The sequence below is a fragment of the Rhizobacter sp. genome, from assembly GCA_021153565.1.
GTDB lineage: Bacteria > Pseudomonadota > Gammaproteobacteria > Burkholderiales > Burkholderiaceae_C > Albitalea.
In genome coordinates this window covers 1-46,077 of the sequence record JAJKJU010000258.1, presented here as the reverse complement: position 1 = coordinate 46,077, position 46,077 = coordinate 1, and the positions used below count along the sequence as shown (strand labels likewise).

The following is a 46,077-nucleotide window of genomic DNA, read 5'->3' as shown; positions in this document are numbered from 1 at the left end:
GCGGTCACCTCGGCCCCGAGGGGGGCGCCATCGAGCAGGAACTGCACTCCCGCCACGCCGACGTTGTCGCTGGCGCTCGCGCTCACGGTGACCGAGCCTGTCACCGTGGCCCCGGCGGATGGTGCACTGATGCTGACGGTGGGCGGCGTGGCGTCGGGTGAGGCAACAGAGAAGCTGATCGTGAAGTCGGCTGTATCGGCATTGCCCGAGCTGTCCTGGCAGCGCACGTAATAGCGGTAGGTCTGCCCATTGGCCAACCCGCTGACCGGCGTGGAGTGCGTCGTGCCACCCGTGGTACTGAAGGCGCTGGTCATCGATGTGTAGGCAGTGCCTGCGATGGTGCTGTAGCGGCACGTGGCGTTTTCGTTGCTAGTCAGGCTCAGCGTGGCCTGTGTCGTGCCCCCGGCCAGCGTTCCGCCAGGCTGTCCGTTGCTCAACACCGGCGGCGTGATGTCGGCCACCGGCGTTAGCGGTGTGTTCATGTCGGCGCCAATCTCCGCAGTGCTGAGAGCGCGGTTGTAGATGCGCACTTCGTCGATGAGCCCGGCGAAGAATTCGCCGGGATAGCTGTCGCCGCCGATTTGCAAGGTTCCGCTGGTGGTCACCAGCGAGGTGGTTTGCGGCGCGTTGGCGACCTGCACCCCATTGACGTAGATCTGAATGGTGGCTCCGTCGAAGGTGGCCGCCAGATGCGTCCAGATATTCGTCGCCAGGGTCGATGGGCCCGTCGCATTCCGATTGCCTGCCGCCCAGGTGCCTCCAACAGCGGGGCGATTGCTCTGGTCCGAGGATGCCATCAGGTAGTAGCCGTCGACGTTCTTGTCCACCACCGCACGCCAGCCCGCGGGCGCGGACGTCGGGAACACCCATGCCTCCAGTGTCATGCCCGTGGTGAGCTGCAGCGAGCTGGCGTTGGGCACAGTCACGACTGCGTTCGTGCCGTTGAACGTCAATGCGCTGCCGTACTTGCCCGCCGTGGTCCACGTCGCGTTGCTGATCGTGCCATTGTTGCCGTTGCCCGAGAGGTCGGCCAGCACGGCGCCCGTCCCTTCGTTGAAGCCGTAGGCGGCCACCAGACCAGCGCTCGCGGAATACAGGGCCACGGGCTCGTCCGAGCCAATTTCCTTGAGGTACTGAACCAGGGACGCCAGATCGGCGCTGGTGATGTTCACTCCGTTGTGTGCGGTCACCGCATCCCCCAACGTGGTGGCCGAGCCATCGTGCAGGTATGGCGCAGTGCGCCAGACATCGCGCAGGGTGGGGATGTCGATGCCAGTGAGCGGCGCGCCGAGTCGCTGCCCGCTGCTTGGCTTGAGCGTGCCGATGTTCTGCAGGCCCAGCGAAGCGGAGGCGGTGAAAGCGGTGCCACCGTGGCAATTCACGCAGTTTTGCGCCTGGAACACAGCCCGGCCTGCGCTTCCCGTGGCGGTCAGGGTGCCGCTGGCGGTGCGATACGGACTGGGTTCGAAGGTGTTGAGCGAGGCCACATAGCCGGCCAGCGCATCGAGATCGGTGCTGATACCGGCCTTGAGATCGCCAAGGGGTTGGGAGCGAGTTCCAGTGTTGAAGGCTGTGTCGCTCATGAGGCCCGTGCCCCCGGACAGCGCCCGGATCTGGCCCTCGAAGTCTTGCACCTCGTCGAAATTGCCGCTCCAGTGCAGCAGCCCCTGTGCACCGGCGCGCCCGCGTAGGGCGATGGTATTGCGCAGGCCCTCGCCCTGGCCGGTGAAGTCCCAGGTGCGCCCGTCATTGCCTCCGTCGTTGTGGCAGGTGGCGCAGCTCATGTAGCGGTCGCGCGCGAGTCGGACATCTCGCGCGTCATAGAAAAGCTGCTTTCCGAGCAGCACCTGGGCGGCAAGCTTTTCCGCGCCGACCGGCGAGAGCATGGCCACCAGCGGCACACTGAGCTGGCCGTTGGACAGCAAGGGCTGCAGGTCGTACACCCCCACCGTGCGGTCCATGAAGTTGTTGACATACAGCGTCTTGCCGTCGCCGGATACCACCAGCCCTTGCGGCGCACGGCCCACGTCGAATCTCATCACCTGGGAACCTGAGAAGGCGTCGACGACAGCCACCTCCCGGCTGGTCTCCAGCGCGACGAACAGGTAAACGCCGCGGGTGTCGTACGCGCCAGCACTGGCAACGCTGGCGTTGTCGTGGTCGACGCGCTTGCTCAGGTCTTCCTGGCCGGTGGCCAGGACAATGCGCGAGCTGATGGCGCGCACGGTGTTCTGGAAGTTCAGCCCCGTGCCGTCGCGCAGCATGCCGCGCTTGATGTTGTCCTGCTTGGATGGCACGAAGGCTTGCGTGCCGTCGGGCGAGATGGTGGCTGCGCCCAGGTAGTTCGGAATGCCCCGGCCCTGGTTTTCCAGGTCGGGTTTGTCGCTGTGCTGCAGCACGATCGTGCTCACGACACCCATGGAGCCCGCGTTGACGACGACGACCTCGGCACCGTTGCCCGGTGTGGGGCTGACCGTGGCGGTGCTCTCGCCGGGCAGCGGCGGGGTGATGAAACGCGACACGTAGACGTTCGTCCTATCGGCGTTGATTGACACGTGACGCGGGTTTGGCCCTACGGACACGGCGCCAAGCTGCGCCCCAGAGCCGGTGTCGAATTTCAAAAGCTGGCCCGTTGCCTCCAGCACCACGAACGCCTGCGCGGTGGACGGCGACATCACGATGCCGAAGGGTTGCGACGCTCTGGGCAGCGCGACTGTGTTCACCACGGCGTTGGTGGCCGGATCGATGACGCTGATGGAGTCGCTGCGCTTATTGGTGACCCAGATCAGCCCGTTGGCGGCCACGGCGATGGATCGCGGGGCGCTGCCTACGGCGATCTCGGCCAGCTTGGCGCGAGTCACGGTGTTGAAGACGCTGACACTGTCGTTGTCCTGGTTGACGACCCACAGCCGCGGGTCGCTGCCAGTGGGGCTCTGGATGACGATGTTGCTGGAGGCGCTCGGCTTGTTGGCTGTGGCAGGCAACGCCACCGTCTGAAGGAAGGTGCGCGACTGGAGCACGAGGCTGTCGTCGTTGACGCTGAGCGTCACGGAATAGGTTCCCGGATTCGCATACGTGTGACTCACCGTGCCCGTGGGAGACCACGGTGTGTCGCCGGTACCGTCACCGAAGTTCCAGCGATAGATGACGTTGGTCCCTCCCTGGGTGCTCGCGGTGAAGGAGGCCGAGGTTCCCGCCAGCGTGTTAGCGGCGGGCTGCAGCGAGGTGATTACGACGCCATTGACGGCGTTGATGGTCCACAGGAAGTTGGCGCTGGCAAGGTTGACCCCGTCCGTCACGGTGGCCGTCACGCTGTAGTTCCCGGCGCTGGTCGGCGTGCCGCTGATCACGCCGCTCGTGGGGTACAGCGACAGCCCCGGCGGAAGGCCGGTGGCGCTGTAGGTGAGCGGATCGCCATTGGGATCGCTGGCAATGAGCGCCAAGGTCGCCGAAGCTCCCACGTTGCTGACCTGTGTCGGCGGAGTGGCCAGCGTGGGCACCACTGCCGGATCGGGCACCGAGGCGATGCCCATGCGCACGATCTTGGCCACTGAGGGCACGCCCGATTCGTTGAACACGAACAGCATGTAGTGTCCCGGCGTGGCATCGCGCGCGTGCGCGGGCATCTGCACGGAGAGGTCCAGCCCATTGGCGGCGAAGGTCAGCTCCAGGAACCGTTGGTCCATGTTGAAGCTGTGGGTGGTCGCGCTGGTCTTGACCAGCGTCACGCGGCTCACGCTGGCGGCGTTGGCCACCGAAACGCCGATCACCTTGCCGATGTCCACCCAGTCCGGTGCCGACGCGATGATCGGTCGCGACGCCCTCACGCCGTTGGCGGCGAAGAAATAGGGGGGGTAGTAGATCTCGGCGTTGAGCTGGTTGACCGTGGGATTGTCCGGATTGCGTGCGCCGGTTCCAGCCACCAGCACGGCAGCGTCCGGTAGCAGGACGGCGGTCGAGTGGTAGCCCCTGGCCTTGGCCGCCGAAGCGCCCAACAGCCATTGCTCGTTGACGGGGTTCCAGATTTCGGCCGTGAAGCTGGGATTGACCGGCGGGGCAGTGGAGTCGTTCGACGTATCGTTCTGGGATCCTCCCGTAACAAGGACCTTTCCATCGGGAAGCACCGTTGCGTTGGCCCACTGCCGCTGCGCCGACAGCGACTGCGTCGGCGTCAATACCGGAGCTGCGCCGTTGATGTCGATGACCGCGGCTGCATTCGAATTGCCGCCGACCTGGAGGATGCGGCCGGGGCGGAACATTGCAGAGGTGGCAGAGTAGTGCGCATATTGCGACGCGAATTGGCCGGCCGACGTGAAGGTGCCGGATCCGCTCGTGTCGACGTAGTACATCCGACCCGTACTGTCATAGCCGAACACGCGTCCATCCGGAGCTGCGTAGTTGCGCGGAAACCAGAAATCAAGCGATGAGGTGTCGGCTCCGCCGAGGAGACGAAACACGCCATTCACGCCCCGCACCTCGGGACGGTCCGTGCCGCCGGTCCCGCCCTGGATGTAGGTCTCGCCATTGGCCAGCGTGATGGAGGTCGAGTACCACCTCGGACGCTGCATGTCCCTCTGGCGCGTCAGCGTATTCGTACCTAGATCCAGCACATTGCTGTTCGGATTGGCGCCGTTGGTCGTCACCGATCCGGTCCAGTTGTCCCCTCCGGCGATAAAGACCTTCGGCGGCGCGCCGCCGCCATCGGGCGGCAAAAGGACGTTCGAACTGCAGAAGAAATCCGTGCCCGTGTTGTTGGGCAGCGTGAGGTGTCCCATGTCCGGAGCAACCGTGCTGTCCCAGATGTCGACGCTCACGTGCGCGGTCTGGAATCCGCTCGCCGTGCTGCCAAAGGTCAGCAGATGGCCATCGGGAAGAATGACTGCGTGAACCGCCACGCCCTCCGGCCAGTTGTAGACCGGCGACCACATGCCGTACGTATTGGCATTGGCGGGGATTGAAACATTGGGGAAGAAGGTCGGCGGCGGCGTGACGGCCAGCGCACGCGCTGTTCGCGAGTCGGCGTCTCGGTCGTGCTGCGGATCGCCGCCTCCACAGGACACGATGAGGGCCACCGCCGCGTAGAAGGCAAGCCGCGATGCTGCACGCAGGCTGATGGTATCCATAGGCACCTCTGGATAAAGCATTGCCGACCGCGCGTGGCACCAACCCGACTCGCCACGCCAAAGCCATGACACGCGAATGACGCGCTCCGGCCCAGCGTGGCCAGCAACGTCGGTTCGCTCAGCTTGGCAGCTTCCAGAGAGAACTCAGCCTAGACTGCCTGTACTCCGCTCCCGCAAACAATTGCGACAACAATAACCGACGTGTTGATCCGTTGCACTACGGACTCGCCCCCGCAACATAGGGGGGTGTCGGCGTGACGCGCCGACTGGCTCGCTTACCCGATGATTCCTGGCTCTGTCGCAGTAACGGCTGTGGCGAGAATTGGGTGATCGTCCGTTGGACATACAGCTCACGACATCGAACCTGCGCAAGAGGCTCTGCTTTACCCGCTAGAGGTGACGCTGCTGTGCGTGCGCTGGTATGCGGCGTACCCTGAGCCTACGTGTCGCATCCCATCAAGGGGTTGCGAGTTTCGGTCGGCACGAAGTCGCCAGTGTGGTCGATGGCGAATGACAAGCAGCAGGTGCGCTCGTGGATGGCAGTTTGAGGTGGCATTAGGCGCCGCGAAGGGGTGGATTCGTCAAGAGCGGCGCGAGCGAAAGCGCAACGCGATGCAACGCACCGTCGTCGAATGGTCTAGACCAGCGGTGGGATCAGTTGCAGAAGTGCCGCAAGTTGATCATCGTGTAGGCCGAGGTCTTGAGTGCGTAGTGCACGGTGCTGAATGCCACCTTCTCAATCTTTCGACCGCCCCTACTTGCCCGGTTGAGGAGCAACACGCGGCCGCATTGCTTTCAAGACATCCAGGTAAAGCCCCTTTTGGTTCATCACAAGTAGAAGAACGAAGACATAAACAACCAGGAGTACGGTCATGCCAGCAATAAGGCGCAGCAGCGCGGGCGCGGCGCCCGGAAGGACTCCGACCGCCCAAGCGGCAACAGCAGTAGCAACGATGGCAGAAATGATCGGGCGGCTGATCACCCTCAAAATATCAGCGAGCGACACGCCGGTGTTGTGCACGGCCCAAGCGATGTGCGGAATCGCCCACAGCCCGAGAGCGATGGAAAATCCTGCCGCCACCCCCATCGCCCCCCAAGGAAGGCCCAGGATGTACCCTGTCGTGATGATCGGCGCCAGCACCATGACCATCTTGACGCTTCGGCGCAGCAGGCCCATCGACACAAGAAGCGGCCAGAGTGGATTGATGATGGCGAGGGTCAGGACCGTCGAAGCCAGCAGGCGGAAGATCGGGGCCACGCTCCCCCATTGGGATCCCAGAACGACGGCAATGATCTCGTCAGCGAGCAAGGCAAAGGTCGCCGCGATAGGGACAGTGGCGGCGATAAGCACGGAATAGCCCTTGAGGAAATAGCTTCTCAACCGCTCTGGGTCATCCTTGACGCGCGACAATGTCGACAGCAGGACCCCTCCCATCGCGGAATTCAAGTTGTCTGTCGGCATGTTGACCAACTGGTAGGCGCGACTGTACAAGCCCAAAACTTCGGGACCGCAAAACCTGCCGAGGAGCACCTTCTCGAGGTTATAGGCGAGGTACACGACCAACCCGTTGACGGTCACGATGCCACCCGTACGGACCATTGAACCAAGGCCCTCAGCACGCCGAGGCCAGCCGGGCGACCAGCCGGAAACCATCCAAACCGATGTGCTATAGACAGCTGGCGAGGCCAAAGACATCCCGATAAGCGCCCAGTAGCCGGCGCCGAACCACGCCATAACAATTCCAACGATGACGCTGACGAGCAGCGAGAACGATTCCAGCGCAGAAATCATCGTGAACCGCATCTGGCGTTCGAGCAGTGCAGTATGTTGAATACCTAGTGCACTGATAAGGAAACTCGCAGCCAAGGCCACTCCCACCCAGACGAGCCGCGGCTCCTTGTAGAAAGTCGCGAGGAGCGGCGCGCTTGCCATTGCAACAACCATGAGCACGAAGCCAACGAAGATATTGATCCAGAACAACGCTGAGATCTGCCCATCCGTGACGTCCGTGCGCTGGATGGTCGCAGTAGATAGCCCCATATCCTTGAATACGTTCAAGGCGCCGACAACGGCCATCACCATTGCAATGAGACCGAAGTCGTTCGGTGTGAGGATGCGAGCCAGGATCATCAAGGCCACCATTCGCAGGCCCAGATTGACCGCCTGGGCCAGTACCTTGGACATGCCACCCCGGATGGCCCTCTCTTTGAGATTTTTTATCGGAGTTGGCACGATCACGATCCATTGCTCACGGAACTCTTCGCACCTTCTTCAGAACTCGGGACACGCTATGCATCGGATGCAACAGCATGTCCGCCACGTTGGCTGCCGCGCCGAGGAAGAAACGCCAATTGAAAGTCGAATAACCAAGTTCACGCAAGGCCTCACTATGAAACCTCCAGAACTGGCGATTGCGAAACTGAAAGCAGGCCGCGCCGAGTACACGCTTGTAGTACCTCCACAAGGCGGCGTTACAGACACGCGCAGCCTCGTGATCGGGAAGATACCGGGGTCCAAATTTCCGAAGCAACCGGATACGGTCAAGTTGCGTACTACTCATCCGGATAACGCCCGCTGTGGCAGATTCATCATGCAGGCGTTCGTAGGCCAGTACCTGATGAACAAACCCAAGGTCGCCTCGGCCGAGGATCTCCAGGCAGGCTTCCAGATCGGCGCTGGGCGCAGTCCCAGGATAGAAGCTTTTGCAGGCACGAACAACGTCCGCGCGATACATCACACTTGTTGGCAACCAGAATGTTTTGAGCTGCCCCCTTAGGAACTGTCGAATGACGGCGACACCGTCGAATAATGTATTCTCTGCAGCAAGCCCCGGAAACGAAACGAGGTTCTTGTTGACAACCAAGCAAGAAATCATAGCCGCAGTCGGATGTTTTTCCGCGCAGCACACCATTGTTGTCAGATAGTCTGGATAGATCCAGTCGTCTGCCGATAGCAATTTGCAATACTTGCTTTCAGGGGCCAGTTCCCGAAAGGCATTATTGTGGTTTTCGATCATGCCGACGAACTGCTTGTTTCTGACGACCCGGATACGGCTGTCGTGCTCCGATGCCTTCAACGCAATGTCGAAGGACCCGTCGGTACTGCAATTGTCGACAATCGTGTAGCTCCAGTTCTGATATTTCTGCTCGACGACGCTACGAATGCAACGCTCAAGATACTTAGCGCCGTTGTAGACGGGTGTCACTATCGATACATGAGGCTCCCGTTCCATTGCTGCCACTCTCCAGACGAGTCGTCAGTTCTGTATTACAGCGCCAGCACCTACTTCAGTTGCCTGGGATGCCTGGGCGGCCTCAACTCGTTCTAGCCAGACTTCCCGCCAATAGGGATAGATGCTGCGGGGGCAGAACATTCTGCAACTGTTGTACCGCGCCTCGCAGACGACAGAATCGAGCACGATGCATGGGTTCTTCATGACGATCATCTTTCCTGTCTTCTCATCGATGATCTGGTTCACGCGCCGCAGCACACGGTAGGTGTTGCCACAGAATGGCGCCATCTCCGGATCCCAGATCATTCCTCGATTCTTCCAATCGAGCGTGACCGTCTTCATGATTTCATCCAGAGACTTCACGCGAACGATTTCGCCCGGCTGCAAATTCAACTGAAGCTCGGGCGTCTTACCCCCGACCGGGATCACTCCCGACTTCCTGGGCCACGGACGTCCACCCCACAGAACGCAGAGACGGTCGTATAACCATCTCATCGGTCGACCCAGCCCGATACCGGCCTCGCTCAAACTGTGATAAGCCGCGAACAGGAAACCCGAAGTCAACCTGGCGGCGGACACGTTGCCCGACACATAGTCTTCGATATATTGCCGAATGTCCCACCAACACAGCTTGGAAGTTGCGTAAGGCAGTCGAGTGGCTTGGCAAACATACGCGGGCGGGCTGCCGGCTTCCTCGCGCATGGTGCGCAACCCAAGATCAGCTTCGTTCGAGAGTGAAGTGGAGAGACCGCCAGGAAAAAATTTCACTGGTACTGCGCCGTCGATGACAGACTCGTCAGTGGGCGCAAGTCTGAGCCATGCTTCCTTCCAGAACAGAAGGCACCCAGCTTGGCAGCCACCATGCGCCTTACCGTCACACCGCGTAGAGAGATGAACAGTCCGTTGCAGCCGGCGCCCTCGAACTGGAAAGACCGTGTCGCACGTCTTGTGAGCGCGTTTGTAGACCTGAAATCGTTTACCGCAGAACGCAAGCATTTCTGGCATGAATGGCATGCCATCCAATTCACCGTTTTGATCGAGCGTCGCGAGGATCTCCTCTTTTGTTCGAACCCGTATCCAATCTCCAGCCTTCAGTTGTGAACCCTCCCTCTTACCATTGACATCGCCGTCAGGCTGTAGCTGCCTGGAGCATCGATTAACCGTAGTAGTCGCCATAGCCGTAACTCCGCACGGGATCTTTTCCCTTGTTCAACACAGACATGACACAGGAGCACTGCTCCAGGGCACTGAACGCGCGTTCAATCGCGCCGAGAGGCGTGCGTGAGGCTTCAACAACCAACACGACTTGCCCTACGCGCGTTGCGAGAACCTTGGCTTCGGACGTCACCAATAAGGGAGGCGCGTCGAACACCACGATGGTGTCCCGATACCTGGTGGTCAATTCGCCCAGCAGAACATTCATCGCGTCGCTGGCCAGAAGTTCGGTAGTTCGGTTGTTGTAGGTTCCTGCAGGCAGAATCGACAGTTTTGGAACATTCGTCCTCAACATCACGTCGTCAAGATCGAGCTTGCCTTCAGTCAACACGTCGAGGAACCCCTTTCGCGGCGCCAGTCCGAGGCGCTTGTTAACGTCGGGACGGACAACATCCGCATCAACGAGCAACACAGAGGTATCCATCTCGAGGGCCATGCTCATGGCCAGGTTGATCGCGCAGAACGTTTTTCCCTCACCCGGCAGAGCGCTCGTCACCATGATCAGTGATTTGCGTTCATGCTGGGCCATACCTCGCGCATTGCGCAACAGCGGACGCTTGATGTGGCGGAACTCCTCGGCAAGCGCTGACCTCGATTCAGTCGGAACGAGGTGCCCCCCTTGCATCAGATGCTCGAGGTCCAGGGTCACCGCTTCATGCTCACGGGTCGCGTGCAAAGGGATCGTCTCAACGCCGTCGACGCCGGGCATCGAAGACGCAGTGCCGCCAGCCAGCGGAAGCGACACCTTCTGCTGTTTCTCAGACGAAATGATCTCTGCATGCTTTTGCAGTCCTGGCCCGGACAGACCGGCTGCGGTCCAGGGCACAGACACGCCTGCCCGACTCAACTCTTCAAGACGCCTCGCTGCCTGCTCAATGATGCTCATGGCGCTCACCTCGCTATCGGATTGCTTGCAATCCAAGCCAACCAAGCGCTTTGCATCGCCAGCACCGTTGCCGCTGCAATTGCAAAGCGAACAACATCGGCACGCCGCTGTCTCAGCGCCTGCGACGTCAGCATCACCGATACGCTGCCAAGCATTGGTCGTCGTGTAAAGGCCTGAAGCGCCGCGGCACTTTCGATCGTAGGACGAACGCGGTCGGCAACCAGCGCTGCGACGATTCCCGCGATCATCGAGACCACCATCGCAATCAGCCCAAGATGTACTCGTGATGGGAATGCTGGGGTGCTCGATACCCGCGGAGGCTCGACCAGACGAAACTCCGCGAGTTGAGACGATTCGTCGAGCTTCACGCCGAGCGACGCCGACTCGCGACGAACCACCATCAGATCGTAGTTCTTGCGGATCACATCATAGTCACGGTTCAACTGTGCAAGCTCGGCCTCCACCTGCGGAGCTCGTCCAGCGAGCGCCCTTACCTGGTCCAGTTGCGCCTGCTGAGTTGAAAGTTGCGAACGCAATGAAGCCACTTGGGCCTCTGCTTCCGCGAGCGAGATTCTCAGCCTTTGATAGACAGGACTTGTCGCCGCCTTACGCCCCTTGCCCGGCCTCGCCGGCGAGTGTTCAGCAATTTCTCTGCGATTACCTGCATCGGCCTCAAGCTGACTAATGATTCGGCGCGCACTGATCACATCCGGATGCGCCTCCGTATAACGACGCAGCAAGTCGTCAAGCTGCTTTCGTTGCGCATCCAGGCGAGCCTCTACATCGACCACAGCGGCAACCGCCGGCAGCTGAGGATCTTCCGCGGTGAGTTCGCGCCGATACGAATCTCGCGACATCTCCGCAGCATTCAACTCTGCCCGCAGCTTGCTCACTACTTCGGTGAGTGTCGACACCCGAGTGAAATAGTCTTGGGTCGAAACTCCCGACACGCCGAAGTTGCGCATCTTGAATTCCTTGAGGCGATTCTCCGCCTCGATCAGCTTTTTCTCATAGCTGCGGATCTGTTCATCAATAAACCGCCCGGCGTCCTGCGAATCTCGCTTCTTCGCATCCGCTCCTGAATTGACGAAGAGGTTGACGATAGCCTCGACGAGTCGCTGCGAGCGATCTGGGTCGCTTCCTCGATACGAAATTTCGTAAAGATTACCCGACGACGTCGGCATGACTTTGATCTTGTCCATCAAGCGCGTCACGACCTCTTCGCGCGTGGCGGAATCGGACACGTCCAGCTGCAGTTCAGGGATGCGCACCAGCCGTTCGACGTTGGGCCGTGAAATCAGCGTCTGCGCCAGCATGCGAACTTGCTGGTCAATGTCGGGTTGAAATGTCAGTCCCGCCATCAGGGGCTTGAGCACCGTTTGGGTGTCGACATAGATACGTGCCTTCGCCTCATACCTGTCTGCAACCTCCGTGATGGCAAAGCTGCACGCAAGGGCAAAGCCGGCCGCGACGCCAAGTGCGAGCCAGCGACGCTTGGCCGCCGTTCGCAGGATCCGCTGCGCGGTTTCGAGAAAAGCTTCCACACCGTTGTTCACCTATCACCCCCTTGGAGATGAACGTCACATGCAACTCGCTTGACTCTTCGAACTTCACGGGTCGCGCCCCAAAGACGGGTGGAGTGTGCACCTGAATCACTGCAAGGAAAGCACGGTGTTTTCGCGCCCCCCTAACCCAGGGGAGCCTGTGTTTCAAGACATTGCGAATCTGAACTTTAGCGCGCATGCTTACCCTTCAATGAAGTCAACGGCACACATTGCAGATGCCGAAGTTGGGGATGGCGCCACGGCGCTTGCGGGGCCCGATTGCGCCAATGTGCTGCACCGGTCCTTTTGTTCATGTTTCTGCGGCTGAATTGGGAGGCTGCATGAGTACGAAGAATGAATCGTCGACTTTGTCTGTCGTCGATCTCGCAAGGACTGTGGGTGCAAACCAGTGGGGGCGCCTGCGGATTGAAGGCGACCGACAAACCGGCACTTCCACCACTGCAAAGCAACACCAGGTCGAGCACGACGACCCTTTGCCGAGCAATGACTTTCTCAAGCATCTGAACCGCGAGAAGCGCCGCTCGGAGAGGTCCAATGCGGCCCTTTCGATCGTGCTCTATCGCATCAACGCGAACGACGGATTCAGTGCGAAGAATGCAGACTGCCTGCTCGAAGTACTGCATGCGGCAAAGCGCGAAACCGATGTCCTTGGACATGTCGGCGACGACATGATTGCGGTGCTATGTCCAGATACCGATGATGTTGGCACCAAAGCATTTGTGCGCAAAATCGCGGATCAGGCCGGAGCACTTCCCATTCAAGCCACCGCCGCCACCTATCCTGATCAAATCTTTGAAAACCTCACCCAACCCGTCGGCAAGCGACCAGCATTCCAGCCGTTTTTAGTGTCCGAAGTGACGAATCGTCCCGACTATTCATTGAAGCGCGGGCTGGACATCGTGGGATCGCTCATTGCCTTCATCATGCTTGGCCCATTGATGCTCGTCACCGCGGCAGCAATCTTCATGAGTTCACGCGGCCCCGTCCTCTTCAAGCAGACACGCCTGGGCAAGAACGGTGTGCCATTCACCTTCTACAAGTTTCGATCGATGCTGGTAAACGTGGATGACAGCATCCACCGCCAGTTCGTTGCAGACCTTATCAAGAGTGAACGCCCGGCCCAAACCAGTGCCATCCCCAGACCGGCATCCTACAAGCTTCAGTCCGATCCCCGCATAACACCACTCGGCAGATTCATTCGCAAGACCAGCATCGATGAGCTGCCACAGCTATTCAACGTGCTGAAGGGAGAGATGAGCCTCGTGGGCCCGCGACCTCCTATTCCTTATGAGACCGAGAACTATCAGTCATGGCATCTTCGTCGGCTGCTGACACTCAGGCCTGGCATCACCGGACTCTGGCAGGTCGAAGGTCGAAGCAGGGTTACCTTCAATGAGATGGTGAGGATGGATCTTCGTTATATCCGCAATTGTTCCCTTGTGCTCGATATGAAGATATTGCTGAAGACCGTGCTGGTTGTTTTTCGAGGAACAGGCGCGACCTGATCGACCGCAGCGACGCAGCGATAAATGCCTTATGAATCGTGACGTCTGTCGCATTGCAACGAAAGACAGGCGCTATGGATGATGAACCCGTCGTACTTGCGAGCGTTTCCACCGCGGGACTGCCGATTGACCCGGTGTCACGTGCGAAGAAGCACAGCTACCGTGACATTCTGAAGACCTCCGCAATGATCGGTGGGTCGTCCGTCATTAATCTGTCCATTGGCATGATCAGGACAAAGATCATGGCCGTACTTCTCGGCCCGGCAGGCTATGGAGTGATGGGCGCCTACATCCTCATCAGCGAACTGGCTAGCCGCGTTGCACAAATGGGATTGAACGCAAGCGGCGTACGGCAGATTGCCCAATCCGAAGCGTCCAAAGATGCAATGCGAATCGCTCGCACAGTGACTGCGTTGCGACGAACATCCATCGTTTGTGGACTGCTTGGAGCCATCGTCTTGGCCGTGTTCTCAAGACCGATCGCGACACTGACTTTTGGCAGCGCTGATCACGTCAACTCGGTCGCGTGGCTTTCCCTGGTTGTGTTTGTCAGCGTTGTCGCTGGCAGCCAGAGCGCGCTGCTCCAAGGCATGCGACGCATCGGCGATATAGCACGGCTCTCCATAGTGAGTGGCCTGCTGAGCACCGCGATCGGCATACCACTCGTATACCTTCTAGGGACAGACGGTCTGGTGCCGACCCTCGTGGCTGTCGCCACACTCTCGCTAGCGGCGTCCTGGTGGTACAGCCGCAAGATCACGGTTTCCCAACCGGCATTGAGCCTTGTCGACATCGCCCAGGAATCGAAGATGCTATTGAAGCTCGGCATCGCATTCATGGCAAGTGCAATGCTGATGGTTGGGGCCGCCTATGCAGTGCGCATCATCGTTTTGCGCAAGGTTGGACTCGATGCAGCCGGCGTCTACTACGCCGCTTGGACATTGGGCGGTCTCTATATCGGCCTTGTGCTGCAGGCACTAGGAACGGACTGCTACCCGCGACTCGTCAGCGTCGCCTATGAGGACCAAGAATGCAATCGGCTGGTCAACGAACAGGCCCAGGTCAGCTTGCTGCTGGCCGTACCCGGCGTACTCATCACCCTGACCCTGGCCCCGCTCGTGATCTCGCTCTTCTACAGCGCCAAGTTCTCTCCCGCTGTGGACGTGTTGCGATGGATCTGCCTTGGCATGGCAATGCGGGTGCTCACCTGGCCTATCGGATTCATCGTCGTCGCGAAGAACAAACAGATGCTCTTCTTCGCAATCGATCTGGCGTGGACCGTGGTCAACATTGGGCTGTCGTGGTGGTGCGTGGAAGCCTTCGGCGTGAACGGTGCGGGCATAGCGTTCTTCGGATCCTACATATTCCACGGCTTCCTTGTTTATCCCATCGTGCGACGACTGAGTGGCTTCCGGTGGACTGCCGTGAACGTCAAGACGGCCACCTGCAGTTTCATCGTAGTCGGCGCCGTCTTCATCGGCTTGCACGTGCTGCCGCCGGCCGTATCAATGACGTTTGGAATTCTCGCCACGATTGCAAGCAGCTATGTGTCGATTCGAATCCTTGTCCACCTGGTAGCTCCCGAGCGACTGCCACGTCCGATAGCGCACTTTCTGCAACTCGGGAGATTGGCACGATGACTGCCACTGCCTTCTTGTACTTCAGTGAAAGGCGATTCCGGTGGCGCGCACTGCCCCTGTCGGCGATGACGCGCACGGACACCGGCCCGACTGGCCGAGACTCGCCGGCATCGCAGCACGTCAACGCTGACGCGGCTTCAACCGCGCACCTCCATCCACGGCCAGAAGGCATATGAAAATGAGAATGAGTCAAAACGCCCGTCGAATTTGGATCGACCTCGACAACTCACCGCACGTCCCGTTCTTTCGTCCGCTCATTGACGAACTTCAGGCGCGGGGCTATTCGGTCATGGTCACAGCACGAGATGCATTCAACGTCGTCGAGTTGCTCAAGCTGCACCGCGTCGAATGCACGACGATTGGGCGGCACTTTGGCAAGAACAAGCTGATGAAGGTAATTGGCTTGGGCATTCGCGCGGCGCAGTTGCTTCCCTTCGTCGCGAGCAACAGACCTCATCTCGCGATCTCCCATGGCTCCAGAGCGCAAGCCATGGCGGCGAAGGTCATGCGAATTCCATCGATCGTGATCGGCGATTACGAGCATGTGACCCATGTAACCCGACCGGATTGCATGATCGTCCCCGATATCATTCCCAGCGAGGTTGCTGGCAGGTTTGCGAATGTGGTGCTCCAGTATCCCGGAATCAAGGAGGATGTCTATACGGCGAGCTTCTCGCCGGATCGCTCGATCATGGCGGAGCTGGGACTGTTCGACACTGACGTTGTCGTGACGGTCAGGCCACCCGCTACCGAGGCGCACTATCACAATCCGCAAAGCGAGGAGCTCTTCACGGCAGCGCTGAATCTGCTCGCCGGCGACACGCGCACGAAGGTCATCTTGTTACCCCGCAACGACCACCAGAAGGCTGAGCTGGGAATGCGATTTGCAGAGCTTCTCAAGTCCGGAAAGATGCTCGTGCCCGAGCGGGCAGTAGATGGCTTGAACCTTGTTTGGCATTCAGATCTGGTCATCAGCGGGGGCGGCACCATGAATCGAGAGGCGGCCGCACTCGGTGTCCCGGTCTACAGCACGTTTCGAGGCCCTATTGGAGCAGTAGACCGCTACTTGGCGGCCAAGGGTCGCTTGGTGCTGCTGGAGTCGACCGCGCAGGTGCGAGACCGAATTGTGCTCGCAAAACGCAAACGGCCGGACGTGCGCTCACCGGCCGGTCGTGGCGCGCTCGACGCGATCGTTGGACATATCGTTGCGATGGCAGAACTCGACGTGCACAGCACGCCTGCGCTCAAAGGAGGCGGACTATGAAACGTACCCTCCGACTGGTTATCGTCGCAGGTGCACGCCCCAACTTCATGAAGGTGGCGCCGATCGTCCATCAGGTACGGATGCGCTCACGGCATGCACGGCCTGCGCTCGAATATTGCTTGGTTCACACCGGACAGCACTATGACGAGATGATGTCCGCGGTTTTCTTCGACGAACTTGGAATTCCTCAACCGGACGTGAACCTCGGCGTTGGCTCCGGCTCGCACGCTGTTCAGACTGCACGCGTCATGGAGGCCTTCGAGACCGTTTGCGAGTCTGAAAGGCCAGACTGGGTTGTCGTGGTGGGAGACGTCAACTCCACCATGGCATGCACCCTCGTGTGCGCCAAGTTGGGCATCAAGGTCGCGCACGTTGAAGCTGGGTTGCGCAGCTTCGACCGTGGCATGCCGGAGGAAATCAATCGCATCGTGACCGATTCTCTTGCCGACCTGCTGCTGACCCCATCGTCGGATGGAGACGAGAACCTGCGTCGCGAAGGCATCCCGGCGACCAGGATAAAGTGTGTTGGCAACGTCATGATCGATGCATTGCGCGCAAATCTTCCCAAGGCACGTTCCAGTTCGATTCTCGAGCGCCTGGGATTGCAGGAAAAGTCGTTTTCATATGTCACCCTGCATCGGCCCTCGAATGTCGACCATGCCCCGGAACTGGGCGGTGTCATTCAGGCACTGTCGAAAGTAGCCGCGTCGATTCCTGTTGTGTTTGCCATGCACCCTAGAACGACACAGCGGTGCCAACAGTTTGGTATTGCACTCAATGGGCACCCTGGCCTGCGCATCATCAATCCACTGGGCTATCACGATTCTCTGCGTCTCACCGAATCGGCAGCTTTCATCCTGACAGACTCCGGCGGTCTGCAAGAAGAAAGCACCTATTTCCGAACCCCCTGCCTCACCTTGCGCCCGAACACCGAGCGCCCGATCACGATCACGATTGGAAGCAATCGGCTCACCACCCTGGAACGGTTGCCGGCCGATGTCGAGCAAGCACTGAGACACAAAACGGGGCTCGGAGAGATTCCGCCTCTATGGGATGGAAATAGCGCCGGGCGGATCTTGGACAGCTTGCTCGAGGCGGCCTGAACAGTTGACGAAACATGACGCCCACGTTCCTTACCGTCGCGGTCGACTGATTCGTCTTTGAGCACGATTCGTCGACAAACTGAACCACCTCCCACGGGCCACCACACATGTTGCGCGTCATCTTTACCCTTGACTACGAGATTCATGGCAACGGACAGGGCTGCCCTCATGCGCTGATGGTCGAGCCGACCGAAAGACTGCTGCGCCTGTTCGACGAATATGGCGCGAAGCTGACCATCCTGGCTGACGTCGCCGAAATCATGAAGTTCAAGGAGTACAAGGATGTGCATGGTCGTGACACATATCACTATGAAGCCATTGCAGAACAGTTGCGCCGAGCTATTGAAACCGGACACGACGTCCAGTTGCACATTCACTCTTCGTATTTCAATGCGCGGATAGAAAATGGACGCTGGGCTCAAGATTGGTCAGAGTATGACTTTGCGTCGCTGCCTTACGAGCGAATGGACTGGATGATCAGGACCGGCAAGCAATTTCTTGAGAATCTGCTTCGTCCTGTCGATCCAAACTATCGATGCGTCGCGTTCCGCGCGGCCAACTGGTCTGTAAGCCCGTCGCGCAACGTCGTTCTTGCGCTTGTCGGCAACGGCATCGAGATCGATACGTCAGTGTTCAAGTACGGGCGCCGCAGCGGCATCGTGAACTTCGACTATTCGCATGCGCACAGCGCGATCGTACCGTGGCCAGTGCACGACGAGGACATCTGCGTCCGCAATGACGACGGCGCGCTCTGGGAGGTTCCGATCTACAGCGAACGTCGCTGGTTGGGCGCCTTTGCAACACCGGGCCGCGTGCACCGCGCCCTCAGCGGTTGGCGACACCGACTTGCGCGCGAGGCCGGGTCAACAAGCGACTCGGATCGTGCCCCCCCAAGTGGAGTCCGGATCCGATGGGTATCCGTTCTTTTGAAAAAACATGCATGGAAGGCTGACTTCAATCAATGCAGCGGTCAGCAATTGATCAATGCACTGCACAGGGCCGCGCGCAGCCACGACAGCGAGGCGCAGGGAGTCCTTCCATTCGTACTGATCGGCCATTCGAAACTATTCACGCTGCGCAACGAAAGAACAGTGAGACCCTTCCTCGCCCATTCATTGAGGCATCCCGAAAGGTTTGGGTTCGGTACGCTGAGCAGATCCGTCTTGCCCTGCAAACCTGGAGTTCCGGCATGAACCGATCGCAAAGGGTCGCGCCGTTCGTGATCATCACGCCTGCCCACAACGAAGAAGCGCTGATCGAGCGAACGATCGAGTCGATGATCAGTCAGGTGGTTCGCCCCATCGAATGGATCATCGTGAACGACAACTCGACCGACTGCACGGCAGATATTGTTCGCCGATACGCCGGGCAGCACGATTTTCTGCGCTTGGTCGATCTGCATCGCACGGGGACAAGGCACTTCGGCAACAAAGCCAGGGCTTTCAACGCTGGTCTGGCGGAAGTGAAGACGCTCGACCATCTCTATGTCGGAAATCTCGACGCCGATATTTCTCTCGAGCGCGATTACTTCAAGAACATTCTTGTCGAATTCGAGAGTGATCCACGTCTCGGAATCGCCGGCGGAATGGTCTCGACGCGAATTGGAGATCGCTTCGTCAGCCAGGGCGTGGCCCTCGACAGCGTCGCGGGTGCCGTGCAGTTGTTCAGGCGAAGCTGCTTCGAGGAGATCGGAGGATACCTGGCCCTGCCCGAAGGAGGAATCGACTCGGCAGCCGAGATCATGGCGCGCATGAGGGGATGGAAAGTTCGTACCTTCCCGGCCCTTCGCGTTCTCGAACATCGAAGAACGGGAACGGCTACTGCGCTACCGGTTGCCGCAAAGTTGAAGGAGGGACGCAGGCTCCAATCCCTTGGATATGGCTTCATGTTCCTATTCCTTCGGTGTGTCTATCGTTCGCTGGAGCCGCCCAGGGGCATCGGAAGCGCAGCCATGTTGGTGGGCTACCTGCAACGCATGCTCAAAGGGCATCCGATCGTCCTGCCTCCTGACGTTGTGAGCTATTTGCGGGCAGAGCAGCAACGCAAGCTCGTGAGCTCATTGAAAGGTATGTATGTGCGGCATCTGCGGAATTTTTGACCGCTCGGGGCGTCCTGTCGACCAGAGGGCCCTCGAGCGGATGACGACGGCCTTGGCGCACCGGGGGCCTGACGGCGAGGGCTACTACCTGAATAGGGAAATTGGGATGGGGCATCGGCGCCTGAGCATCATCGATGTAGAGGGCGGGAAGCAGCCGATTTGCAATGAAGACGAAACGCTGCAGGTCGTCTTCAACGGAGAAATTTACAACTACGTCGAGCTTCGCGAAGAATTGAAACGCTTCGGCCACCAATTCAAGACCGTGTCCGACACAGAGGTTATTGTCCACGCCTACGAGCAGTGGGGAAGCGACTGCGTGAATCACTTCAATGGAATGTTCGCATTTGCCATCTTCAATACCGTAAGCAGGACCCTTTTTCTGGCGCGAGACCATCTTGGAATCAAGCCTCTCTACGCCACCCTGGTCGGCAACCAGGTCCTGTTCGCCTCCGAAATCGGGCCTCTCCTCCAGCATCCTGACTTTCGTCGAGAGGTCGACCTTTCTGCGCTTGCGGAACTATTTACGTTCCGCTTCGTGCCTTCGCCAAAAACCTTGTTCAACGGCATATTCAAGTTGCCACCCGCGCATTGGATGAAAGTAGATGGAAAGGACATAGAGATTCGACGATTCTGGAATGACGTTCCAAAGCAGCGGACAAGGTACTCAGAGCACGATTTGATCGAAGAGTATCAAGCATTGTTCGAGGACGCTGTCCGCCTCCAGATGCGAAGCGATGTCCCCGTGGGGCTCTTTCTGAGTTCGGGAGTCGACTCCGGAGCGCTCTTGGCGATCATGAGCCAGCACTCGCACAGGCCGGTACAGACCTTCACCATCGGATTCGAAGGAGCGGACCGAACCAACGAGCTGGAAGGCGCCAGACAGTCCGCTCTGCAGTTCGGCGCCGAGCACCACTCGATGATGCTTAGCCACCGGGACTACATCACCTATTTCGAACGCTACATGGGCGACCTGGAGGAGCCAGTTGCACACGAACCAGCGCCAGCGTTCTATTTCCTGGCACAAATGACCAGTGCGCACGTCAAGGTGGCATTGGCCGGCCAGGGGGCCGATGAACCTTGGGCCGGGTACGACCGATACCTTGGGGTGAAACTCTCGTCCCTCTATAGTCGATTGCCGACCTCGCTGACCGGACTTCTCGCCTCGCTCATCGGCCGCGTTCCTCTTCCGATGGAGCGCCTCAAGCGTGGCGTGGCCTCTCTGGCCGAACCAGACGTCCTCACCCGTTTCGCGAAGATCTACTCCTTCTTCAGTGCCGACATGAAGGCGCAGCTATACAAAGGCGCACTCAAGGTGAGCTTCGACGAATCTCGCTATGGGACCAAAGAGGCTCTGCGTGCACTGCAATCCAACGTAGATCATCTCGATCCTCTTTCGCAAATGCTGTACATCGACACGCGAGCCAACCTGCCGGACGACCTCCTGATGGTTGCAGACAAGACGTCCATGGCCAATTCATTGGAGGTCCGGGTACCGTTCCTGGACCATCGCCTGGTCCAGTTCATCGAAAGCCTGCCGCCAGGACTGAAGCTCAAAGGAATGACCGGCAAGTATTTGCACAAGAAGGCAATGACCAAATGGCTCCCGTCTGAGACCGTCTATCGCAAAAAGAAGGGATTCGCGCATCCGGTCGCGAATTGGTTGCGAGGACCGATGAAGGCCCTCGTCGACGATTGCCTCCTCAGCAGCGACTCGTACATGCCGAGGTACTTCGAACGCGGATACATCCAGCAAATGCTCAAGCGGCATGAGCAAGGTCGGGAGCAGTTCATGAGACACATTTATCTGCTTGTGTCTCTGGAACTCTGGCACCGTACCTTCATGAGCAAATAGCGAGGAAATCAAATGGATCTGTCGATCATCATGGTCAATTGGAACTCCAAGGACTACCTTTCCAAGGCGATCGAGTCCGTCATTTCCCAAACGCGAGGGCTGTCATTTGAAATCATTGTTGTCGACTCCGGTTCATTCGACGGCTGCGCCGAAATGCTCCAGCAGACACGTCCGGAGATTCGCTTCCTTCAACTGGACAGAAATGTCGGATTCGCCAACGCCAACAACGCAGCATTCGGTGCCACGCGTGGTCGCGTCCTCCTGTTTCTGAATCCGGATACCGAGATTGTCGGCACCGCGATCAATAGTTTGTACGACCATCTGACGAACATGCCCCAGGCGGCGATCGTCGGCCCCAAGCTTCTCAACAGCGATGGATCCGTTCAGGACACCTGCGTCCGCGCCTTTCCCACGGTCCTGAACCAGTTCCTGGACTCCGACCTGCTGCGCACCCGTTTTCCGCAAGCAGGTATATGGGGAAAGCAGTCGCTGTCCGTACGGGGCGACAGGCCCCGCAAGGTAGAAGCAATATCCGGCGCTTGCCTCATGATGAAGCGTTCGATGTTCGAGGCAGTTGGCATGTTCAGCACTGACTATTTCATGTATGCCGAAGACATGGATCTTTGCCTCAAGGCCGAGAGGACCGGGTTTGGCGCCTACTATGTTCCCACTGCCGTGGTCATCCACCATGGTGGTGCGAGCAGTTCACAGACCTCGGCAAGTACATTTTCTGCCGTCATGTCCTTCGAGTCGCAATGGCGATTCTTTCGCAAGACCCGTTCATTCCGTTACGCAATGCTGTACCGCTGCGCCATGTTTTGCGCAAGCACGCTCAGGGTGAGTGCTTTGCTGGTCACCTGGCCAATGAGTTTGCTGTACGACCGCCGCTGGTCGAGCGGCAATGCATTTCGTAAATGGATGGCCCGCTTGCGCTGGACTTTGGGTGGAGAACGCTGGGTTCGAAAGTACTAGAGCCGCAGGAATCGATCCTCGATCTCAGGCGTCAGCCAGACCACCGAGATGACCACATGAACCTCCAGTTGCTAACCTCGAAGCTCATCCACACCTTCCGTACGGAGGGCGTCCCAGCGACATGTCGACGGGTCATCGCACATCTCGGGCGCAAGCGGCCCGAGGAAGACTTCGATCGACGGCATCGGACGGACACGGGCGGCCTCGAGCCGCTTTGGAAGCTCAGCATCCGCTCTCCCAACGCCGTTTTCGGTGAGCGTTATCAGGCCACCGGCGAAGAAGAACTTCTGGCGGCCCTCGAGTTCCTCGGTGAGGACTTCCGGAACTTCACGTTCATCGACCTCGGATGCGGCAAGGGAAGAACGCTCATGGTGGCCGCGAAAAAGGGGTTCCGTCGCGTCATCGGCGTCGAGTTTGCCGAAGAACTCGTGGAAATCGCCACGCGAAACCTGGCTCGACATCAAGCTCCGAACGTAATCGTCTCGCATGCCGATGCGGCGGACTTCGTCTTCCCGGAAGGCAACATGGTCCTGTACCTCTACAACCCATTCTCGGAAGAAGTGCTCCGCAAGGTCATCTCCAATTTGCGCGCGACAGCGTTGAACAAGCTGTACCTGATCTACAAGACGCCTCGCTGCGCCGACCTGCTGGACGCCAGCGGCTTCCTGAAGCGCTTCGGTCAGCCGCCTGCGGCACCACAGATGGCGATTTGGATGGGGCGGGCCGAATCCTGATCCATGCCACGCATTGAAAGGTTCACGAATGAGCATCAAAGCGATTCGAACGCTGCAGGATCTGGACGGCGTGCGTGCCCATTGGGAGCAATGGCAAAGCCATGCGAACAACGATCTCGCCCAGTTCGAACTGGTCTGCCGAGTCAGGACCGAAGTCGAATGCCCTTACGTCACTGTGATCGAGAGGGACGGTCGACCTCATGTGTTGGTGGCGGGTCGACTCGAGCGCACGACCTTCGCGCCAGCGATAGGGTATATCCAGCCCGTACGGATCCCGGCCACAGTTCTTACCGTCATACATCAGGGCGTCATGGGACCGATGGATGATGAGACGGCCAGTCAAGCTGTCCATTATTTGCGATCTCTTCTGCGCAGTGGCGTGGCCGACGCGGTAGCCTTTCACCACCTGTCCGAGCATTCGCCCTTGTTCAAGGCGCTGCAACTCGACCGCTCGACTTGGCTCTGGGAGAGAACTCCAAGGTGGTCCACGCACCGCGAAATGATGATGTCTCCGGATAAGAGCTTTCTCGAGCAGAAGGTGCGGCCGAAGCACCGGAGCCAGTTTCGAAAGCGCCAGAAGGAACTCGAAGCCTCATTTTCAGGAAAGGTAGCGTGGCGCTGGATCACCGAGTTCGACGACATCCCTGCCCTGTGCGCCCGCCTCGAAGCGGTGGCGGCCAAGACGTATCAGCGGGCGTTGAATGCAGGCTTCTTTGACAACGAGGAGTACCGACGCCGGTTTGAACTCTTCGCAAGTCGCAAGCAACTGCGCGTTCAATTGCTTGAGATCGACGGAAGTGTCAGGGCCTTTTGGTTCGGGACGGTCTACCAAGGCGTCTTCCATTCCTCAGAGACAGGCTATGACCCGGATTTACGCGACTTCGAAGTCGGAACCCTCATGTTCATCCGAATGGCCGATGAACTGATGCATGAGGGAATCCGGCGACTCGATTTCGGTCTCGGCGATGCGCCGTACAAAGCGCGCTTCGGGGATCACTTCTGGCGAGAAACTCCGGCGTGGCTATTTGCACCGAGCGCAAAGGGCGTTGTCCTGATGCTGTTGCTCAAATTGTGCCTCCTGCTAGACACAACGGCACGGCGCCTTGTGGAGGGGGCAGGCTTGACCGACAAAATCAAGACTTACTGGCGTCGCCACATGGGCAAGTCCGATTCGAAAATCGCTGAAGCAGCTCGACAGACCTGAAGAGTCAACACGCATGAGTCCCCTCGCAGTAGCATTCCTCTTCATCGCCATGATTGGCGTGTTGGTGCTCCCGCGACGTTGGGCTGCACTTTCTCTCCTGTGCGCGGGCTGCTACTTGCCCACATCGCTGAGTTTCAGCCTGGGCCCCTTCAACTTCTACGCCCTTCGATTGCTGCTGACCGTCGCCATCCTCAGAGCCGTCATAAGAAAAGACGGCCTGGCCAATGGAATGCACGGCCTCGACTGGGTGATGGTCATCTGGGCGACCGCGGCACTGACGAGCAGCCTGCTCCATGACGACATCGCCGCCACCCTGGTGAATCGCTCTGGCCTCGTGTTCACCACCTGTGGCACGTACTTCATGTTTCGCGCATTCTGCCGGTCGGCGGACGACATCATCGCGATATGTCGGATCGTGGCGATTGTTCTGATTCCTATAGCCATCGCAATGGTCTACGAGAGGTTCACCGGGATCAACGCCTTCTCCGCATTTGGCGGCGTTCAGATGTCCGACATCCGCGGTGGATCATTTCGTGCACAGGGGCCATTCGGCCACTCAATCCTCGCCGGCACCGTCGGGGCGGTATCGCTGCCACTGATGGCACCACTGTGGAAACCATACCGAGGGACAGCCATTTTCGGCTTCCTGGCGTGTTTCTCAATGATTTTCTCGTCATCTTCAAGCGGTCCGATCATGAGTGGCGCGTTCTCGCTCGCCGCACTACTTATGTGGCCCTTGCGCTATCACATGCGCTTCGTACGCTGGGCGGCGGTGTTTGGCTATATAGCCATGGATATGGTCATGAAGGCACCGGCGTACTATCTGTTGGCTCGCATTGACCTGACGGGAAGCAGCACCAGTTGGCACCGCGCCGCACTGATCGAAACCGCAATCGATCATTGGTCCGAATGGTGGCTTGCGGGAACGGACCATACTCGTCATTGGATGCCCTATGGAGTCCCGTGGAGCGGCAACCACATCGACATCACAAATCATTACCTGCGCATGGGCGTGGATGGCGGCATGCCACTGATGTTGCTGTTCATTTGGGTGCTTGCGAAGGGCTTCTCGATGGTCGGGCAGACATTGCGGCAATCTCATGAAGCGCAGTCGGTGCCTTCTTTCGTTGCCTGGGCGCTCGGCGCGGCGCTGTTCTCACACGCCGCCACGTTCATGTCGGTCTCATATTTCGACCAGTCGGTCACTTTCTTGTATCTGACACTGGCAACCATTGGCCTTAACTTGATCCAACAGGTACCTCCTCCTATCCGGGAAGCGATCACCTTGAACCAATATCGAGATGGATCGATTGTGCATCCAGTCATCGGAGAACGCTGAATCGTGACCAACACGACTCTAGACAATTTCGAGTTGCATGATCGTTTTCGGAGGAATGTCTAATGGCATCGTCTCGCCCTCGGGTCCTTTTTCTAAGCCACTCTGCATCGCGAAATGGCGCAAGCATCCTCCTTCTCAATTTGTTGAGATGGCTTCAAGGCAAAGTCGACTGGGACATGGAAGTTCTCGTTCACGGATCCGGTCCATTAATCGACGATTTCCGTGCCGCCGTACCAAAGACGGTCGCATGGAGAGACCCGGCTCCCCCTCTGAGCACACTTTTCTGTCACTCCATGCCCCGCTTTCGAAGGCCACTTGAAGCGCTGCTCAGGCGCATGTCCTTGCCCACTGGTCCATACGACCTCATATACGCTAACACCAGCGCCTCGGCACACTTGGTGAAGCTTCTCAAAGACCGCGGCCGTTCAGTACTGTGGCATGTTCACGAACTCAGCTATGCGTTGAAATTAACGCTGCGAGACGATGACCTGGCAGATACGTTCCGATCGGCAACACGATTTATCGCAGTCTCAAACTCTGTAAAGCAGACATTGAGATCTGACTACGGCGTGCCTGCCGAGAAGATTGATCTGGTCAACGGCTTCGTCCCATTCAACCTGCTCAGCGCGACGGATCGAGATGCGCGCCGCAACCGAATGAGAGACGAAATGGGATTGCCAAGGGATGCCTTTGTGGTTGGAGGCTGTGGTAGCTTGGGGTGGAGGAAGGGCACGGACCTGTTTCTTCAGGTGGCGCAAGCCATTGCATCGACGAGTGGCTACGACGATGTCCATTTCTTGTGGATCGGGGGCAGCTGCAAAGACAAGGAGTCTTTGGAGTTCGAACACGACATTCGTCATCTGGGCCTGGAAAGTCGGTGTCGACTGGTTCCGACCGCGGACAATGTCCTGGACTACTACTGCGCAATGGACGTGTTCGCCTTGACGTCTCGAGAGGACCCATTTCCACTTGTCATGCTAGAGGCGGCTGAACAATGTCTTCCTGTTGTTTGCTTTGAGCGATCAGGGGGCGGAACGGAGTTTGTCGACATCGATTGCGGCGTTACCGTACCTTATTTGGACATCGGTAGATTTTCTGCCCAGATCATCCGACTCCATGATGAAACTCGTCTGCTTGAGCGCCTGGGACGCTGCGGTCAGCGCAAGGTTCATGAGCTTTATCGGGTCGAGGTTCAGGGACCTAAGCTGATCAACGCGGCACAACAGTGCCTTGATGAATCGCTCCAAACTACCCGGCAGCGCGCTCTTGAAACCACATGACTCGGCCTGATTCGGTTCACGGTCACAACACTGCACCATACACATCATTTTTTTGCACCTGGAGGGAACAAGGCAATGAACAGGGACCGATTCACCATCATCGCCGCAGTGAACAACCGGCGCATCCTGGAGGGAAATCTATTGCTGTCGCCGGCCCTTGCTGACGGCCATGAGCGCAACATTCTCATCAAGGAGGGATTCTCGTCCGCATCTTTGGCCTACAACAGTGCGGTGGAGGAAGCAAAGGACGATATCTTGGTGTTCGTTCATCAAGACGTGTACCTTCCGGAACATTGGTTCAGCAACGTATCGCGTGCCATTCAAACCTTGGAAGAAAATGGGATTCGCTGGGGGGTGCTGGGTTGTTTCGGATTGCGCCGCGGCGTGGAAGGTGGGCTTGGCATGGTGTTCACGACCGGCCGTGGATTGCACGGCAAGGCACTTCATGCACCAGAGCAAGTGGACACTCTGGATGAGATCGTTTTAATTTTCCGGAAATCGACCGGACTCAAATTCGACCCAAACCTGCCCCACTTCCACATGTACGGCGTCGATATATGTCTTCAAGCCAAGAGCTTTGGCATGACGAACTACGCAATCCCGGCCTTTTGTGTTCACAACACCAATCAGTTGGTCAAACTGCCAGCAGAGTTCTATGCCTGCTATAGCTACATCAAGAGAAAGTGGCCGAAGGACCTTCCTATTCACACATCGTGCATGACGGTGACCCACTTCGACGCAGAGCGTCGCGAGAAGCAAATAAAAGACTTCATCAAGACTGCTCTCGGAAGAATGAAGACCCCGTTGTCGCGAGCCGAAGATCCCAGGACCTTGTTGGCAACGGAAGATTGGAACCGCCTGACCTCCGCTCGAGGGTTCCGAAATCTTGGTTGTTAGTTAGTGCCTGAACGAAAAGGTAACGAACGACGCCGCGCACCTATGAAACGCGGCCTGCGGTCAATAGAATTCGCGGCTCGAAGTTTCGAGGTGCGGTGAAGCTGACGTCCTTGCCCGAGTTTGTGCATGGCGTCGCTTTCATAGGTGGCGTCGAACTTCGGTGGCTTCATCGAACCTGTCCTGACGGTTCATTTTCCAAAAACTTCGTCCGACGAAAACTCCATGCGCAATGTGATCAATCCGCAATTGATGCTCGGCGAAGTAGACATTGGTGCAATCCGGCTGGACCCGAAATCCCGGGACGACATTCCGCAACTTCTGCGCGGGTTGCAGCACATCTATACGCAGCCGGAGCTGCGTGAGCGTGTCTTCAGCATCTTGCGGGAAGTGATACCGCAGCGCACCGCAGGCGAGGGCAAGGCCGATGCGGGCACGGGTCGACCGGGGATGGATCAATGGAGGATTCTCGTGCTCGGTGTCATTCGGCTGGGCTTGAATGCTGACTACGACCGCATTCACGACCTGGTCAATCAGCACGGCACGCTGCGTCAGATGCTGGGTCACGGCGACTGGTCCGACAAGACGGATTACAAGCTGCAGACGCTCAAGGACAACCTTCGCCTGTTCACACCCGAGATTCTTGATCGCATCAATCAGGAGGTGGTCAAGGCTGGGCATGTGTTGGTAAAAAAAAGTCCAGCAGAAGGCCTCGAGGTTCGCTGTGACTCCTTTGTCGTTGAGACGCACGTGCACTACCCGACCGACATCAATCTGCTTTGGGATGCGATACGCAAGACCATCGAGATCTCTGCGGACCTGTGCGAGGCCCATGGCCTGAGCGACTGGCGCCAGAGCGCGTACAACCTGCGTCAATTCAAGAAGTTCTACCGGCACGCGCAAAAGCTCAAGCACTCAACCTCGAAGGACGAGGTCAAGCGTCAAGACAAGGAGGCTGCGATGAAGCAGGCGCACAGCGCTTATCTCGAGCAAGCGAAGGTCTACCTGGAACGGGCGACTGACACCCGCCGCAAGCTTCAGCACATCGTGCTGGCGGAGGTTTTTCTGAGCGAGCTCGACGAGTTCATGCGGCATGCCAAGAGGCAGATCGACCAGATTGAGCGTCGAGTACTGCAAGGTCAAAGCATTCCTCACGAAGAGAAAGTCTTCTCCTTGTTCCAGCCACATACGGAGTGGATCAGCAAAGGCAAGGCAGGCGTTCCGGTGGAGCTCGGCTTGCGCGTGTCCGTGGTCGAGGACCAGCACCGCTTCATCCTGAACCATCAGGTGATGGAAGGCATTACGGATGATGCTGTAGCCGTGCCAATCATCGAAGAAACGAAGCAACGATTCGATGGGATTCACAGCGTCAGCATGGACAAAGGGTTCCACAGCAAAGACAATCAAGTCAAGCTCAAAGAGATCGTGAACGTTGTTGTTATACCCAAGAAGGGCAGGCTCAGCGCAGTTGATCTGGAAATCGAATCTGGATCTGAGTTCGTCAGACTGCGTCAGCGGCATTCCGCCGTCGAGTCAGCGATCAATGCGCTGGAGCAGCATGGCTTGGACGTCTATCCGGATCATGGGATAGTTGGCTTCAAGAGATACGTTGCGCTGGCTGTCGTCGCGCGCAACGTTCAACGCCTGGGCGCTGTTCTGCGTCAGCAAGAAGCCGATCGAATACGCGGGCCTTACAAGAAAGCGGCCTAGACCACTTTGATTCGCGATTTTTCTGCTGCTGCGAACGCAGGGGCAGAGATAAATCCGTCTGAACAACGCCGAATTGGTGGCAAGCGGCGATTTGTCGCGTCCGAAGAACAAAAAGTCTCGAGGTCATCGGCGCGACAGCACAGTTGCAGACATGCCAGCGCCATTGGAATTTCTGAAAACATGACTTTTCGTTCAGGCACTAGTTAAGTTAGAAGCATAGGACTGAACGTGGAAGCGCCCGACAACAAGAAGTGGTTCTCGTTGCCGGGCGCTCCGGAAGCTGACCTCGCTTGCCTACTTCACCTGGAGACTCATCGGGGGCGAGAGCGTCGGTCCGCCACTGATACCGAACTCGAACGCGCCGCGGTCGGTCACCCCGTCGGCACCTCGGGTCTTGCCCAACGGATCCAGATTGAATGGCGCTTGCCTTGCGATTCCCGCGACCGTGGCTGCCTTCAATCGGAAGTCAAGGCCAGCAGCATTTACAAATGGATCTCCACTCGATGAAATGGCAGCGTTGCTTTCCTGGATGCTTCCGGAGTTGATGACATAGTTGTAGTCGTGCACTCCATACTTAGCGAAGTCTGGACTATTGCTGTTGTAGAACAGATTGTTGTAGGCCGCATTTCCGGAATAGACATTCGGTAAGGTACTCAGACTGTCTTGATCCACATTGATGAATGTATTGTTGGAAACCGTCGCATTTCGATATTGCTCACCACCCCCGCCAGTCCAGCCGCCAACCAGTCCATTGGCTTGCTGCCAAGTGGCCCCGGGCGGCTTGTAGAAGACGTTCCCGTAAACATTCAATTTCGCACTATTGTTGGACGAGTTGTCCCACATGATTCCGCCGGTACTTTGAATGTCGGTGAACAAGTTGTAGCGGAAGGTCACATCACCCACACTGCCGGAGAACCCCCAGATGCTGGCGACCTCAGAGTGAACGGCGCTCGAGCCGTAGTAGGACTGAACCCATCCGTGTTCGAACACTGCATTTTTCGGACTCACAAAGAAGGGACAGCGGCCAATGCCTGTCATCCTGAAGTAGCTAAGGGTGATGTTCGACGACCCGTAGATGGCAAGCCCGTCATTCGAGGCCGACCCGCCCGAGTTGCTTGCGTGCCCGATGCCCTGCAGGTCCACGTGGCGGATCGTGATGTTGTCCGATGTGCCGCCTTGGCCAGTCTTGATCACGGCGTTGCCATCGCCCAATTCCGTGATCTTGAACCCGAAGTTTCCGGACCAATTGTTCGACGCGCCTCCGCCGGTTTGCTCGTCGATAACCCAGTACGAAGAAGTGAAGACGAATCCGCTTGAGAAGGTCGCCTGCCCATCTCCATAGGCATCGCTCCATCCTACAGAGGTGCCATGGTCAGCCACCGTTGCCTTCTTGATAGTGATGGGGGTCGTGCCGCTCACTGCAGTTCCGAACGTGCGCCCTGCGTAGGCGCCGTCAGCGATGTAGTACACGTCTCCGCGGTTTAGCGCCGAAGGCAACGATGGGGCGGCGCTACTCCAGTCAGAGCCATTTCCTGAAGCCCCTGCACGCACATAGTAGTTCGCGGCGTTGGCGTCCATGGCGCCAAAGAAGGTCATCGCGAGAAGTAGTGGGACTGCGCATTTCAGCTTCGAGCCGCCATTTGCCAAGTCAGCGCGGCGATCGCAATCATTCGATCGAAGGTGTTTTGAGAGAATTTTCATGATGGATGTTTCGACAACGCTTACCGATGAATTTTGGAAGTACATGTGAGAGCCCCTTACTGAATGACCTTCGCAACTTCGTTCGAATGCAGGCTTTCGTTTCCGGAAGAATCCACTGCCGTAACCACGAAGTAGTACGTCTTTCCTGACTGGAGACCGGTCACCGTGTAGCTTGTGGAATTTCCTGGATTTATTCCCGTTCCGGGCGCTTGGCTATAGGTGTTAGACGCTGTGCCAAAGTACACGCGGTATCCAGCCGCAGCGCCAGAACTCGGCGGCTGCCATTGCAGGGAAGCGGTGGTTGCCGGTGCAGGTGCCGGTGCAGGTGCAGGTGCAGGTGCAGGTGCAGGTGCAGAGGTATTCACGTCGCACTCTTTCGCGACCCAAGCCGCCGGATCACTGCCAAAGAACGCATTGGTACATTGACCGCCGCCCGTGACAGTCTTTTGGACCCAACTGGACCCTGATCCATATCGAACGGTCTGAGTTCCGCTGACCGAAAACGATTGACCTTCGCTCGCAATCTTCGTCCAGCTCGACGTTGTCGTTATTGCTAAGGGTCGTGCAGTACTGGTGGCCTGCGCTGCCTCGCTGCCGGCTGCCGCAGCATCAGAAGGTTGGTCTGCGCCGCCGCCACACGCAGTGACAATAAAGGCGCTTGACATTAGAGAGACAAGCAGAGACTTTGGATAGTGGTGGGTATCAGGCTGCATTGGGAGAGTCAATCAGAAGATAAAGTTATTCCTCCACCGTTACGCTCAAGGGCGACCACGATGGCGCAATGCAGTGCTTCCAGCGAGCGACCGACGGAGTCGGTGCAACGCGATGCGTGGAGCATCGCTTTTGGCACTGTTCCTGCCGCAACCTCCTCTGCGTCAGGACGGGTTTCCCCACGTGTCGTCGGCATTTGTCCATCGCTGACCTCTAAGCAATGTGCTACTGCGCGTAGCGGGCTATGGATCAGCTTGTCCGGTGTTTGCCACCGTGCCATTTGGACGACGCAGCTCTATGTGCATCAGCCGTGCCGCATCGATTCGTGAACTTGTTCCGGCTCTTTTTCTTCTCTTTTTGGCACTCAATGACCGAATCCGACGCGTCCGTAAGAAGTCGGATACAAGACTGCCGCCGCATGACGGTTGGTCATACGTTCTGACACTATCAGTAGGGGTGTACGGCGGCCTGGGTCTGTGGCAGTCGCATTACGACTGCTGACATCCAAGTCCAGAGGCAGTGCCTCTGGAAGTCCGTCACGACGAGCCACAAGCCCTTCGATCGCGAAGCGAGCCTGTCCTGAGGTATGGAAGGGTGAGGGCGCGCGGGCGTGTTGACCCAGGGCGAACGGGTGTTGAAGCGTGAGCGAAGGCACTCCCGGCTTCTCAGGGCGGACGGTCTTGGAGCGACGCAGAAGCGAAGCGGCGTTGAGGTCGGACTACTCAACTCACCGCTGACGAACCGATCTCGGGCATGCCTTCGCCGCCCATTTCGGCTCGGAGTTCAACTGCGGCATCCGTCACATCAGCTGCGGCGATCTCCTCTCTGGCGGACTGCCAGGCGGCGAGGAGCATCCGCGTGCACAACCAGGACGGGGCGGCTGCCGCTTTGCTCGTGCGCTGCTGTCGGATCGAGCGATACGAGGTAAATGTCGCCTCGCTTCATAGCAGCTCACCGCCCGCGGCGGGCGCGTCGACCCATTCGCGTTCCTCGGCCGGTTGCGGCTGCGAATAGTCCGACGCGGCCAGCAACTCCGCGAGCGTGTAGCGGGGTCGTGGCTTTGGATTGACCACCAGGCAGCCGTGATCGACGGCCAGGCCGACGATCGCACCGGCTTGAAGATGCAGCTGATCAAGAAAGGCTGGCGGGACAGCCAACATGACTGAGCCACCGACCTTGCGTAGCTTCGTTGTGTGCATGGTGAATTCCCATTCGATTGAATATGTTTACGTATAACTTCATGACAAACCCGACGCTTCCGCAAAGCGCTCGTTTTCCGGACTTAGCAGGTCGGTCCTCTTGCCGCTTTCGTACTCATCTCGCATGTTGCTCGGCTACGCCAGTGTCTCCACCGACGATCAGAACCTGGCCTGCAGCGCGATGCGCCACCAGCAGCGGTGGCAAGCTGGTATCCACATGTTCGGCGCACGGGCCGAATTCGAGCGCACGCTGATCCGCGAGCGCACCCGTGCCGGCTTGGCGGCGGCCCGTGCCCGCGGCCGCAAGGGTGGACGCCCGAAGCTGCTGGACGTCGACCAGCGCGCGCTTGCGCTGCGCCTGTACCAGGAACGGCAGCCCCCCCCATCGCCAACATCTGCCGGATGATGGGCATCTCCAAGTCCACGCTGTACAGCTACCTTGACGAGGCGCAGCGCCATGCCGACGCCCAAGGGGTAGGTAAATCCCCGCGGACTCGCAGCTGCAACTGCGGCGAGCGGCTCGATCGCCTGCCGGGCAAGAGTGCCGAGTGGGCCATGGTAAGCGACTGTTGGCAGGTCGACCTAAAGCGCATCGAGCAGTTCGAGTGAATCTTGACTGATAATCCGGCGTCCAACTATGATGGATGCAATCTCCGTCTATAACAATACTAGGACTGTGATTGCAGATGAAATACGCAGAAGCCACGAACCTCCCTAACGAGCTGCTCACCATGTCGCACGAGGTGGGCGGCAAGCTAGCGCGCCTGCGAAAAGCGCGTCGACTGCGCCAGTCCGATGTCGCGCTGCGCGCGGGTGTATCCCGGTCGACGGCGGTCCTGATTGAGGCCGGTAACCCCAGCCGTACGCTAAGCCAGGTGCTGCGCTACCTGAACGCCATCTCCCCAGGCTCGACGCTGCTCGAACTTCTTCAAGAAGCCGACCCCGCCCTCGTCACCTTGCGCAACTCGGAAGAGACCAAGCGCGTGCGCAAGCTGTCCGCGAAGGAACTCGGGGAACTGGACTTCTGATGCCTATCGACCAGCTCTTCGTCTTCGCACACCTGCAGGACGGGTTCGCCCCGGCAGGGCGCCTCACTCTGACGCAAGGCGGCCGAGGGGTCGAGGCGTCAACGTTCGCGTACGGTTTGCGCTACCTCGGCCGCCCACACGGCTTCGAGCTCGACCCCGTGAGTCTCTCGTTGGACAATCGCGAGGCCGCGCGCGGCGTCGAGCTGCGGCCGATAAACAACCTGCCCGAGTTCGGCGGCATCCGCGACGCGGCCCCGGACGCCTGGGGCCGGCGCGTCATCGAGGCCCGCCGAAGAGTCCCCGCCAACAGCCTGTCCGAGGCGACCTACCTCTTCGACGCGGGCAGCGACCGCGTCGGCGCCCTGGATGTTCGTCCTTCCCTTGAGGACGGCGGCCGCGCCGGAACGTCGCCGGTGCAGAACCTGGGCTACCTGATGGAGGCAGCCGAGCGAATTGAGACGGGCGACCCACTACCGGCCCGCTTGACTGACCTCTTCGGTTCGGGGCCTGGTGCGGGCGGTGCCAGGCCGAAGGCCGCTGTGCGGGACGACGCAGGACTCCTCTGGCTCGCCAAGTTCCCGTCTCGTTCAGACACCTTCGACGTGGCCACTGCCGAGTACGCCACTCTGCGACTCGCGGCGCTGTGTGGCATGAGCGTGCCCGCCGTCCGCTTGGTCGACATCGGCGGTAGATCCGTTTTACTGATCCGGCGATTTGACAGGTACTGGCATGAGGGTCCAGCCCTGCCACCGGCCGAGGTCGCTCTCCATGAAACCCTGCCAGATGCCGGCGCGCAAGAACGCCGCCTGCCGTTCGTCAGCGGATTGACGTTACTCGCCTGCGACGAGTTCGATTCACGATACAAGGGATATGCCGACCTCGGCCATGCGGTGCGTCGGCATGTGCACCCCAGCCACATCCGCGCCAACAACAACGAACTTTTCGCGCGGATGGTCTTCAACATCTTTGTCAGCAATGACGACGACCACCTGCGCAATCATGGTTTCGTACGCGACCCAAGAGTCGAAGGTTGGCGACTCAGCCCTCTGTATGACGTTGTGCCGCGCCCCGGGGTCGCGCACGAGCGCTTCCTCCACCTCGAGGTGGGAGCGCAGGGGAAGCTCGCGACCCTGGACAACGCGATGACGGGGCACGCTGCATTCATTCCAGACCGGCCCGACGCCGTGGCGGTGGTACGGCGCGTGTGGGGTGAGCTGCGCCAGTGGCGTGCGCACTTCGAGAGCTTTGGTGTTTCCGGGCGCCTCATCGACGCACTCACTCCCGGCATCCGTGACCTCGACGACATTGCGAGCCCCGCGCTGCAAGCAGAGGTGCGCCGGCCGCTTGCCTGAGAGGCTGATCGGTTCTCAGTTCACCACTGACGAACCCATCTCGGGCAACCCTGCGCCGCCCATCTCGCCCCACCCGCCGCGTTTGCCAATCGATTGCGGTGATGCCGTCAGCGATCGCAGGACGAGCCTTCCGGCCCACAAGCCGAAAACTCGGGTTGCCCACCTTTACAACAAGGCGGGACCACCCAATCGGTGCCCATCTGGCATATAGCCCGAACCGAAATATGGCTTCCAAAAATCAGCGTCAATCACTACGGTTTAGGTTCACAAGGGGATTCCACATGGAAACCAAAGTTCTGACCGCCCATGTCCCGCGGCCACTGGCAGAGAAAGTCGATCAGTTGGCCGCTCGCCTGGAGCGCTCGCGTGGCTGGATCGTGAAGCAGGCCTTGACCGCGTGGGTTGGCCAGGAAGAAGAGCGCCGACGTCTCACGCTGGAAGCGTTGGCCGATGTGGATGCCGGGCGTGTCATCGACCACCAGGCGGTGCAGGCCTGGGCGGGCGAGCTTGGACACTGACGTGGCGGCGCCCTTGCCGCAGTGATGGAAATGGACCAGCAAGGCGCCGTCGGATCTGGCGCGGCTCTACGAGTTCTTGGCTCCGGTCAACAAACGGGGGCAGCGCGCGCCGTGCAAGCGCTCACGGCCGCGCCCGAGCGCTTGCTAGAGCATGTTCGCCGCATCCTGGTCGGGCACTATGAGATGCGCTACGAGATCGTGGCGTCCACGCTCTACGTGCTGCGGCTGTGGCACACGCGAGAGGATCGGTAACTCGGCCCCCGCGTCTGGCGCCCAGATCATTTGCAGCTGATCCTGTACTGGCGCGATGCAATGCAGTCTGAACTATGGCCTACCTCTTCGACGCCGGCAGCGACCGCGTCGGCACCCTGAATGTTCGCCCGTCCCTTGAGGACGGCGGCCGCGCCGGAACCTCGCCGGTGTGCGGAAGCTCGGTGTGGCGGCTTGCAATCGATGGGCGACGGCTTGCAATCCATCGCGGCCGGCTCACATTGATTGCGAGCAGTGAGGCCGTAACGTAATCGGTCAGCGCCCCGGCGGCCATTGCCGCGCCGTGTGAACCAGCGCCAGCACCCATACTGTCTCGTCGGCCTCAGCCACCTCATAGATCATGCGGTAGCTCTCATGCGCGATCAGTTCGCGCGTGCCGGCAACCATGCCGGGCTTGCCCAGCCGTGGAAAGTCGGCCAGCCGTACTGCAGCCGAGCCGAACAACTCGTCCATCGCCACCGCCGCACGCACGTTGTCGGCGGCGATGTAAGTCATGATGTCGGCGCGGTCCTGCTCGGCTTGGCTTGTCCACCGAACCCTCACGCGCTGGCCTCACCGGCCTTGCGCAGCAATTCGGCGCGGCGTGCGCTGAAGTCAGCCTCTACCTCGTCGTGCGAGCGCCCACGGCCGGTGCGCATCTCCTTGCGACCAGTCTCCACCTTGCGGTGCACGAAGGCGTCGTACTCCCTTGCCTCGCGTTGACGACGCACGAAATCGCGCATCAGTTCGCGCACCACCTGCGAAGCCGGCCGATCTAGAGCCTCGGCCTCGGCCATGAACTCGTCCCGCAGCTCCGGTTCGAGCTTCATCGTGAAGACGGCTTCTTTCGGCATGACGACTCCTACTTGGCAAGGTGATTTCAAAGTATATACGTCGTCAGTAGGTCCGGTTAAAAGTACTAAGTCGAGTAAAAGCCGTAGAGCATCACACGTTGGTCCAGATCACGCCCGTGGTTCGATCGACGGGGTACATGCGCCGTGCGTCCGTTGCCGTCTTAGCGCACGTGGCAGCTGCCTGATGCATCGCGTACAGGCGTGATGAACGGGCATGAAGGATCAAGGCGAACGGATGTTGTAGGGTGAGCGACCTCAGCGGCCCGATCTTGTAGCGCTGTGCTTGTGCGTCGATGCCACAGGCCATCGAGGGGAGCATTTCTATTATTTCAATCCCTTACCATCTCACGTAGTTTTCGACAAGAACTGGAGCTACCCATGCGACCGTCAGTTGCGCTCGACATGAAGCGAATCGCTGTACGTGAGGCCGCGATTCGGTTTCGCGCGGCGAACCCGCGCATCTTCGGATCGGTGCTGCAGGGCACAGACCGGGACGGCAGCGACCTCGATCTGCTGGTCGATGCGCTGCCCGGCGCGACACTGTTCGACCTGGGCGGTTTGCAAGATGAGTTGGAATCGCTGCTCGGCGTCCACGTTGATCTGCTGACCCCGCCTGACCTGCCGCTGAAGTTCCGTGCGAAAGTGCTCGCGGAGGCGCGACCGATATGAGTGAGAACCGCCTACCTGATTACGTCGGCCACATGCAGCAAGGCGACGGATGCGTGCACCTTCTTGGAGGGCCTTGCCAAGGACGACTTCCTTAAGGACAAGCGCACCCAGCAGGCCGTCATCATGAGTCTCATCATCATTGGCGAGGCCTCCACGAAGGTAATGGAGGGCTACGCCGAGTTTACCCAGGAGCACGCCGAAGTGCCGCGGGCAAAGCATGCGCGGTATGCGCAACCGCATTGCCCACGGCTATTTCGAAATCAACCTCGACGTGGTGTGGGGCACGGTGCAAACGGCGCTGCCTGTGCTGCTCGAACAGCTGCCCGCCGTGCGCCAGGATTGTGGTCAATAAAAATGAGTACAACTCCAAGCCAATGCATATACGTGTGGCAGTCGTCTATGACCGGTGCGATTCAAACTGATGTGTATGCCTTCAGGCTGCGGACACCGATTTCCGTTCAGGCTGACCCTTCGATACCGCAGGGCAGGGTACGCGGCGTATCGAAGCCCCATCCCGACGCTCCACAAGCCCTTCGATCGCGAAGCGACCCTGTCCTGAGGTATCGAAGGGTCAGGGCGAACGGGTGTTGATGACTTCACATCAGTTTGAATCGCACCCGTCTATGACTTGATCATGAACGGGCGTTGCACTTCATCCTTGCAACCGCCCTAACATCGTTCTTTCTCATTTCACCGCCGACAAACCTGTCTCCGGCAAACCTTCCCCACCCATTTCGCCTCGCAACTCGACTGCGGCATTTGTCACATCAACAGCGGTAATGTCATCCCTTGCGGTTAACCAGGCGGCAAGAAGCATCCGCGTGCACAGTAGATTGATACGGCGGGGGATTCCGCCGGTGTGCACGTGAATCGGAGCGAATGCGTCATCAGCAATCGCAGGGCGGGCATTCCACCCCACGTGTTGAAGACGGTGCTCTATATAGGCACGCGTCTCGTCCACGGTCAACGGCCCCAGGTGACACGAGGCGATGACTCGCTGCCTGAGCTGCTCCATGGCACTCGACCGCAGCATCAGCCGCAACTCAGGTTGCCCCACAAGGAAGCTTTGCAACAAGGCGTGACTACCCAACTGGAAGTTGGAGAGCATGCGCAATTCCTCGATCTCCTTGAGACCAAGGTTCTGGGCCTCATCTATGATCAGCAGTGCACGCCGCCCCCCCGCCGCAAGGGCCACGAAGAATGCCTCCAGCGTGGCCAGCATTTGGGCTTTCGACGTCCCGGAAATCGGCACGCCGAATCCAGTGCAGATCGCGTGCAATAGGTCACAGGAATCGAGCTGAGTGTTAGTGACCTGGGCGGCAGCCAACTCGCGCGAGTCCAGTCCTTCCAGCAGCGCTCGGACCAATGTCGTCTTTCCCGAACCTATCTCGCCGGTGACGACGATGAAGCCCTCTCGCTGGTACACGCCATATTTAAGGTATGACAACGCCTGACCATGACCTTTGCTCTCGAAGTAGAAGCTGGGATCAGGGCTGAGCTGAAAAGGCGCGGCGCTGAATCCGAAGTGTGCTTCGAACATCAATGACTCAAAAGCGATGGCCCATTCCGACGAACACGAGATTCGCACGATAGGGATGCTGGCCGCTGACCGTGGTCGTGAACCGGTTTTGCTGAAAGCCAGCTGACATGCTTGTGCGCGGAGATAGATTCTGCAGAAGCGACAGGCGCAGGGATTTGTCCTCGCTCACGTCTCCCTCACGCACCGCAATCCCCGAAATCTTCGACCATCTCACTGCCGCGTCGGCGGACATCTGAGGCGTGAGTCGTCGAGAGAATTGGAACGATCCGCCCACTTGCCGGCTATCTGCCGTTGCGGCCACGGCCGCGGCCAATGGATCCCCGTCGCGCGAAAGTTGACGCTGGGTCTGCCCGAAGAGGGTGAGCGATGCGGTGTTTCTCGAACCAAGAAATGCCACGGATGCGCTGCCGGAAGTCAGAAGCTGCGGATACTCAGCCACCACATCCACGGGGTTGATCGTCCGGGTGTCAAGACCGAGATTCGAGACGAGTGTGTTGACGAGACCCGCACGAGCCGTGGGATCGGGGTATCGCGTAGTAAGAATGCCGTCGAGTAAGGTCCGCAGGTCTGATCCTTGGCCCAACCCGCCAAGCGACGTCTGCGACATCACCGGTTGCCGCCTCGCCTCGAGCGAGACTGCAAAGAACGGCATACGGTGGCGAAACGTTAGTTCGCCGCCGCTGCCGAAGAATCGATGTTCGACGCTGGCCGACAGGTCCGTTCGCGGGCCGGGACTCCACTTGGCATTGACTCCGTAAAGCGAGTCGTTCTGATCGCTCAGAAGAAAGCGGCTGTGATCCCTTCCCGCGACCGCCCCCAACACGAGTTGTTGACCGAATTCGATGTTCCCACGCACACGCACCGTGTCGAGCTTGAAGCGGCTTTGCGTAACGCCTTTGGATTCGTTGTCGAGTCTGGTCCACTCGATGGCGCCACCCAGCGGGACCGGCTTGCGTTCGACCCGCACCAGGCTGTGGTTGGAAACCAGCCGAGTGCCGTCGCCTGCGCCGTTGGTCGTCAGGCTCGCATCGTGCCGCGCGAGCAGCGAGGTATCACGCCAGATCTCGCGGTCGATGTATGGACTGATGCTGTAGCTTCCCTCCGTACGCCGATTCGCCCCCGTCACGCTGTCGGCACGTGAACCGAACGGATCCACCTCGGACTGGCGCACGCGCGCCGCCGCATCGATGTAGAGCAAGCGTTCGACGACGGTACTCTTCAGGGACGCTCCCAGCTCGGGCAGAACCCCACCGCGTTGCGTCCCGTTGGCGTAGTCGAGGAACGTGACGGCCGCATCAAGTTTGAGATCGAGTCCGGCGCCACGCCGGATGTATGCCAGCTTCGGCGTCACGGAGACTATGACGTCGTGTCGTTCCTCGCCCGCCGCAGCGAGCGCGCCGTTGTCGGTTGCCGTTACGGTGCCATCGACGGTAATCAGGGCCGGCGGGGTCATGACTGGTGGGGTCATGACCGGCGGGATCAGGTCCACCGGGGTCACGGCAGGCTGAGTCTGCGTGCTAGCAACGGACGGCATGAGCGCCAGCGCAATCGCGGCGGTCAGGGCGTTGATGCGCCTCATGGAGTCAGAGGTTGAGAGTTTTTCGACGTTCACGCGGCAGCCGTTCGTTCTGAGAAAGGACCCGTTCGCTCTGAGAAAAGGACCCGTTTGCCCTGATGCATCGAAGGGCTTGGAGCGTTGGGACAAGGGCTTCGATACGCCGTAGGCGTACCCTGCCCTGAGGTATCGAAGCGTCAGCCTGAACGGGAAATTGATAGTCCAACGAAGAACTCTCAAGCTCTTCAGAACCAGCTTTGCGGGACGATGATGATGTCGCCCGGCATGACGGCCACATTCGCCGCGATGTCACCACGCTTGAGCAGATCCTTGAGCCGCACGCTGTATTGCTTGCCGCTCTCGGCACCACGAATCAGCACCGCGCCGTTGCCATCCGCGAAATCGGTCATTCCACCGACCTGGATCATGACGTCGAGGATGGTCATGTTCTGGCGATAAGGCACTGCTTGCGGCTTGGCTGCTTCGCCCACGATGCGAATCTGGTCCGAATAGATGCCCTGGAATCCGCCCACGACGATGCTGACGACCGGGTCGCGGATGTACTTTGCGAGGGCTTTCTCGACGTCGCGAGATAGGTCGGCGGGGTTGCGCCCCGCGGCCTGCATGTCTTCGACAAGGGGTGTCGAGATGAATCCGTCGGGTCGGACTGTGACGGTGGATGAGAGTTCGGGATTGCGCCACACGACGATGTTGAGCGTGTCGAGCGGCCCTATCTTGTAGCGCTGCGCGGGCGCATCCACGACACGAGGCGCGGGTGGATGAGATGCAAGCGACGAACAAGCTGTCGCCATGATGGCAGCACTGAACAACGCGAGCCATCGGGCCGCGGTGCGGACGACGGTCGTTTGCGTGAACGCCTGATCGCGAGAATCCAAGCCCTTCATCGGTCACCCTTCCTGAGTTGAGCCGTGCGGCTCGAAACCACGATGTTCTCGATCTCCTGCTCGGGCCAGTCTACGCTCTACACCCCGCGTGACCACCCTTTATCCTGGGGGTTGGAGGGGCATGTGTTGACGACTATTGGATTCGGTTGATGTGACCGAGCTCGGGTTGTCGATAGGGTGCAGCGAAACGGGCAACGCACCTTTCGCAAGCCAACACAGTTTTCCCTGAGGTATTGAAGGGGATTTGTTGCGAAGGCAGAGGCTTCGATACCTCAGCCCGAACGGGTTGTGAAGCGTGAACGGACTGTGAACGGTGAGCGGACTGTGAGAGTGAACGGGCTGTCGATAAGAATCCCAACAACACCGTCCGTTCGCACCACAATACCGTTCGCCCTGAGGTATCGAAGGGTCTCGTTGCGAACGACGAGGCTTCGATACCTCAGCCCGAACGGGTTTCAATTGGGAATGGAACGTGAATCCCGAACGGGTTGTTAGTCGTGAACGATTTGTGAACGGGTGAGCGGACGCTGAGATTGAACGAGTTGTCGATCCCAACAACATCGCCCGATCGCACCACAACACCGTTCGCCCTAGGTATCGAAGGGCCCCGTTGCGAACGACGAGGCTTCGATACCTCAGCCCGAACGGGCTGTGAATGTGAAGCGTGAAGGGTGAAGGGTTGTGAATCGTGAACGGACTGTGAACCGTGAATGGACTGTGAACCGTGAACGGACTGTGAACGGTGAACGGACTGTGAGAGTGAACGGGCTGTCGATAAGAATCCCAACAACACCGTCCGTTCGCACCACAACACCGTTCGCCCTGAGGTATCGAAGGGTCTCGTTGCGAACGACGAGGCTTCGATACCTCAGCCCGAACGAGTTTCAATTGGGAATGGAACGTGAATCCCGAACGGGTTGTTAGTCGTGAACGACTTGTGAACGGGTGAGCGGAATCTGAGATTGAACGAGTTGTCGATCCCAACAACATCGCCCGATCGCACCACAACACCGTTCGCCCTGAGGTATCGAAGGGCCCCGTTGCGAACGACGAGGCTTCGATACCTCAGCCCGAACGGGCTGTGAAGCGTGAACTTGTTGTGAACCGTGAACTTGTTGTGAACCGTGAACTTGTTGTGAACCGTGAACTTGTTGTGAACCGTGAACTTGTTGTGAACCGTGAACGGACTGTGAGAGTGATCGGGCTGTCGATAGGGATCCCAACAACACCATCCGTTCGCACCACAACACCGTTCGCCCTGAGGTATCGAAGGGCCTCTTTGCGAACGACGAGGCTTCGATACCTCAGCCCGAACGGGTTGTGTGAACGAGTTGAGAACGGAGAGGCTTCTCGGAAACTGGCAGTTCCTTTTCTCCGCGTGCACTCAACTCCCATTCGGGCTGAGCTTGTCGAAGCCTTGCACCGGGACGTGACGGGTACTTCGACAAGCTCAGTGCGAACGGACATTTGATGTCGCCAAGAAAAATTCTCAGCCGCATCAGTCGCCTCATCACCTACTCAGCCGCCTCTCACCCCGAACGAACTGAGACCGAGACGGCAAGCCAGTGGGCGAGATGCGCGGCAATGCGCGGTGCGGCATGGCCGTCCCACAAGGCTGGGAGTGCAGGGGGATCGGCAACATTGAACAGGATCTCCCACAATGCCCGCGTGGCTCGGGCCACGCTGTTGCCCACGTGCAAGGCCGACACCCAATCACCCTCCTCGCCCTGCCCCTCGTGTCGGGCGCCGAGCGACAGGCACGGCACGTCGAGTGCCGCGGCTTCTTCCATCACATCAAGACTATCTGTCAGAACGCAAGTCGCGTCGCGAACGAGGCGAATGAAGCCGGCATGCCCCAACTCCTCAATGCAGGCGATGCGATCACCCGCCAAGCTGCGGGCAAGACCGCTGTCTCTCATGGCCAGCATGGTGGATCGTCGCATGGGCCATACAAGCGGCAAGTCGCGGCTCAGGTCGCGCAGCAGGGGCACGATGTCGTGCCGGCAGGCTGCGCGCGATTCGGCAGGCATCTGCTTCAGTGCTATGACACCATAGCCGCGTGGCCCACCCAGGCATTCGCTCGGAGAAAGCACTGGGCCATCTCGGGGCGATGTCAGCTCAGCGAATTGCAGCGCCAGATGCACCGCGTCGATCAGAATGTTGCCGACCCCGAAGAAGGCAGCATCCTGCCGGAATGCTCCTCGCAGCAATGCAGAGGCCGCGGCATCAGACGGCTGCGAGTTGAATCGCAGGTCGGCGAGCCGGGCAATGGCAGCCCTCGCTGATGGAGGATCGTCGCACTCGTCCGCGCTCTGTGCATCAGCACCCACATGCACGATCGGCACGTCGAAGTCCCGTGCAGCACGTGCGCAACGGCGCGTTGTCTCATTGCCGTCGAACACCACAGCCGCGCCAGGCAGGCCTGAGTCGATGAGGCGTTCGAAGGCGGATTCGATCTCATCGAGCGAGGCCCCAGCGTCATCGACGAGTTCGAGAGGCTCTTGCCCGAGGCCGATGAAGCCATGAAGGTCACGGTTGCGCCGCCAGACGCCGCCGTCCGACACGCTCACGAGCCTCACAGGCGGAAGATCGCGACGCCCGCTCATCGCACGCAGCAGCGGAACCGCCTTGATGTGATCGCTGCGCCCGCTGGCCACCACGAGTACTGTGCCGCGCTCGAATGGCACATTCCGCTGCCAACGCTTGGCCGCCATCGACGGCGCGTGTATGAACGCCTCCTCGCCGATCTCTGCATGAAGTGCATGGGCGGTCGCGATGACGGCCCGTGCGTCGATACGCGCGGTGCCGTTCAGAAACTGAGACAGCATCAGCCGGTTGCCCAGCACATTGACGCGGCGCGGTATGCCACCTGTGAGTCGATGAATTTCGTCGAATGCTGTCGCGTCGAAAGAGGGCGCACCGTCCCATCCCACCTTCGTCAGTCGATGCTCGATGTACTGCCGCGTCTGTTCCGCGTCCAGTGGACCCAGATGGCATGAATGCTGCACACGGGCTTGCAAGTCCTGCAGCGCCGGGTTTTCCATGAACGCACGGAGCTCGGGCTGACCGGCGAGGCAGATTCGAATCCGCACGCCCTCTTCATCCGCCATGTCAGCCAGTGCGACGAGACGTCGCAGGGCGCCCTGGTCCAGATTCTGTGCTTCGTCGATGACGAGGAGCGCGCCCCGTTCGCGCAGGGCGCGCAACAGGCCGAGCATCTCTCCATCTCGTTCGTCGCCCGATCCGGGGCCCATCGGAATACCAAACGCATGGCAGATGGAGGCCATCAACTCGTCTGCGTCGAGCTGCGTGTTCGCAATGTGGCCCACGGCGATGCCGGAGGATTCCACTTCTGCGCACCATGTATGCAGAACGGTGGTCTTGCCTGCGCCGATCTCTCCGCTCAGGACGACAAACGGCAGCTCGCCCACGAACGCCTTCCGCATCGCGTCGATAGTCTCTCGGTGCGGTGTGCTGTCGAAGTAGAAAAACGGATCCGGACTCAGTTGGAACGGCGGACCCGCGATCCCGAAATGCCGCTCATACATGGTTGGCCTCGCGCTACGGCCAGCGTAGTCGTGACGCTAGCGAAACATTGGCACGTGACGGTCACCCGCCCCCTCGTGGCAAATCAGTCTACGCGGCGATGCGAAGCTTGGCGATCCCCTCATTTGAACGAGGTGCTTGGGAAGGGACTACCCCCCGTTCAGGCTGGGGTATCGAAGCCCCCTCACGATGCCCACTAAGCCCTTCGATACCTCAGGGCTAACGGGTGGGTTTTTGCAGTAGAAGCAGCTTCAGGCGACAACCGTCCAGGGACACCGGGGAACATCTCGTCGAGACATCCCCGTTCAGGCTGACCCTTCGATACCTCAGGGCAGGGCACGCCTGCGGCGTATCGAAGCCCCCTCACGATGCCCGCAAAGCCCTTCGATACCTCAGGGCGAACGGGGGGGCTTTTGCAGTAGAAGCAGCTTCAAGCGACGACCGTCCATAGATGCCAACGGAGAGCATCTCGTCGAGACACCCCCCGTTCAGGCTGACCCTTCGATACCTCAGGGCAGGGTACGCCTGCGGCGTATCGAAGGGTCAGCCCTGAACGGAAATCGGTGTCCGCAACCTGAAGGCATACACATCAGTTTGAATCGCACCCGTGAACGGGTGGCTTTTTGCAGTAGT

General features: G+C 59.2%; 40 protein-coding genes and 1 pseudogene. 24 read left to right on the top strand and 17 right to left on the bottom strand.

The window, feature by feature from the left end; all coding sequences use genetic code 11:
* The 6 genes from AC30NL_RS16725 to AC30NL_RS16700 form a co-directional block, all read right to left on the bottom strand.
* On the bottom strand, positions 1 to 5,123 hold a 5,123-nt coding region (locus tag AC30NL_RS16725; RefSeq protein ID WP_489465130.1), incomplete at its 3' end, for a LamG-like jellyroll fold domain-containing protein.
* A 754-nt stretch (positions 5,124 to 5,877) separates the two neighbouring features.
* Entirely contained in the window at positions 5,878 to 7,356 is a 1,479-nt protein-coding gene (locus AC30NL_RS16720) for a lipopolysaccharide biosynthesis protein (RefSeq protein WP_489465129.1), read from the bottom strand.
* Positions 7,357 to 7,372: 16 nt separating this feature from the next.
* Positions 7,373 to 8,356, bottom strand: a complete 984-nt coding sequence (locus AC30NL_RS16715; RefSeq protein ID WP_489465128.1) for a glycosyltransferase family 2 protein — start codon at positions 8,354 to 8,356, stop codon at positions 7,373 to 7,375.
* Positions 8,357 to 8,380: 24 nt separating this feature from the next.
* Positions 8,381 to 9,532, bottom strand: coding sequence for a hypothetical protein (locus AC30NL_RS16710; RefSeq protein WP_489465127.1), 1,152 nt, complete (start codon positions 9,530 to 9,532; stop codon positions 8,381 to 8,383).
* Positions 9,513 to 10,280 carry an XrtA-associated tyrosine autokinase gene (locus tag AC30NL_RS16705; protein WP_489465126.1) on the bottom strand — a complete coding sequence of 256 codons (768 nt, stop codon included), beginning with the start codon at positions 10,278 to 10,280 and terminating at the stop codon, positions 9,513 to 9,515. The genes AC30NL_RS16710 and AC30NL_RS16705 overlap by 20 nt, the downstream gene beginning before the upstream one ends.
* A 182-nt stretch (positions 10,281 to 10,462) precedes the next feature.
* A complete protein-coding gene (locus tag AC30NL_RS16700; protein WP_489465132.1) occupies positions 10,463 to 12,001 on the bottom strand; it encodes an XrtA system polysaccharide chain length determinant in 1,539 nt (512 codons plus the stop codon).
* 341 nt (positions 12,002 to 12,342) lie between these two features.
* Between AC30NL_RS16700 and AC30NL_RS16695 the strand changes: the two genes are divergently transcribed.
* From AC30NL_RS16695 to AC30NL_RS16630, 14 genes are all read left to right on the top strand, one after another.
* Positions 12,343 to 13,527 (top strand): sugar transferase, encoded by a 1,185-nt coding sequence (locus tag AC30NL_RS16695; RefSeq protein WP_489465125.1) that lies wholly within the window; start codon positions 12,343 to 12,345, stop codon positions 13,525 to 13,527.
* 74 nt (positions 13,528 to 13,601) lie between these two features.
* On the top strand, positions 13,602 to 15,167 hold the full coding sequence (locus tag AC30NL_RS16690) for an O-antigen translocase (protein WP_489465124.1): 1,566 nt from the start codon (positions 13,602 to 13,604) through the stop codon (positions 15,165 to 15,167).
* Positions 15,168 to 15,351: 184 nt separating this feature from the next.
* On the top strand, positions 15,352 to 16,431 hold the full coding sequence (locus AC30NL_RS16685) for a DUF354 domain-containing protein (RefSeq protein ID WP_489465123.1): 1,080 nt from the start codon (positions 15,352 to 15,354) through the stop codon (positions 16,429 to 16,431).
* On the top strand, positions 16,428 to 17,534 hold the full coding sequence (wecB, locus tag AC30NL_RS16680; RefSeq protein WP_489465122.1) for a non-hydrolyzing UDP-N-acetylglucosamine 2-epimerase: 1,107 nt from the start codon (positions 16,428 to 16,430) through the stop codon (positions 17,532 to 17,534). The genes AC30NL_RS16685 and wecB overlap by 4 nt, the downstream gene beginning before the upstream one ends.
* A 107-nt stretch (positions 17,535 to 17,641) precedes the next feature.
* Positions 17,642 to 18,727: a polysaccharide deacetylase family protein gene (locus tag AC30NL_RS16675; RefSeq protein ID WP_489465121.1), complete on the top strand. Its 1,086-nt coding sequence runs from the start codon at positions 17,642 to 17,644 to the stop codon at positions 18,725 to 18,727.
* The gene (locus AC30NL_RS16670) at positions 18,724 to 19,632 is read left to right on the top strand and encodes a glycosyltransferase family 2 protein (protein ID WP_489465120.1); all 909 of its coding nucleotides are present in this window, start codon (positions 18,724 to 18,726) and stop codon (positions 19,630 to 19,632) included. The genes AC30NL_RS16675 and AC30NL_RS16670 overlap by 4 nt, the downstream gene beginning before the upstream one ends.
* Complete coding sequence (gene asnB / locus AC30NL_RS16665; protein ID WP_489465119.1) at positions 19,607 to 21,484, top strand: asparagine synthase (glutamine-hydrolyzing); 1,878 nt, start codon at positions 19,607 to 19,609, stop codon at positions 21,482 to 21,484. The genes AC30NL_RS16670 and asnB overlap by 26 nt, the downstream gene beginning before the upstream one ends.
* Before the next feature lie 12 nt (positions 21,485 to 21,496).
* Positions 21,497 to 22,456 (top strand): glycosyltransferase family 2 protein, encoded by a 960-nt coding sequence (locus AC30NL_RS16660; RefSeq protein ID WP_489465118.1) that lies wholly within the window; start codon positions 21,497 to 21,499, stop codon positions 22,454 to 22,456.
* 56 nt (positions 22,457 to 22,512) lie between these two features.
* On the top strand, positions 22,513 to 23,190 hold the full coding sequence (locus AC30NL_RS16655) for a class I SAM-dependent methyltransferase (protein WP_489465117.1): 678 nt from the start codon (positions 22,513 to 22,515) through the stop codon (positions 23,188 to 23,190).
* A gap of 202 nt (positions 23,191 to 23,392) precedes the next feature.
* Positions 23,393 to 24,394, top strand: a complete 1,002-nt coding sequence (locus AC30NL_RS16650) for a GNAT family N-acetyltransferase (protein WP_489465116.1) — start codon at positions 23,393 to 23,395, stop codon at positions 24,392 to 24,394.
* 13 nt (positions 24,395 to 24,407) lie between these two features.
* Positions 24,408 to 25,733 carry a hypothetical protein gene (locus AC30NL_RS16645; RefSeq protein ID WP_489465115.1) on the top strand — a complete coding sequence of 442 codons (1,326 nt, stop codon included), beginning with the start codon at positions 24,408 to 24,410 and terminating at the stop codon, positions 25,731 to 25,733.
* A gap of 62 nt (positions 25,734 to 25,795) precedes the next feature.
* A complete protein-coding gene (locus tag AC30NL_RS16640; RefSeq protein ID WP_489465114.1) occupies positions 25,796 to 27,013 on the top strand; it encodes a glycosyltransferase family 4 protein in 1,218 nt (405 codons plus the stop codon).
* 75 nt (positions 27,014 to 27,088) lie between these two features.
* Positions 27,089 to 27,910 carry a glycosyltransferase gene (locus AC30NL_RS16635; RefSeq protein WP_489465113.1) on the top strand — a complete coding sequence of 274 codons (822 nt, stop codon included), beginning with the start codon at positions 27,089 to 27,091 and terminating at the stop codon, positions 27,908 to 27,910.
* Between the two features lie 222 nt (positions 27,911 to 28,132).
* Positions 28,133 to 29,617, top strand: coding sequence for an ISNCY family transposase (locus tag AC30NL_RS16630; protein WP_489465112.1), 1,485 nt, complete (start codon positions 28,133 to 28,135; stop codon positions 29,615 to 29,617).
* Positions 29,618 to 29,911: 294 nt separating this feature from the next.
* On the opposite strand, the gene AC30NL_RS16625 is transcribed toward AC30NL_RS16630, so the two are convergent.
* The 4 genes from AC30NL_RS16625 to AC30NL_RS16610 all read right to left on the bottom strand — a co-directional run bounded on the left by AC30NL_RS16625 (position 29,912) and on the right by AC30NL_RS16610 (position 33,228).
* Positions 29,912 to 31,213 carry a hypothetical protein gene (locus AC30NL_RS16625; protein ID WP_489465111.1) on the bottom strand — a complete coding sequence of 434 codons (1,302 nt, stop codon included), beginning with the start codon at positions 31,211 to 31,213 and terminating at the stop codon, positions 29,912 to 29,914.
* A gap of 161 nt (positions 31,214 to 31,374) precedes the next feature.
* Positions 31,375 to 31,683, bottom strand: a complete 309-nt coding sequence (locus tag AC30NL_RS16620; RefSeq protein ID WP_489465110.1) for a fibronectin type III domain-containing protein — start codon at positions 31,681 to 31,683, stop codon at positions 31,375 to 31,377.
* A 1,150-nt stretch (positions 31,684 to 32,833) separates the two neighbouring features.
* A complete protein-coding gene (locus tag AC30NL_RS16615; protein ID WP_489465109.1) occupies positions 32,834 to 32,974 on the bottom strand; it encodes a type II toxin-antitoxin system PemK/MazF family toxin in 141 nt (46 codons plus the stop codon).
* Positions 32,971 to 33,228, bottom strand: a complete 258-nt coding sequence (locus AC30NL_RS16610; protein ID WP_489465108.1) for an AbrB/MazE/SpoVT family DNA-binding domain-containing protein — start codon at positions 33,226 to 33,228, stop codon at positions 32,971 to 32,973. The genes AC30NL_RS16615 and AC30NL_RS16610 overlap by 4 nt, the downstream gene beginning before the upstream one ends.
* Before the next feature lie 124 nt (positions 33,229 to 33,352).
* Here AC30NL_RS16610 and AC30NL_RS16605 point away from each other — a divergent pair, with 124 nt between their 5' ends.
* From AC30NL_RS16605 to AC30NL_RS16575, 7 genes are all read left to right on the top strand, one after another.
* Positions 33,353 to 33,634: a recombinase family protein gene (locus AC30NL_RS16605; RefSeq protein WP_489465107.1), complete on the top strand. Its 282-nt coding sequence runs from the start codon at positions 33,353 to 33,355 to the stop codon at positions 33,632 to 33,634.
* Positions 33,631 to 33,837, top strand: coding sequence for a hypothetical protein (locus tag AC30NL_RS16600; RefSeq protein WP_489465106.1), 207 nt, complete (start codon positions 33,631 to 33,633; stop codon positions 33,835 to 33,837). The genes AC30NL_RS16605 and AC30NL_RS16600 overlap by 4 nt, the downstream gene beginning before the upstream one ends.
* Before the next feature lie 77 nt (positions 33,838 to 33,914).
* On the top strand, positions 33,915 to 34,256 hold the full coding sequence (locus AC30NL_RS16595) for a helix-turn-helix domain-containing protein (RefSeq protein ID WP_489465105.1): 342 nt from the start codon (positions 33,915 to 33,917) through the stop codon (positions 34,254 to 34,256).
* Positions 34,256 to 35,608, top strand: coding sequence for a type II toxin-antitoxin system HipA family toxin (locus AC30NL_RS16590; RefSeq protein ID WP_489465104.1), 1,353 nt, complete (start codon positions 34,256 to 34,258; stop codon positions 35,606 to 35,608). The genes AC30NL_RS16595 and AC30NL_RS16590 overlap by 1 nt, the downstream gene beginning before the upstream one ends.
* Before the next feature lie 281 nt (positions 35,609 to 35,889).
* Positions 35,890 to 36,126: a CopG family ribbon-helix-helix protein gene (locus AC30NL_RS16585; protein WP_489465103.1), complete on the top strand. Its 237-nt coding sequence runs from the start codon at positions 35,890 to 35,892 to the stop codon at positions 36,124 to 36,126.
* A gap of 30 nt (positions 36,127 to 36,156) precedes the next feature.
* Positions 36,157 to 36,378, top strand: coding sequence for a type II toxin-antitoxin system RelE/ParE family toxin (locus AC30NL_RS16580; RefSeq protein ID WP_489465102.1), 222 nt, complete (start codon positions 36,157 to 36,159; stop codon positions 36,376 to 36,378).
* A gap of 74 nt (positions 36,379 to 36,452) precedes the next feature.
* Positions 36,453 to 36,647 carry a hypothetical protein gene (locus AC30NL_RS16575; RefSeq protein WP_489465101.1) on the top strand — a complete coding sequence of 65 codons (195 nt, stop codon included), beginning with the start codon at positions 36,453 to 36,455 and terminating at the stop codon, positions 36,645 to 36,647.
* Between the two features lie 4 nt (positions 36,648 to 36,651).
* Here AC30NL_RS16575 and AC30NL_RS16570 read toward each other — a convergent pair whose 3' ends face one another.
* The 3 genes from AC30NL_RS16570 to AC30NL_RS16560 form a co-directional block, all read right to left on the bottom strand.
* Positions 36,652 to 36,939, bottom strand: coding sequence for a type II toxin-antitoxin system RelE/ParE family toxin (locus AC30NL_RS16570; protein WP_489465100.1), 288 nt, complete (start codon positions 36,937 to 36,939; stop codon positions 36,652 to 36,654).
* A complete protein-coding gene (locus AC30NL_RS16565) occupies positions 36,936 to 37,229 on the bottom strand; it encodes an antitoxin of toxin-antitoxin stability system (RefSeq protein ID WP_489465099.1) in 294 nt (97 codons plus the stop codon). The genes AC30NL_RS16570 and AC30NL_RS16565 overlap by 4 nt, the downstream gene beginning before the upstream one ends.
* A gap of 91 nt (positions 37,230 to 37,320) precedes the next feature.
* On the bottom strand, positions 37,321 to 37,548 hold the full coding sequence (locus AC30NL_RS16560; protein WP_489465098.1) for a hypothetical protein: 228 nt from the start codon (positions 37,546 to 37,548) through the stop codon (positions 37,321 to 37,323).
* Positions 37,549 to 37,607: 59 nt separating this feature from the next.
* On the opposite strand from AC30NL_RS16560, the gene AC30NL_RS16555 reads away from it, so the two are divergent.
* The 3 genes and pseudogenes from AC30NL_RS16555 to AC30NL_RS16545 all read left to right on the top strand — a co-directional run bounded on the left by AC30NL_RS16555 (position 37,608) and on the right by AC30NL_RS16545 (position 38,250).
* Complete coding sequence (locus AC30NL_RS16555; RefSeq protein WP_489465097.1) at positions 37,608 to 37,898, top strand: nucleotidyltransferase family protein; 291 nt, start codon at positions 37,608 to 37,610, stop codon at positions 37,896 to 37,898.
* Positions 37,899 to 38,018, top strand: a pseudogene (locus tag AC30NL_RS16550) (hypothetical protein); the annotation flags it as partial.
* Between the two features lie 106 nt (positions 38,019 to 38,124).
* Positions 38,125 to 38,250 carry a HepT-like ribonuclease domain-containing protein gene (locus AC30NL_RS16545; RefSeq protein WP_489465096.1) on the top strand — a complete coding sequence of 42 codons (126 nt, stop codon included), beginning with the start codon at positions 38,125 to 38,127 and terminating at the stop codon, positions 38,248 to 38,250.
* 333 nt (positions 38,251 to 38,583) lie between these two features.
* Here the strand turns inward: AC30NL_RS16545 and AC30NL_RS16540 are convergent, their stop codons facing one another.
* From AC30NL_RS16540 to AC30NL_RS16525, 4 genes are all read right to left on the bottom strand, one after another.
* Entirely contained in the window at positions 38,584 to 39,438 is an 855-nt protein-coding gene (locus tag AC30NL_RS16540; RefSeq protein WP_489465095.1) for an XrtA/PEP-CTERM system-associated ATPase, read from the bottom strand.
* A 7-nt stretch (positions 39,439 to 39,445) separates the two neighbouring features.
* Complete coding sequence (locus tag AC30NL_RS16535) at positions 39,446 to 41,017, bottom strand: TIGR03016 family PEP-CTERM system-associated outer membrane protein (RefSeq protein ID WP_489465094.1); 1,572 nt, start codon at positions 41,015 to 41,017, stop codon at positions 39,446 to 39,448.
* A gap of 221 nt (positions 41,018 to 41,238) precedes the next feature.
* Positions 41,239 to 41,805, bottom strand: coding sequence for an XrtA/PEP-CTERM system exopolysaccharide export protein (locus tag AC30NL_RS16530; protein WP_489465131.1), 567 nt, complete (start codon positions 41,803 to 41,805; stop codon positions 41,239 to 41,241).
* Between the two features lie 1,622 nt (positions 41,806 to 43,427).
* On the bottom strand, positions 43,428 to 45,344 hold the full coding sequence (locus AC30NL_RS16525; RefSeq protein ID WP_489465093.1) for a UDP-N-acetylglucosamine 2-epimerase: 1,917 nt from the start codon (positions 45,342 to 45,344) through the stop codon (positions 43,428 to 43,430).
* Between the last annotated feature and the right edge of the window lie 733 nt (positions 45,345 to 46,077).

Bases quoted from the DNA above. Each gene is read 5' to 3' on its own strand.
- AC30NL_RS16715 (WP_489465128.1), bottom strand. From the start codon at position 8,356: ATGGAACGGGAGCCTCATGTATCGATAGTGACACCCGTCTACAACGGC.
- AC30NL_RS16710 (WP_489465127.1), bottom strand. From the start codon at position 9,532: ATGGCGACTACTACGGTTAATCGATGCTCCAGGCAGCTACAGCCTGAC.
- AC30NL_RS16705 (WP_489465126.1), bottom strand. From the start codon at position 10,280: ATGCCCGGCGTCGACGGCGTTGAGACGATCCCTTTGCACGCGACCCGT.
- AC30NL_RS16695 (WP_489465125.1), top strand. From the start codon at position 12,343: ATGAGTACGAAGAATGAATCGTCGACTTTGTCTGTCGTCGATCTCGCA.
- AC30NL_RS16690 (WP_489465124.1), top strand. From the start codon at position 13,602: ATGGATGATGAACCCGTCGTACTTGCGAGCGTTTCCACCGCGGGACTG.
- AC30NL_RS16685 (WP_489465123.1), top strand. From the start codon at position 15,352: ATGAGTCAAAACGCCCGTCGAATTTGGATCGACCTCGACAACTCACCG.
- wecB (WP_489465122.1), top strand. From the start codon at position 16,428: ATGAAACGTACCCTCCGACTGGTTATCGTCGCAGGTGCACGCCCCAAC.
- AC30NL_RS16675 (WP_489465121.1), top strand. From the start codon at position 17,642: ATGTTGCGCGTCATCTTTACCCTTGACTACGAGATTCATGGCAACGGA.
- AC30NL_RS16670 (WP_489465120.1), top strand. From the start codon at position 18,724: ATGAACCGATCGCAAAGGGTCGCGCCGTTCGTGATCATCACGCCTGCC.
- asnB (WP_489465119.1), top strand. From the start codon at position 19,607: ATGTGCGGCATCTGCGGAATTTTTGACCGCTCGGGGCGTCCTGTCGAC.
- AC30NL_RS16660 (WP_489465118.1), top strand. From the start codon at position 21,497: ATGGATCTGTCGATCATCATGGTCAATTGGAACTCCAAGGACTACCTT.
- AC30NL_RS16655 (WP_489465117.1), top strand. From the start codon at position 22,513: ATGAACCTCCAGTTGCTAACCTCGAAGCTCATCCACACCTTCCGTACG.
- AC30NL_RS16645 (WP_489465115.1), top strand. From the start codon at position 24,408: ATGAGTCCCCTCGCAGTAGCATTCCTCTTCATCGCCATGATTGGCGTG.
- AC30NL_RS16640 (WP_489465114.1), top strand. From the start codon at position 25,796: ATGGCATCGTCTCGCCCTCGGGTCCTTTTTCTAAGCCACTCTGCATCG.
- AC30NL_RS16635 (WP_489465113.1), top strand. From the start codon at position 27,089: ATGAACAGGGACCGATTCACCATCATCGCCGCAGTGAACAACCGGCGC.
- AC30NL_RS16630 (WP_489465112.1), top strand. From the start codon at position 28,133: ATGCGCAATGTGATCAATCCGCAATTGATGCTCGGCGAAGTAGACATT.
- AC30NL_RS16625 (WP_489465111.1), bottom strand. From the start codon at position 31,213: ATGACCTTCTTTGGCGCCATGGACGCCAACGCCGCGAACTACTATGTG.
- AC30NL_RS16615 (WP_489465109.1), bottom strand. From the start codon at position 32,974: ATGAAGCGAGGCGACATTTACCTCGTATCGCTCGATCCGACAGCAGCG.
- AC30NL_RS16610 (WP_489465108.1), bottom strand. From the start codon at position 33,228: ATGCACACAACGAAGCTACGCAAGGTCGGTGGCTCAGTCATGTTGGCT.
- AC30NL_RS16605 (WP_489465107.1), top strand. From the start codon at position 33,353: ATGTTGCTCGGCTACGCCAGTGTCTCCACCGACGATCAGAACCTGGCC.
- AC30NL_RS16600 (WP_489465106.1), top strand. From the start codon at position 33,631: ATGATGGGCATCTCCAAGTCCACGCTGTACAGCTACCTTGACGAGGCG.
- AC30NL_RS16595 (WP_489465105.1), top strand. From the start codon at position 33,915: ATGAAATACGCAGAAGCCACGAACCTCCCTAACGAGCTGCTCACCATG.
- AC30NL_RS16590 (WP_489465104.1), top strand. From the start codon at position 34,256: ATGCCTATCGACCAGCTCTTCGTCTTCGCACACCTGCAGGACGGGTTC.
- AC30NL_RS16585 (WP_489465103.1), top strand. From the start codon at position 35,890: ATGGAAACCAAAGTTCTGACCGCCCATGTCCCGCGGCCACTGGCAGAG.
- AC30NL_RS16580 (WP_489465102.1), top strand. From the start codon at position 36,157: ATGGACCAGCAAGGCGCCGTCGGATCTGGCGCGGCTCTACGAGTTCTT.
- AC30NL_RS16575 (WP_489465101.1), top strand. From the start codon at position 36,453: ATGGCCTACCTCTTCGACGCCGGCAGCGACCGCGTCGGCACCCTGAAT.
- AC30NL_RS16565 (WP_489465099.1), bottom strand. From the start codon at position 37,229: ATGCCGAAAGAAGCCGTCTTCACGATGAAGCTCGAACCGGAGCTGCGG.
- AC30NL_RS16560 (WP_489465098.1), bottom strand. From the start codon at position 37,548: ATGCTCCCCTCGATGGCCTGTGGCATCGACGCACAAGCACAGCGCTAC.
- AC30NL_RS16555 (WP_489465097.1), top strand. From the start codon at position 37,608: ATGCGACCGTCAGTTGCGCTCGACATGAAGCGAATCGCTGTACGTGAG.
- AC30NL_RS16545 (WP_489465096.1), top strand. From the start codon at position 38,125: ATGCGCAACCGCATTGCCCACGGCTATTTCGAAATCAACCTCGACGTG.
- AC30NL_RS16540 (WP_489465095.1), bottom strand. From the start codon at position 39,438: ATGTTCGAAGCACACTTCGGATTCAGCGCCGCGCCTTTTCAGCTCAGC.
- AC30NL_RS16535 (WP_489465094.1), bottom strand. From the start codon at position 41,017: ATGAGGCGCATCAACGCCCTGACCGCCGCGATTGCGCTGGCGCTCATG.
- AC30NL_RS16530 (WP_489465131.1), bottom strand. From the start codon at position 41,805: ATGGCGACAGCTTGTTCGTCGCTTGCATCTCATCCACCCGCGCCTCGT.
- AC30NL_RS16525 (WP_489465093.1), bottom strand. From the start codon at position 45,344: ATGCGGAAGGCGTTCGTGGGCGAGCTGCCGTTTGTCGTCCTGAGCGGA.